Here is a 56,460-nt window from a genome sequence, read left to right as displayed (position 1 = left end):
GCTGAAAACAAAACCGTAGGGGCTGCGGCACTGACGCCTATACCTTCTACTGACAAGAACTTTGTACAAACAGAAAGGCCGGGAGCAAGCTCCCGGCCTTTCTGTTTGTACAGGTATAGGTATGGCTATCCTTAGCTTGCCTCACGCAAGGTATGCTGCGATGCCACATAGTCCACAAAATCACCCACTGTGTTGATAGGCACCTCATCCGGAATCACGATGTCGAAATTCTTTTCCAGCTCCAGGATGATGTCCACCAAATCCACAGTATCGAAGCCAAAATCCTGGAACAGGCGTGCTTTCGTTTGCAGGCGCGCAGGTCTTATCTCCTTGGTTTTGCTAATGATACGGATAACCTCACGCTCAATAGCTTTGTCAGTTGTTGTAAGCATATTTATACGGTGTATTCTCTAACTTTCCCATTTACAGGCGCTTCTACCTGCTGGCCGTCTGGAAGTTTCACGGCTCCGGCAGGCTTCTTGTCACCTTTTATCTTTCTCTTTAGGCGCTCGTTGAGCAGGTACATCACCGGCACGATCAGCAGCGTTACGACCGTAGCAAAGCCCAGGCCAAAAATAATCGTCCAGGCTAGCGGTCCCCAGAAAGCGGCACTGTCACCACCCATGAAGAAGTTCGGTTTGAACTCCGTGAACAAGGTATAGAAGTTCAGGTTTATACCTAACGCCAGCGGTATCAGGCCTAGTATAGTGGCCGTGGCTGTGAGCAGCACCGGGTTCAGGCGCGTCTTGCCCGCCTCCACAATGGCCTCCTTCAACTCCTTGCCCTCTTCCAGCAGCAGGTCCGTAAACTCCACAATCAGGATACCGTTCTTCACCACTATGCCGGCCAGCGCCACAATGCCCACCCCTGTCATCACAATGGAGGCATCCATCCCGAAGATAGAAAAGCCCAGCAGCACGCCGATGATGCTGAACAGTACCTCCGACAGGATGATGAACGGTTTTGACACCGAGTTGAACTGCGTCACCAGAATCAGGAAGATGATGCAGAAAGCCGCCACCAGGGCCACCATCAGGAAGTTGGCCGTTTCCTCCTGCTCCTCCTGCTGTCCGCCCATCTTCACCTCATAGCCTTCCGGCGTCTCAAAGTCGCGCAGCGCGCTCTCGATGTTCATCACCACCTCGTTGGCATTGTAACCGCCCAGCACGTTCGACTCCAGCGTCACCACGCGTTTCAGGTTCTTGCGTTTGATGCCGCCATAGGAGTTGCTGTACTCAATCGTGGCCAGCGATGAAAGCGGGATTTGGCGCACCAACCCGCTGTTCATGTCGCGGTAGGTGATGCGCATGTCCAGCAGCGCGTCTATGTTCTCTCGGTAAGGCTCAGCATAGCGCACTTGAATCGGGTACTCCTCCTCGTCCAGTTTGAATTTGGAGGCCTCCTCCCCGAAAATCGCCGTGCGCAACTCCATACCTACCTGCCCGGTGCTGATTCCCTCGCGGTTGGCACGCTCGCGGTCAATGTTGATGACGATTTCCGGCTTGCTGTCCTCCAAATCGCTGCGCAGCTCCTCTATACCTCCTATCTGCTGCTGGTCGATGTACTGCTCCACCTGCTTGGAAAGGGCAATCAGTCCTTCAAAGTCCTCTCCGGCGATTTCGATGCTGACAGGCTTGCCTACCGGCGGACCGTTCTGCTCCTGGTCCACGGTGATGTTGGCGCCCGGTATACCACGCACCGCATCTCGAATCTCATCCATATACTCGCGGCTGCTCCGCTCTCCGGTTCTGTATTGATACTCCACAAAGGCTACGGTAACCTTCCCTAAGTGAGATTGTGCCGTCGTGCTGCGGTCGTTTTGGTCGCCTGCCCCGATGGCCACATTGGAAATGACCGATTCCACATCAGGATTCTCGGCACCCACCACCTGGTTGATGCGCCGCTCCACCGCACGGGTAACTGAGTCAGTCACAGCCTGGTCCGTGCCTATCGGCATGCTGATATAGGTATAGACGAAGTTCGGGTCCGACTCCGGGAAAAACACAACTTTTGGCGGACGCACGGCTGTCAAAAATAAGGAGAAGAAAAGCAGTCCGATGACGCTCAGAAACATCCATACCGGGCGCATACCCACCAGCATCCAGCGCAGCAGACGCTCATACCCGCGCATGAAGCGGGGCAGCGTCTTATTCTGAAAGCCATGTATCATGCGCCGGAACAGGAAGCGGTTGAGCAGCACCAGCACCAGACCCAGCATCACCAGGTTGGCTGTGCCATACCAGCCAGCCAAGTAGGCCACAACGGCTACCAAGAAGGCCGCGCCCACCAACAGCCAGAAGGTTCTGCGGGCGCGTGGGGAAATGTCTTGGTCCAGTTCATGCTCCTTCTTCATGAATGAGACCGCGAAAACCGGGTTGATGATGAAGGCCACCAGCAGCGAGGACATTAGGGTCACTATCAGCGTTATGGGCAGGAAGAACATGAATTTACCCACTATACCTGGCCAGAAGGCTAGCGGCAGAAACGGCGCCACCGTGGTGAGCGTACCGGCCAAAACGGGCACGAACACCTCTCCTGCCGCCACCTTTGCCGACCTGACCACACTCAGGTTGGACTGGTGCAGGATGCGGTGCGTGTTCTCAATCACCACAATGGCATCGTCCACCACGATGCCCAAGGCTAGCAGGAACGAGAAGAGCACAATCATGTTGAGTGAGAAGCCCATCACCGGCATCAGGATGAAAGCGATGAACATGGACAACGGCACCGACAAACCCACAAAGACTGCATTGGTCACTCCCATGAAGAACATCAGGATAATCGTCACCAGCACAAAGCCGATGATGATGGTGTTAATCAGGTCATTCAGGGTATGGCGCGTCTGCGTGGACTGGTCGCCAGTGATGGTGATTTTCAGGTCGTCGGGCAGCACGCTGCCTTCCATGTCCTCCACCAGGGCGTGTATTTTGTCCGAGGCCTCTATAAGGTTCTCGCCACTGCGCTTGATGACATTGAGGGTGATGACGGGCGCGTTGTCGAGGCGGGCGAAGCTTTCCTGCTCCTCGAAGCCCTCTTTCACCTCGGCAATCTCCTTCAGCTGGATGTTGGCGCCCGACAAGGATTTCACCACGATGTCGCCAATCCGGTTTGGGTCAGTGTACTGCCCCACCACGCGCACCGAGCGCTTCATCTCGCCTACGGATATGTTGCCACCCGACACCGTCACGTTCTCAGAGGCGATGGCCCGGTTGATGTCAGCAAAGGTCACCTGCGCCACCTGCATCTTGTACAGGTCCACGTTCACCTGCACCTCCTTGTCCAGGGCGCCTACCATGTCCACGCGTGTGATTTCGGGCTGGGCCTCGATGCGGTCCTGTAGGTCTTCGGCGTACTTCTTCAGGCGGTCCAGGCTGTAGTTGCCTGACACGTTGAGGTACATGATGGGGAACTCGGAGAAGTTGACCTCCTGCACGTTCGGGTCCTGGTCTAGGTCGGTGGGCAAGTCTGTGCGGGCTTTGTCCACGGCATCTTTCACCAGCTGCTTGGCCTCTACCACATCCACATCGGTGTTGAACTCCACCGTAATCATGGAGAAGTCCTGAATGGAATTGGAAGTCACCTTTTTGACTCCTGAAATGGCTTTCAGCTGCTTTTCAATAGGGCGCGTCACCAGGTTCTCGATGTCGGCCGGAGATGTGCCCGGATAGATGGTGCCCACGAACACCGTCGGAATCACAATGTCAGGGAAGTTCTCTTTCTGGAGCTTAATGTACGAGTATATACCCGCCAGCGTGATGATGATGGTGATGATGTAGATACTCGTTCTATTGTCAATAGACCAACTGGTCGGCTTGAACTGTTTCATAGTTTTCGGCTTAAAGGTTTACTGCTGCAAGCTGCTCACCTGGTTGAAAACAACCGGCTGTCCCTCGTTCACACTCTGGTACCCTGCTGTGATGATTTGGTCATTGGCGGAAAGCCCTTTGAGCACTTCCACCTGCCCCTGGTAGTTCATACCTGTCTCCACTTCCTTGCGGGTAGCCACAAAGCGCTCGCCCTGCTTCTGGGCCACGTACACGTACTGCGACTTTTCATCGCGCTGCACCAGGTTCACCGGCACCGTGATTGCCCCTTCGTTCTTGTAATCCTGTATGCGCACCACGGCCACCAGGTTGGGCCGCAGCTCAAATTCTACGTTCTTCGGCCGCAGCTCGATGGTGAAGGTGCGACTGCTTGGGTCGATGAAGCGGCTCACCACATCCACGGTGGCTGTTATCTCCTGGTTCAGGTCTGGGAAGCGCACCAGCGCCTCATCGCCCTTGTTGATTTTGGTCAGGTATGCCTCCGACACCTCCGCCACAATCTTGGAGCCGCTGGTATTCACCACCCGGATGATGCCCACACCCGGTGCTACAGCCTCCCCTGCATTTGGGCGCACGTCGTCCACCACGCCGGACACTGGGGCTTTGATGTTGTACTGGTCGCGCTGCTGCTGCAACGTCGCCAGGCTGCGCTCCAAGGCCTCCTTGTTGTTCTTGGCCGTCAGGTACTGCATCTCGGTTCCTATCTTCTGATTCCAGAGGTTTTCCTGCTTTTCAAAAGCGATGCGGGCCAGGTCGAGGCGGGTGCGTACCTCTGCAAGGTTCTGCTCCAGCACCTGTGCGTCAATGGTGGCCATGGTCTGTCCTTTGGATACCTTGTCGCCGCGCTTCACGCGCACGCTCGTCAGCACGCCTGGCACCTTGGCGCTCACCAGCACGTTCTGGTCGAAATCCACGTTGCCCTGCACCTCCAGGTAGTGGCGGAATGTGTCGGGTTGTACCTGGGCCACCGTCACCGGCACGGTTTTCTTCTCTACTGGAGCGCCTTTGCCCTCGGCTTTCAGTTCGGCTTCGAGAGCGGCAATCTGCTCCTGGATTTCCGTCTGCTGCTGCTTCAGTTCAGCCAACTGCGCCTCTTTGTCGTTGCCGCCGCCGCAGGCTGCCATACCTAGCAGTAAGGCCAGTGTGGAAATTCCAAATATCTTTTTCATAAGGATAGGTCGGTTCATCTTCTTTTCGGTTAGTCTTATTTTGTGAGTAAGGTGCCGGTGGCTTTGTCGAGGTTCACTTTGGCGATGAGCGCGTCGTACATGGCGGCGTAGTAGTTTGTCTGTGCCTGGCGCAGGTCCGTCTCGGCAGTCACCACCTCCAGGTTAGAGCCTACGCCCTCCTGGAACTTGATTTTGGCCACATTGGCTATCTCCTCTGCCAGCTCCAGGTTCTCGCGCTGCGAGGCCAGCACATCCAGGGAGTTGGTCAGGTCGGCGGAGGCTTGGTTCAGCTCCAGGTCTATACCTTGCTTCAGACTCTCAAAGCCGAGCTTGGTGTTCTCCAGCGTCAGCTTAGATTGCTGTATCACATAGTGCTTGCGCAGGCCATCGAAAATAGGCACCTGCAGCCCCAAGCCCACGTAGGCAAAGTCTAGCCAGTTGCCGCTGCGGGTCATCTCACGGAACTCGTTGTTGGCGGCCACGTAGCCATAGCGGCCGTTCAGGTATAGCTTGGGCAGGTAGCCGGAGCGGTTGTTGCGCAGGTCCAGCGTGGCCAGGTCGCGCTGCGTTTCCAGCACGGAGTATTCAATCCGGTTGCCATAGTTGAAGCTCTCTCGGTTGGCTTTGGCCATGTCTACCTGCACCTCGCTCAGGCGGTCAGTCAGGATAAGTTGCTCTTTCTGGTCCATCCCCATCTGGAACTTGAGCAAGTCCTCGCTCAGGAGCAGCAGGCGCTCTGTCTTCTGTTTCTCCACGTTCAGGTTGTTGAACGACACCCGCAGGCGGTCCACGTCCAGCTTCTCGGCCACCCCGTTGTCAAACATCACCTGCGTCTGCTTCAGCAGGGTGTCGAGGCGAGCCAGGTTTTGGTTGAGCAGCTCCATGCGCTCGCGACTCACCAACACGCTGTAGTAGGCCTTGGTCACCTGCTCCACCACGTCAATCTCATTCTGCACAGTGGTTTTCTGCGAGAGTTCGGTATAGGTCTTGGCCGCCTTCAGACCAATCAGGTAGGACCCATCGAACAGCAGCTGGCTGCCTGTAAGCGCCACATTGCCGTTATACAGGGGTGTGAACACCACTGGTACGAAGGTGCCCGGCTCAGGTGAGTTGGGGTTGTCGGGGTCCTGGAAGAACTCAGCTGGCAGGAAGCTCTTCTGCTGGATGACGTTCTTGCCGAGGTCAGCGGCCGCGTTGATTTGGGGCAGCCCCATAGACCTGATTTCGCCCACCTTCGCTTTAGCGATTTCCTGTTCGTTGCGGGCCATCTTCAGGCTGTGGCGGTTCTGCAGGGCGTAGTCTATGCTCTGCTGCAGGCTGAAGGCCTGGGGAGAACCCTGCGCGCTGGCCTGCCGGTGCCCCAGCAGGGCCAACAGAATCAGAATCAGGCTAAACTGTTTTTTCATAATTTTAAGGTATAGGTAGTAGGTTATTCTTCTTCGGTGATGTGCTTGTACTCGTTTATCAGCTTGTGTCCTTTGAGGGTGGCAATACCTAGCATGTAGTGCTCCAGGCTGGCCAGCTGCACCCGCATCAGCTCAAACTGGTGCTTGGGGAAGATGCGCTCGTTAAAGGGCAACTCTATCAGCACGAGCCTGACGCGGGCAATCACCTCCACATCCAAGTCTTTCCGGTAAAGGCCCTCCGCTATGCCGCGCTCCAGGTTCTTCTTCACCTTGCTGAATATGTACTGGTTCTTGTAATCCTGCCACAGCTGCCAGGCGCTGGCGTGGTACTTCTGCAGGTCGTGGAAGATGGACGGGTGAATCCTGGAGAAAATCTCACGGGTGGTGCCCATGATGTTGAAGAGCTCATCAACGGCGTTGGCAGAGCCGCTCAGAATATCTTCGGAATCGCACTGTATGTTCTGCAGGTAATTGCTCACGCCCAGGTATACCACCTCGTCTTTGTTGCTGAACCACTTGTAGATGGTCTTCTTGGACATGGACAGGTGCTGGGCGATGTCGTCCATGGACACGCTCTTGATGCCGCTCTGGCAGAATAAGCTAAAGGCTTCTGCCACAATCTTTTCTTTTACCGCTGCTGTTTGCTCTGTAGTCTCCATATTCTGAAATCTGGAACAAAACTATGGAAACGTTTTCAATCACGAAAGTTTCCATAGTGGAATAACAAGAATCTTTAGCAATGGTTTAAGCAGGCTGGGTGAATGCCTAAAAACATCGTGCAACAGGACAAAGGTGGGGTTTTGGATTGATTGGGTAAAGCGGTTTTAGACCAACCGCCGGGTTTCTGATTCCAACTGTCGGATTGTATAGCCCAACAGCAGGAACACAAGGTATACCGGTTTCAGATTCCCAGCACAGTCCGCAGCCGGCCATACCCGCTCTTGCTCAAGGGGATGCGTTCGCCGCTTTTGAGCAGGGCGATGTGGCTGTCCTTCTCAAAGGGCTCGATGCGGGTGAGCTGCGACAAAGCGATGATGTAGGACCGGTGCACCCGCACGAACTGCCCCTGGTTGAGCGCCTTTTCGTAGTAGCCCATGGTCTTCTTCTTAAGGAACACGCCGTCGCGGGTATGGATTTTCACATAGTCATCGTATGCCTCCAGGTACAGCACATCGGCCACCGGAATGATGCGGATGTTGTTACCCGCCCGCACCACGATGCGCAGCTGCTCCTCAGGCTGTTTGCCCGCCACCTCGTCCAGGGGAGGCGCAGCAGGTATAGCCGATACCGCCTGGCTCTGCATCCATTTTCTGATGGCCGCATCGAAACGCTCCTTACTGAAGGGCTTGAGCAGGTAGTCCACGGCGTTGGCCTCGAAGGCTTTGATGGCGTACTCGTCGAAGGCGGTGGTGAAGATGACGCCAGGCGCCTGCTCCACCAGCTCCAGCATCTCGAACCCGTTTATCTTGGGCATCTGGATGTCGAGGAAAATCAGGTCGGGGTGGTGCTGCAGGATGGCCTTCAGGCCTTCGAAGCCATCGCCACACTCCTGCACCACTTCCAGTTCGGGGTGGCCCTGCAGGTACTCGGCTACAATGCTCCGGGCCAGGGGTTCGTCATCTATTATCAGGCATTTTCTCATAGTGTTGGGGTATCTGGATGGTGGTGGTGAAGGTATGGTCTTGCTGTGTGGTGTGGAGAAGGTCCTGCCGGGCGTAGAGCAGGTATAGCCGCCGGCGCACTGAGTCCAGCCCGAAGCCGGTGCCTTTGCGAGGCTGCTGCGTGGCGGGGTCGTACGGGTTTTGGGTGGTGATGACCAGTTGCCCGTCCGTAGCTGTTGCTTTCACTTTGATACATGTCTCGCCAATGGTGTCATATAGCCCGAACTTGATGGCGTTCTCTACCACGGGCTGCAGCAGCAGGGCGGGAAGTCTCATGTTTTGACTTTCCTCAGTCGCCTCCACCTCTACCTGCAGCCGGTGCCCGAAACGCACTTTCTCAATCTCCAGGTATAGCTGCAGTTGCCGCAGTTCCTCCTCCAGCGCCACCTGCTGGTTATTGCCCTGCCGCAGCGTGCCCCGCAGGAAATCCGAGAGCTGCTGCACCATGGTACGCGCCTGCTCCGGACGGCTCACCGCCAGCGCGCTGATGGAGTTGAGGCTGTTGAACAGGAAGTGGGGTTGCAGCTGCTGCCGCAGGTTGAAGAGCTCCGCCTCACGGGCCAGTTTCTCGGTGGCGGCTTTCCGGTGCTCGGCCTCCTGCAGCTCCCGGGTATAGAACCACAGCCAGCTCAGGAGCAGCATCAGGAGCAGCATCAGCCAGTTGAAGGCCACCCGCACCGCCAGGGTATCGTCTACAAAAGCCAGATAGGCAGCCTGGTCTGAGAACATGGTGTTGGTGCTCCAGTAGAAGACCGTGGTGCTGATAGCGGCCAGGCCCAGGCTCCAACCCAGCAGAAAAGTGCCCTGCCGGATGCTTGGCTGGTAGTAGCGCAACCCGGTTCCTACGGCATAGCCTCCCAGTGCCAGGAGCAGGTTGCTGAGCAGCGCGTCTGCGGCAATCAGCTTCGTGCCAAAGCCCGTGGGCCAGAGCACGAGCGCCTGCACCAGCGCCCACAGTCCGGCCCACACCAGGTATAGCACGATTAAGCGGACTTGCGATGCCATACCTGCGGGTTAGTAGCTCTTGATGTTGAGGCCTCCAAACAGCGTAGTACCTTTCAGGATGAGCACTTTGCTGGGGTCGTAGCCTTGCTGGTAGGCCGGGCGCTTGTCGTCTATACCGCCCATGATAGCCACCATCTCATCTGACTTTATCTGCCAGTGCGGCGGCACGATGAGAGTGGTCCCGCCAAAGATTTGGGTCGCCTCTAGCACGACCGGGTGCTGGATATCGGCCTGCATCAGGTTGAGCTCGGTGCCTCCGAACACACTCACCACTTCGCCTCCCTTGAAGTTCTTGGACACGATGTTCTTCTTGATGCCCCCAAACAGGGCAGTGCTATCGATGTGGTCTTCAGGCCCGTAAGCCATCTGGTCGGGTGCGGCGGTGTAGCCACCGGCTGTGTAGGCCTGCTCTCCGGTATAGTCGGTGTAGCCGCCGGCATAGGCGCCGGTTGTGGGGTCGGTGTAGTAGCCGGTTGTCTCGTCTACCGTTGGGGGGGTATGGCCGCTGTTCAGTTGCTGCTCCCAAGGGTTTCGTTTCTTAGGCTTCAGGATGAGCCACATACCCAGACCGATAATCAGGATGGGCCAGAAGTAGCGCTTCAGGTTGATATCGAACAGGAAGTGGTTGTCGAGCAGGAACACGCCGCCGATGACCACCAGCACCAGCCAGCCCGGTTTCTGGAAAGAGTGCTTGAAACCCAGGAAAAGGCCCAGCGCAATCAGGAACATGGGCCAGGAGAACACCCATCCCGGCAGGAAGAAAACACCCATTTTGGACGTGAGCAGCAGGACGCCCAGCAGCAACAGGAACAGGCCGGCCATTTTACCGGACTTGCCTCTCTTATTGTAGTCTTGATTTTTCATGGTTTTAGTTCGTTTAGTTTTAATCTCTGTACCAAAGGTATAGCTGGCACCTACCTGGCACAAGGACGATTAGGCTGATACAGGGAGCAAGTCGGTAAATGCCGGGTTGGCGTCGGTAAACCAACTATCGTTTTTATTCACCGAAGGGCAAGGTATAGCAAACGGCCTTATTTTGCCGCTAAGATTTCGCAAATTATTATCTTTGCATACTATGGTGGAGAAAATACAGAGAGTAGCACAAGAGATAGAGGCCGCGCAGCTGGGGAGCGCCGCCGAAGTGGAGCAGTTCCGCATCGCCTACATTGGCCGCAAAGGGGTAATTGCCTCGCTTTTCGATGACCTGAAGCAGGTGGCTCCGGAGCAGCGCCGGCAGGTGGGCCAAGAGCTGAACCAGCTCAAGAACCGCGCCCAGGCCCGCTTTGACGAGGCGCAGGAGCAGCTGACCAACGCCGCTGCCGGCTCCGAATCAGAGGCTGCCTTCGACTTCACGCTGCCTCCTATACCTAACACGCTCGGTACCCGCCACCCGCTCTCGCTGGTGCGCGCCGAGATTGTGCGCATTTTTGAGCGCATCGGCTTCAACGTGGCCGATGGCCCCGAGATTGAGGACGACTGGCACAACTTCACCGCCCTGAACTTCCCGGAGAACCACCCGGCCCGCGAGATGCAGGACACGTTCTTTCTGAGCGAAGACCGCGACAAACTGCTGCGCACCCATACCTCTAACGTGCAGGTGCGCCTGATGCAGCACCAGAAGCCGCCGCTCCGCAGCATCATGCCTGGCCGCGTGTACCGCAACGAGGCCATCTCGGCCCGCGCGCACATGGTGTTCCAGCAGGTGGAGGGCCTGTACGTGAACAAAGGCGTGAGCTTCAAAGACCTGAAGGAAACGGTCTATTACTTTGCCAAAGAGATGTTCGGCCAGGACACCAAAGTGCGTTTCCGTCCGTCGTTCTTCCCGTTCACGGAGCCGAGCGCCGAGATTGACATTTCCTGCCTCATCTGCAAAGGCGAAGGCTGCAACATCTGCAAGCAGTCGGGTTGGGTAGAGATTGGCGGCTCCGGCATGGTGGACCCCAACGTGCTCGAGAGCTGCGGCATTGACCCAACGATATATTCTGGTTTCGCCTTCGGTATGGGCATTGAGCGCATTACCATGCTCCGCTACCAGATTCGCGACCTGCGCCTGTTCACCGAGAACGACGTTCGCTTCCTGCGCCAGTTCAAGGGAGTGATTTAAATTATCAGTGAGTGCATGAGTGAACGTTCTGCCGTACAATTTTCGCAGAGCATTCACTCATCTTCTTTACAAGATATACATACGCTATGAAGTTCGAGGATATCAAGACGATAGGTATAGTGGGTGCCGGCACCATGGGGCAGGGCATGGCCCAGATTTGTGCGCAGGCGGGGTATAAGACCATCCTGTTCGATATCAATGCGCAGGTACTGCAAAAGGCGGAGGCCACCACGGTCAAGAACCTCTACAAAGGTATAGAGCGCGGCAAACTCACGGAGGCCGAGAAACAGGCAGCACTGGCAAACCTGACTTACACCGGGGATACGCTGCAGCTGAGTTGCGACGTTATTATTGAGGCTGTGGTCGAGCGGTTGGAGGTGAAGCAGAGCATCTTCAAGGATTTGGATGCCGTGAACACACCCGATACCATTTTTGCCTCCAACACATCGTCTATACCTATTACGCGCATCGCGGCAGGTATACCACACCCGGAGCGCGTAGTGGGTATGCACTTTTTCAACCCGGCGCACATTATGAAGCTGGTAGAGGTCATCTCGGGTGCCGCCACCTCTCCGGAAGTGGCCGACACTATCCGGCAGCTGGCCCTTAAGCTGGACAAGACGCCGGTAATGGCCCAAGACTCGCCGGGCTTCATAGTGAACAGGGTGGCTCGCCATTTCTATGTGGAGGGGCTCAAGCTGCTCGAAGAAGGCGTGGCCGATGCCAAAGGCATCGACCGGCTCATGCAGGCCAGCGGTTTCAAGATGGGACCCTTCGAACTGATGGACCTGATTGGCGTAGACACGAATTACTCTGTTACCTCCTCCATGTTTGAGGCTTTCCATTATGACCCGAAATTCAGACCGAGCCGCATACAGCAGCAGAAAGTGGACGCCGGCCACCACGGCCGCAAGTCTGGCAAAGGCTTTTATACCTACGAGTAGGCTCTTCTGCCTGCTGGCGCTCCTGTTGTTTGCCTCCTGCAAAGACAGCGACCAGAGCCCGGGTATACCCAATGTGCCGGTGAGTGAGCAGATAAACGTGAACAGTCTGCAGTACCCGAAGCTGCGCCAGGACGGCGGCTACGCCTATCTGCAGAGCGGCTACAAAGGCATCCTGGTGGTGCGCCAGAACGCCAACCTATACCTGGCCTTTGAGCAGGCCTGCACCTATGACCCAACTCATGAACTACCCTGTGGCCGCGTGGAGGTGGACCCGTCCAACCTGTTCCTCATCGACAGCTGCTGCGGCTCCCAGTTCAACTTTCAGGGCGGCGTGATGACCGGCCCGGCGGTTTATGGACTTAGGCAATACCGAACCGCGCTGGACGGCTCCCTGCTCTACATATCAAATTAATTTTTTTAGTTTGATTCCCAGAATTTTACGTTTCAGGTAAAGATTTTTTTGGAGCAGGGCTTGCATAATCTCAAAAAGAGGCGTAATATTGCATCATAATTCAACGGCACACTGCCCGCGAAATAACCGAAACACTCTTCCTTAGCTCAGTCGGTTAGAGCATCTGACTGTTAATCAGAGGGTCCCTGGTTCGAGCCCAGGAGGGAGAGCTGAAAAAGCCACTCAGACGAGTGGCTTTTTTGTTTTTATACCTTCCTGACCGCTACCCGTTTTAGCTCCGCATCCGCCCGGCTCAACCTTTTCAAGCTAAACCAAGTATCTCATATACATGGCAATATTATCATATTAGCGGATAGCCATACCTGTCTGACAGGGGCAAGTGACATTGCCTTTATCTGCTGCAACCTAAAAACCAAAACTATGAAGAATATAAGAGCCTATTTATCCGTGGTGTTCGTGCTGCTGGCGTTCACGCTGAGCAGTTGCGAAGTGATTGGAGACATCTTCGAGGCCGGCATGTGGACGGCCGTCATCATCATCGTGCTGATTGTGCTGATTGTCGGCTGGATATTCCGGAAACTGAGACGCTAGACCCTACTGAAAAGGAGCCTTCTACGGCTCCTTTTTTCTTAGACACCTGCAAAGGCGTACAAACAAAAAGGGAGCTTTGTGGCTCCCTTTGCTATTTCTGCTATTTGGCGTTGGTGCGCTTCGGCATGGTGCCCAATATGTAGTCCCAGAGCGGCGAGGACACGCCATAGGCCACGTTCGGGTCTTTGTAGTGGTGTATGCTGTGGTGAATCCAGAGCTGTTTCAGGAAGTTCTTGGGCGGCGCATAAGCGTGTACGGCATAGTGCACAAACAGGTACATGGCGTAACCAAAGAGCATACCGGCTACCACACCGAACACAAACTGCCCGAATATCAGCTTAAACACGAAGAAGAAGAAAGAGGCGATGAACAGGCTCACGATAGGCGGCATGGCCAGACGCTCCTTGTCCTTTGGGTATTCGTGGTGGTTGCCGTGGAAGGTATATTGGATGCGTGCCTTGGTGGGCGTGTCTGTCTCCATATGGAACACGAACCGGTGGGCACAGTACTCAATAAGCGAGAAGATGAGCCACCCCAGCAGGAAGAATCCAATGGCCTCGGCTACGTTGATGAAGCCATACGTGACACCGTAGAGAATGAGCCCGACGGCAATGACTAGGAAGATAGAGATGGGAAGGGCAATGTGTGTCCTTGTCAGCCTCTCCAAAACAGGGTTCTGGAAAATCTGAGCGCGTCCTTTGTGATTGGGTTTCATAGTTAGATTTTGCTATATACAGTTATCAGCTGCAAAACTAGTCAAAAATTCAAACGAGCGTATGCATTATACCCGATGCTGTGTATAGGGTAAACGATGTGTGTTAGATATGGTTTAGTAACGATACTAATTGCTCAATGTTATTGCTTTTTCCGGTCAGCGTGAAGTTCGCCTGTTGGTAGTAGCCTCTCCTTTCAGCTAATGTTTTGGCTATGAAATCCTTGAGTTCCTCCACCGATTTTCCGGCCAGGAGCGGGCGCTCCTGTAGGTTGGTGGCCATTAGCCTTTCGGCTATCTCCTCTGCCGGCACGTCCAGAAAGATGCTGATGCCATGCTGGTTGATGAAGGACATGTTGTCGAAGAAGCAAGGCGTGCCGCCTCCTGTGGCGATGACTGCCTGCGCGTGCTGCAGCACCACCGCCTCCAGGGCCTGCCGCTCCTTCTGCCGGAAACGCTCCTGCCCTTCCTGCTCAAACAGCTGCGCGATGCTGCGCCCCTCTCGCGCTTCCAGGTATGCGTCCAAATCCACGAAGGTATAGCCTAGCTGGGAAGCCAGTTGGCGGCCCAGTGTGGTCTTGCCGGCCCCCATCATACCTAGCAGAAAGATGCGTTCTTTATTCAAACCGAAATCAGGAAGACTGGATGGTGCTTGAAGGTATGGCTTTCTTCAAAACAGGTATAGGCAGTATCAGGGAACCGCTGTTACAGCAGCCCCTTCACCTCGTTTATCTCGGGCGTGTCGTTGTGGTGCCACATGCCCTTTACAGTACCGTCCTGCAGCAGCATGGTGCCCGGGTTGGACCGCATCATGGTCTTGAGCACGGTACCGTCCCCGAAGAAATAAGGCGCTGCCAGCCCCACCTCATGGCGGAAGGCCTCAAACTCACGGGCACCGGCCGACGTGATGACGACGGGTGCTATACCTTGTGCCTCCGCGTCCTGCACCAGCTTATTGATTCTGTCGAAGTTGTCGCGGTTGACCTTCTCGATGTTGTGCACCACCACCAGCAGCTTGGTGCCAGAGAGTATCTCCTGCGTGAAGTCGCCCTGGTCGTTCCACACATTGAAGTCGGTTATCTTAGGGCCGTCTTCCGGATTGACGGCCACCATCTCCTTGAACTTGTATTCGTCGCCCATCGGGTACTCCTCAAACTCCTGCTCCTCGCCGTTCTTCACCATGATGTACTTGTAGCGGAGCGGAGCCGAAGGCTTCATCAGCGTCGGGATGTTGTTGCCCACTTTGTAGGCGCGGAAGTCGATGTACGGCAGGTGCTCGTAGGCGTACCAGCCTATACCTACCGACAAGATAGCAGTGAGCGCTGTTACGGTGGCCCCTACAGTCGGCTTCACGAGCGGCTGCAGGTAGCGGCGCGTGAAGAGCAGCACCACAATCATCACCAGCAGCACGATGTCTTTGGTAAACGACTCCCACGGCGTAAGCTTGATGGCATCACCGAAGCAGCCGCAGTCCGTCACTTTGTTGAAGTAGGCCGAGTAGAACGTGAGGAAGGTGAAGAACACAATCATCACCAGCAGCGCCACCAGCACCTCTTTGAGCATCCAGCGGATGAGCAGCGCCACGCCCAGCACAATCTCGGCCGCACTCAGGAAGATGGACAGGAACAGAGCCGCCGGCTTGAGCGACAGGAACAGCGGCGAGATGTCCTCGGCAAACACCTCAAAGTACTCATCTAACTTGATGGCCGTGCCTACAGGATCGTTGATTTTGATAAGCCCCGAGAATATGAAGAGCACCCCCACGAAGAGCCAGAAAAACTTACTGATGTATCTCATTTGAGTTAGAGAGTTATCTTGAGTTAGAAAGTTAGAGAGTGAGAAGTTAGAATGTTGAAGAGTCAAACAGGTCAGTACTTTGGAGGAGCTACAGAAACGAAGCTTAGCGTATCATCTCCTCTAGCCTGTTGACATACAAACTCTCTAACTTCTAAACTTATACCTTATACCTTACTTCACCGTCTCGGAGAAGTCCAGCTTGATTAGGGCGAAGACGGCATAGTTAATCATGTCGCGGTAGTTGGCTTCCACGCCTTCTGAGATGAGCGTCTGCCCCTGGTTGTCCTCTATCTGCTTGGTACGGTATAGCTTCATCAGGATGATGTCAGTGATGGAGCTCACACGCATGTCGCGCCAGGCCTCACCGTAGTCGTGGTTCTTGGCGTTGAGCAGCTGCAGGTTCTCCTCTATCTGCTCGGAGTACATGCGCTCCACCTCCTCGGCCGACAGCGTCAGTTCGGTGCTGTCCTGCAAGCTGAGCTGCATCAGCGCAATCACGCAGTAGTTGATGATGCCCACGAACTCGTCCCGGATGTCGTCCTCCACCAGTTGCACGCCCTTTTCCTGGATGGAGCGGATGCGTTGGGCCTTGATGAAAATCTGGTCGGTGATGGACGGAAGCCGCAGGATTCGCCAGGCCGTTCCGTAATCCAGGGTCTTCTTGACGAAGGTGTCTTTGCAGCGGTTTACTACCTGATTATATTCCTGGTGTGTTTGACTAATCAACTTTTTAGCTTTAATTTTAAAACGATTGACAGATACGCCAACATTGGAATCGAAAGATAAGTTTTTTCAGAGGAAAAGCACACTTAACTGCCGCGGAAAAATCCTCTCGCTGGACACGCCCCTGGTCATGGGCATCCTCAACGTCACCCCCGATTCCTTTTACGCCAACAGCCGTTTGGCCTCAATTAACGAGGTGCTGCAACGGGCGGAAATCATGCTGCGCGAGGGCGCCGACATCCTGGACATAGGCGGCTATTCCTCCCGCCCCGGCGCTACTGACATATCGCCTGACGAGGAACTTGACCGGCTTATACCTGCCATCGAGGCCATTGTGCAGGCCTTCCCAGAAGCCATCCTATCCGTGGATACGTTCCGGGCCAAGGTGACCGAAGCGTCTATAGCGGCCGGTGCTCATATCATCAACGACATAGGGGGCGGTACCCTGGATGAAGCCATGTTCGAGACGGTGGCCCGCCTGCAAGTGCCCTACATCCTGATGCACATGCGCGGCACGCCGCAAACGATGAACTCGCTGACCGATTACGAGGACCTGGTGCTAGAGATTATAGATGAGTTGCAGGCCAAGGTGGCGGGGCTGAAAAAGCTGGGAGTGCACGACATCATCCTCGATCCTGGCTTCGGATTTGCTAAGACTGTGGAGCAGAACTTCGAATTGATGCGCCGGCTGGAGGAACTTCGTATATTGGAACTGCCGTTACTGGTAGGAGTGTCACGCAAATCCATGACCTACAAATTCCTGGGCATAGACCAATCAGAAGCACTGGCGGGTACAATAGCCCTCAACACGATTGCGTTGGGAAAGGGAGCCGACATTTTGCGGGTCCACGACGTAAAAGAAACTAAACAGACTATCCAACTATACACGAAAGCGACGCATTGATTCCTTTATTCACACTAGGTTTTCTGGAGATTGAGCTGCTCGACATCATCGACATTCTGCTCGTTACGGTGCTGCTGTACCAATTGTACAAGCTCCTGACCGGCAGTGTGGCGCTGAAGATTTTCCTGGGGCTGCTCTCGGTCTACCTGCTATACCTGGTGGTGCGCGCGGCGGGCATGGAATTGCTCAGCATCATCCTCGGCCAGTTCATGGGCGTGGGGGTGCTGGCGGCCATCATCGTGTTCCAACCCGAAATCAGGCGCTTCCTGCTGCTCATCGGCAAGACAACCGCCTTCAACAACGACCGCTTCTTCCGCGGTTTCCCCTGGCGCCGTGAGCAGGTGGACAAGCTGAGCCTGACGCCCTTCATTGAGGCCGCCAAATCTTTGGCCGCCAAGAACACGGGTGCGCTCATTGTGTTCGCCAAGAGTTCTGAACTGAAGTACTATGCCGAGTCTGGTGACCTGATTGACGCCGTGATATCCAAGCGCCTGCTCATGTCCATCTTCAACAAAACGAGTCCGCTGCACGATGGTGCCGTGATTATATCCGGCAACCGCATCAAAGCGGCCCGCTGCATCCTGCCCGTGACGGAGAACAACGAGATTCCGGCCTCCATGGGCCTGCGCCACCGCGCCGCCATTGGCCTCTCGGAGGTGACGGACAGCGTGGTGCTCGTGGTATCGGAGGAGACGGGCCAGATTGCGCTCGTGCGCAATGCCGAGGTATACCGCAACCTATCGTCGGCTGACCTGCGCGTGAAACTGAACCAGTTCCTGTTCGACACCGACCAACGCCCTACCACCGCGCCAGCGACATCGGAGAAATCGGTTACCGCCGCTTAATTACTGTCCCTAAACAAAAGCATTTGCCAGGAGCCAGCACAGCCGTGCCGGCTCCTGTGCTTTCCGGTGCTCCCATCCTCCCCGGCAAGGCATAGCCTTTCTGCCCACTGCTCCACAGCGGACGCCGCGACTAAAAAGTCAAGCTATTCGCTTCGCGTTGGGGCAATACACCCCAATGTGTGGAATAGCCTCCACACCCTTGCTTCGGATTCCCCAGTCAGGGAAAATCCGCTATATTCCACAACTTGCTGTCTATCAACAACCTGTAGCCTTCAATCTTTTCTGGCACGGTTCTGCCATACTGCCCTTTCGAAATCAATCTTTAATCAATTTAGATTCGAACATGAAAAAAGTAACGTTTATAGCAGCCGCCTTCGCACTTCTTGGATTCACAGCCAACGCCCAGACACAAAACACCCAAACGCAAACTGCCAAGCCAGCCACGGAGCAGGCGCAGACAGACAACAAAGAGAAAGTAACAAAGGACCAGCTCCCAGCACCTGTGAAGGCCGTACTGGACCACGAGTCTTACAAAGATTGGACAGTAGGTGACATCTACAAGGTGAAGCCAGCTGAAGGCGCTGCCGACAAAAAGGTGGTTTACGAAATCAGCCTGACAAACAAAGAAGGCCAAACCGGCACCATCACCCTTGACGAAACAGGAAAAGACGCCTCTAAAGAGGAGTAGAAAACAGAAAACTATACTTAGAATTACGAAAGAGCCCTCGTTATGCGAGGGCTTTTTGATTTTCGGCCCTTTGGGGGGCTATTTCAGGTATGGCTGCGGCGCTCAGGCTTGCCTTCTCTTCCAGAACACCCAGTAGGCAGGCAGCCCCAGCAGTGGCACCACCCACAGCAGCACCATCCAGAGCAGGCGCTCCGTCAGGTTATAATCCGTTTTGAAGATGAGATGAACGATAGAAAGCGCCACCCCAATGTAGTAGAGCGTGACCAGTATGAATATGGCTGAGTTTACTGCGGCTAAGTCCATAGGTGAGGTATAGAGTCAGGAAGTCAGGTTTACCACGCTGGCAGCATGCGGCTCAGGAACCAGGTCAGGTAGGCCAGCGCAGGCGCACAGAACAACAGCACCATGCCCAGGTTGATGCGAGTCCACTGTGGGTTGAGCAGCATGCTCAGGTATGCCTCCACCGATAGCAGCAGCGAGAAGTAAAAGGTTATCTGCAACAGCGTCTCCGCGATGTTGATTTCGCCCCGCACACCGGCCGTAGCATAGGCCAGAAACGAAATGACCAGCCACGAGAGCACCGTGCCGAGCAGCAACTGACCCGCCTTTATCTTGACGTTGTTCATAGGTATAGCTAAGACTATTCATAGCAAGATATGAAAAAAACAGCCGCTCCCATAACCGGAGCGGCTGTTTCATTACCTGGTGCTATACCTGGAATTACTTGATTACACCCAGCTCTTTGCCTACTTCCGTAAAGGCCGCAATACATTTATCGATGTGCACTCTGTCGTGCACGGCAGAGAGTTGCACCCGGATGCGGGCCTGGCCTTTCGGCACCACCGGGTAGTAGAAACCAATCACATAAATGCCTCTGTCGAGCATGCGGGCAGCGAACTCCTGGGCCAGCGGCGCATCGTAGAGCATCACCGGCACAATGGGGTGGTCGCCCAGCTTGATGTCGAAACCGGCGGCTGTGATTTGCTCCCGGAAATACTTGGTGTTCCACTCCAGCTTGTCGCGCAGTTCAGTAGTGGAGCTCAGCAAATCCAGCACCGCGATGGAGGCACCCACAATGGATGGCGCCAGGGAGTTGGAGAACAGGTAAGGGCGCGAACGCTGACGCAGCATGTCGATGATTTCTTTTTTGCCAGACGTGAAGCCACCCATGGCACCACCCAATGCTTTGCCCAGCGTGCCAGTGATGATGTCCACACGGCCCATCACGTTGTGATACTCGTGCGTGCCGCGGCCGGTCTTGCCCATGAAGCCAGTAGAGTGAGAGTCATCCACCAACAGTACGGCGTTATACTTATCGGCCAGGTCAGCAATCTTGTCCAGCTGCGCCACGGTACCATCCATGGAGAAAGCCCCATCCGTCACGATGACGCGGTGCTTGGTGCCGGCATTCACGGCCTCCTGCAGCTTGGCCTCCAGGTCCTCGAGGTTGTTGTGCTCGTAGCGGAAGCGCTGCGCCTTGCACAGGCGGATGCCATCGATGATGGACGCGTGGTTGAGCGCATCGGAGATGATAGCCGATTCGGCATCGAACAGCGGTTCAAACACGCCGCCATTGGCGTCAAAGGCTGCCGCATACAGAATAGTATCTTCTGTACCCAGGAACTCAGACAGCTTGCGCTCCAGCTCTTTGTGGATGTCCTGCGTGCCGCAGATGAAGCGCACCGAGCTCATGCCGTAGCCGTGCGAGTCGATGGCTTGCTTGGCCGCCTCAATCACCTTGGGGTGCGCCGACAAGCCCAGGTAGTTGTTGGCGCAGAAGTTGAGCACATGCTCCATCTGGGTGGTGTCGATATCAGCACCCTGCGGGGTGGTGATGATGCGCTCCTGCTTATACAATCCGGCTTCCTTTATCTCGGCAAGTTGCTGCTCTAGGTCTGGTTTTAATGTTTCGTACATGAGTTATTTACTTAATCGTTCTTCGGTTTATGGGTATACGTAGCGCTGTGGCAACTACTCATCTGCTTTGGGAGGCGGACGACGAATGATTGGCCGAGGTCGTGGCGGCTTGGGCTTTTCTTGCTGAGTTGGCTCATCGGGTATACTCGGTTGGGCCGCATCAGTTTCCGGCTCCTTCTGCTGCACAGCCTCCGGTGCAGCAGAAGGAGCCGTTGGGCGCCTGATGATAGGGCGCGGCCGGAGTGGCTTAGCGGGAGCTGGCTGCGCTGATTCTGCCTCGGGTACTTCAGGCGCTGGCGCTTCCGCTGCAGGCTTGGCTTCTGTCTCTTGGGCAGGCGCAGCAGGCTTGGCCAGAGCAGCAGGACGCTTAATGACGGGCTTAGGCCTCAGGGGTTTAGGCATGTCTTCCGCTGCCGGAGCCGCAGGTTGGCTCTCCGCTGACGGAGCCACCGGTTCCTCTTCCTGCGGCGGCTTCTGCAGCGCAGTTGGCCGCTTGATAACGGGGCGTGGGCGCGTGGGTTTAGGAGCCTCTGGTGCAGTGGCAGCAGCGGGAGCCTCTACAGCGGGAGCCTCTACAGCGGGCGCCTGTGCAGAAGGAACAGCATCTGCTGCCTCCTGTTCTGGCTTCTGAAGTGCAGCGGGCCGCTTAATGACTGGGCGTGGACGAGCTGGCTTGGCTGCTTCCGCTGGGGCTTCTGAACCTGGCTCCTGTGCGGCAGGCGCATCCTGGGCTTCGGAAGGAGCAGCAGGGGCAGCTTGAGGTATAATGGGCCGCTTGATGACAGGCCGGGCACGTGGTGCGGCTGGCGCTGCCTCTTCAGCGGGTTTTTCCTGCGTGCCTTCACTTGCTGCTGGGGGTGGCTGCAAGGCTGCGGGACGGCGCACAACTGGCCTTGGTTTAGGCGCAGCGGCAGGCGCAACCGGCTTTTCCTCAGATGTTTCCTGTGGAACACCAGGCGTCTCAGGTATGGCAACGGGGGCATCTGCCTGAGCTTGGATGGCAGGCGCTGCCGGGCGGCGGGCGGCTGGGCGTGGAGCGGCCGCAACAGCTGGCTTCGGCACGTCCTCCTCCCGCAGGTGGAAGCGCAGCCGCACGTTGTTGAGCACCATTTTCACGGCCACATAGAAGCTGTTGGGGTGCATCTGGGCATACATCTCCTCCCAGGCCTTGTAACGGGCCGGGTCCTCTGCCGCAAAGGCCGCCTTGTCGATTCGCTTCTTTACCAGGTACTCTTCAAACGTCATATCGCAAGTCCCACCGCTTTCCTATACCTGTGCAGGTATAGCGGGAGGCACAAATATCCTGTTTATATCCTTACAAGCCAGTCGGAGGTATACAAAACAGCCGCCGCTGGCTCTACAAATATAAGAAAATCGCACACCTGAAACAGGCAGGCATTATTTCTATTTTACCATTGCATTACATAATCGTTAAATCTGTCTGACACTGTTTCAGTGCTCGTCTTGCTGACATACCTTTGGGACGTGGTAAAGAAATAGGTTACGATTAGTTTTGCTGTAAGCGCCTGCCCTCTGGCAGGCGCTTTCTTTTTAGAGGTAGTTCAGGTGTGCGTTGGCTTATACTCCGAAGCGTTGGGATTCTTGGTCTTACGCTTTCACTATTGCACCGAAATCGGTTACTTTGTGCAAAAATTAATCTGACTATGGCAAACACAAGTGACACGGTATTGGTGATTGGCGCCTGCGGACAACTTGGCTCTGAACTCACCCTGGAGCTACGCAACCTGTATGGCGGGTCGAATGTGGTGGCAGCCGATATCTCGGCGCCCAAGCAGGCCGACCTGCGCGATTCGGGCCCGTTTGAGAAGGTGGATGTGCTGGACACGAAGGTACTGGCCGATTTAGCCGCTAAATATAAATTCAAGCAGATATACCACCTGGCGGCCGTGCTCTCGGCCACAGGCGAGAAGAACCCGAAGTTTGCCTGGAAGCTGAACATGGACGGCCTCTTTAACGTGCTGGACCTAGCCCTGGAGCAGAAGGTAGAGAAGGTATACTGGCCAAGCTCCATCGCCGTTTTCGGCCCAAGCACGCCGCGCCAGAACACGCCGCAGCACACCATCATGGACCCCAACACCGTGTACGGCATCAGCAAGCAGGCTGGTGAGCGCTGGTGCGAGTACTACTTCCAGAAGTACGGGCTGGATGTGCGCAGCCTCCGTTACCCTGGTTTGATTGGCTACAAGGCCCTGCCCGGTGGCGGTACGACCGACTACGCCGTGGACATCTACCACAAAGCCCTGGAGGGCGAGACTTTTGAGTGCTTCCTGAGCGGGAACACCTACCTGCCCATGATGTACATGCCAGACGCCATAAAGGCCACGCTGGATTTGATGCACGCCCCAGCCGAGCAGGTGAAGGTGCGTGACTCCTACAACCTGAGCGCCATGAGTTTCTCACCCGAGGAAATCACGGCTTCCATCCAAAAGCACCTTCCGGATTTCAAAATCACGTACAAGCCCGACTCCCGCCAGCAGATTGCCGACTCGTGGCCGCAGAGCATCGATGACAGCGCCGCCCAGCAAGACTGGGGCTGGAAGCCTGCCTACGACCTGGACGCCATGACCGCCGACATGCTCCTCAACCTGAAGAAGATGAAGGAAGAGCAGACGCTGGCCTAGATATAGCGTTGCTTGATGAATGCAAAAACGGGTGGTGCGGCAGCATCACCCGTTTTTTTATGCCCTTTGGCGGTGTTGTTGCTGAACCGGAATTCCTATGGCCTAGGTATGGGGGCAGGTATAGCAGGTTCTGCCTGCTAGTACGCGACCCTGTTACAAGCTACCCCACAGACCAGTTGTTGCCACTAGCCAGCGGCTGTTTCTGCTTTACAGCGGTTAACCTATATTTCCAGCGGCACGTCTATACCTTACCGAGCTATGACAAACCATCAGGTGGCTTGGCAAGGTATAAATAGACGAGACGACCCATGACCGTAGCAGACATAACAGACAACCAGCTCAGGCAGCTGATATTCGACAAAGAACGGGTGATTGTGAAGTTCACGGATGCAGGCTGCCCCGTCTGCAAAGAGCTCTCCCCCTCGTTTCGCAGGCTCTCTACGGAGCCACAGTACCAGGACGTCACGTTTGTGCGTATGAGCGCCGCTGAGAACCCGGTGTCGAGCCAGGAGGTGAAAATGACGGGCACCCCCTTCTTCGCCACCTACCGCAAAGGAACGATTCAGGAGTGCGGCGTTGTTGCCTCGGAGGAAGGCATCCGCGCCATGCTCCAGCAGCTCCTGCAGCCTGTCGCCCAGTAGGAACCGGCTCACGACTCGCGTGCTGAAAAGGTTCGGAAATGCTTACCTTGCTACAAAACTAAAGGCTATACTGCGTGTTCCGACTCACTCCCCTTCAGCTGGTTTTCATTTTCTTCGTCATTGGCAGCGTGCTCACGTTCCAGGCCTGCTCCAGCACCTCGCTGCTGGCACCACCCGCACCCGCAGCTATGGCCTCGACTGCTCCGGCTTACCAGCCTCGGCTCTCCTCCATCAGCATACCGGTGTCCATACCTTTGACTACCATTGAGGACAAACTGAACCAGGAGCTGCAGGGCACGCTCTACAAAGACGATAACCTGGAAGGCGACAACGTAGCGGTCACGGTCGTTAAGAAGGGGCGCATGACCATCCGGGCCGAGAAAGACAAAATCTACTTCAGTGTGCCGCTGCAGGTATACGCCAAAGGTCGCTGGCAATGGGAAGCCTGCAAGGTATGCCCCTCCATCAACAAAACGGAAGACACCTCCTTCGACATGGTCGTGAACACGGAAAGCCGCTTTGGCCTGTCCGAAGACTACAAAATCAACACCATCACAACGGGTGATTTTGAGTGGGGCAACACCAAGCCCTACATCCAGCTGGGCCCGCTCAAGATTGGCCTCGCCCGCTTCGTGGAGCCGGCCATGAAGCAGCAGATGAACCTGATAGCGCGCCAACTGGACAAGGAGATTCAGAACCGCCTCAACATCCGCCAATACGTAGCCGACACCTGGGCCCTGATGCAGCAGCCGGTGAAGCTAGACGAAAAACTCAATGCCTGGCTCAGCGTGGTGCCGCAGGAAGTGCGTATAGCGCCGCTATACGCCCACAACGGCAGCCTCCAGACGCGCTTGGGCATCACCTCCTACATACAGGTCACCACCGACGGCAAGCCCCAGACGCAGGTGAACCGGAACCTGCCTAAGCTCATCATCGATAACCGCATGAGCGACGACATCCAGATTGGCCTAACGGCTACTGTACCCTATAGCCACGCCAGCACCCTGATGCAGGCGCAAGTCGCTGACCAGACCTATACCTTTGACGACGGCAAGAGCCAGGTGACGGTGAAGGATGCGGCCATCACCCCACACGGAGAGCAGCTTGTACTGATGCTGGATGTGGACGGCAAGACCAAGGCGGGCCTGTTCACCAAAAAACTGGTGGGCAAGGTATACCTGCGCGGCACCCCCTACTACGATGCTGCCACTGCCTCCATTAAGCTGCGCGATGTGGATTATGACCTGGACACGCAGGACATGCTGCTGAACACGGCCAGTTGGCTTGCCAAAAATAAGTTCAAGGAGATGATTCAGGGAGCGGTGAACATACCTGTGCAGTCGCAACTGGCGGATATTCGGAACCTGCTGCAGCACACGCTGAACCAATCCGGCCGCGTGCATGAGGCGGTGCTGTTGCGTGGCGCGGTCAATGACCTGGTGCTGGACAACATCTACCTCACCCCTACTGGTATAAAAGCTGTTGTGAATGCCCGCGGCAACCTCACGGCCACGGTGCAGAAACTTTAGCCTTTACTTCAGGCTGGCCTTGTCAATAGCCGTTGGACTGCTGAAGGTCTTGTCGGGCACGGAAGCCGGCGCGGCCAGGTGCGTCAGCTTGAAGTCGCTCTGCGGGTTGCTGCGGTCGCTGGCCAGTTTTATCTTGCCGTAGGTTTGGTAGTCGGACCAGCGCCGGGTGAAGGTGGGCTTGGCGTCGGCGTAGTTGCGGAAGAACGCCCACTGCGTCACCAGTCCCTGCTCCTTATCCACCCACAGGTGGTATTTGTTCTGCGGCGTAAGGCCCACGTTCTCAAAGGTCATCTCCAGGATGTCAGCGGGTGCGCCTTCCTCTGTTTTGCCTTCGCCCACATACTTTAGCGTCACGCCGGGATCCTGCAGCTTGAAGGGCATCACCAGCCAGTACGAGTTGTTTATCCAGCGGGCATAGGTCTGCTCCCGCAGCTTCCGGGCCTGCTCCTGGTCCTGCAACTCGCGCCCGTCCACGTATACCTTGCCTTCCTTGGAGTCAGTGTCGATGATGACCACCAGGCTGTCCTGCTCCCACCGGAACCGGTTCTCGTGCTTGTCCCATACCTGGTACTGGTCGTTGAAGGTCCAGGCTAGGAAGCGGGTATCGTCCCAGCCTTTCTGCCCCCCCATGTTCTGCAGCACCTGCTGGGCCAGGGCTTTCGCCTTGTCGTCAGATTGCGGCAGGCTTGCGAGCGCAACGGTATGGCAAGTCACCAGTAGGGCTGCCAATAGCAGCATGGTTTGGAGGTATAGCTTCTGGCTCATAGGCGAGTTTGAATTAGGATAATCCCTATACGTAATCTTGCGTCGGCCGCCGTTCCTGCGCTTCGGTTTTCGGGCTGAAGCCTCCAAAATCTAACCAATGATTTGCGGCGGCCGTATCAAAAAGCTATTCAGACACAGAAAACAGACTTTATGGCTAGCTCTACTATAAGTAAAATTGGGCCTCTGCTCAAATCCACGTTTGCCGGCTTTACGGACAACGGCTCCTTGATGATGGCGGCCGCCCTGGCTTTCAACGCCATCTTCTCCATACCGCCGCTGCTGGTCATCATCATCCAGGCGGCCGGGTTCTTCTTCGGGGAAGAGGCGGTCTCGGGGGAGCTCTCCAAGCAGATTTCGGCCGCTATAGGGCCCAGCGCCGCCGATACGATAGAGACCATCATCCAGAACGCGGCCATGAGCGAAAGCGGCGGTTTGGCCTTCTGGATAGGCATCGGCACATTGATTTTCGCCTCCACCACTTTCTTTGCTACCCTGCAGGAGTCGCTGAACCGGGTATGGAACGTGAAGCCCAAGCCAACCAACGGCATCGTGAAGATGCTCAAGGTGCGTATGTTTTCCTTCGGCATCGTACTGAGCATCGCGCTGCTCATGCTGGTCTCACTGCTGCTCAGTGCGGTCATCTCCATCTTGAGCGGTTACCTGCGGGCGCTGTTTGACGAGTACCTGCAGTTCATCTCCCCGGATGTGCTCTATTTCCTCATCAAGGCAGTCGACTTCATCCTGTCCATCGGTATCATCACGGCGCTGTTCTCCCTCATTTTCAAGTACCTGCCCGATGCCTTCATCCGCTGGAAGGACGTTTGGATAGGGGCTTTCATCACCGCGGCGCTCTTCACCATCGGTAAGTTCCTCATCAGCTGGTACATCAGCACCAGCGACCCGGGCTCCGCCTATGGCGCGGCCGGCTCCATGATTGTGATACTCGTCTGGATATACTATTCCTCGCTGATTGTGCTGTTCGGGGCGGAGCTCACGCAGCAGTACGCTAGCGCGTTTGGGCAGGAGATTCGCCCGAAAGAGCACGCCGTGCTGTTCCGGGAGCAGGAGGTCACCAACTTCCCGCAGGACATCGCCAGCGGCAGGCCCAAACCGGAAGGACGGTTCAATAAGGCGAGCTGACAACGGACTTCTTGAAAAGTAAAATCGAGCGCCTCTGCTAAGGTATAGCAGAGGCGCTCGATTTTTATAGGTATAGCTGTTCGGCTTACGCCGGTTGCTTCTCTTTCACGGCCAGCTGTCCGCAGGCGGCGTCGATGTCCTTGCCACGGCTGCGGCGTACGTTCACCTGCACCCCACGGTCTGCCAGGTAATAGATGAACTTCTCCAGGCGGTCCTCGTTGGTGTTCACGAAGTTGGCGTTCTCAATCGGGTTGTATTCAATAAGGTTCACCTTGCAGGGGATGATTTTGGTGAAGCGCAGCAGCTCCTCCGCATCCTGCAGCGAGTCGTTGAAGTTATCGAACACGATGTACTCATAGGTTACCTTGCGTCCCGTCACCTCATGGAAATGCTTCAGCGCCTCCGTCAGGGCCTCCAGCGAGTTGGTCTCGTTGATGGGCATGATTTGATTGCGCTTCTCATCGTTGGCGGCGTGCAGCGACAAAGCCAGGTTGGCCTTCACGCCATCGTCGGCCATCTTCTTTATCATCTTGGCTATACCTGCCGTGCTCACTGTGATGCGGCGCGCGGCCATACCCAAACCATCATGCGCCGTGATGCGCTCAATGCTCTTCATCACGTTGGCGTAGTTGAGCATCGGCTCGCCCATGCCCATGTACACGATGTTGGTGAGCGGTTGGCCGTACTGCTGCATGCTCTGCTCGTTGATGCGCACCACCTGGTCGTATATCTCAGCAGCGTCGAGGTTGCGCACACGGTCCATGTAACCGGTGGCGCAGAACTTGCAGGTAAGCGAGCAACCCACCTGGCTGCTCACGCAGGCTGTCTTGCGCTCATCGTGCGGAATGAGCACGCCCTCTACAATGTTGTTGTCATAGAGCCGGAAAGCAGATTTGATGGTGCCGTCGTTGCTGAGCTGCTTGGTGGCCACCTGCACCGCGTTGATGGCGAAGTGCTGATCCAGCTTCTCGCGCAAGGCCAGGCTCACGTTGTTCATCTCGTCAAACGACTGCGCTGAGTGCTTCCAAATCCACTCGTAGACCTGCTTGGCACGGAACGCCTTCTCGCCCTGCTCCACGAGCCAGGCCTTCAGGTCGTCCAGCGTCAGCTTTCGGATGTCCTTTTTATTTAAAACGGGTATATCTGCAATCAAATTCATACCACAAAATTACAAAAATACTCAGGCTTTAGTTTCAATCCGGGACTTTACTTCGTTGGGGAGCGCCATTAATTTCCGCTCCTGATAATTGAAGCACAGCATGCCCGTCTTGGCGCGCGCCACTTCCTTGCCCTGCTGGTTCAGCACGTGGTAGGTGATGTCGAAGCCATACCGGTGCACATCATCAAAGGCCAGCTTCAGCGTCAGCACATCGCCGTAGAAGCCTTCGCCTTTGTACTCGATGGCGACATCGGCCATGATGAGGCTGGCGCCGCCCAGGTCCAGCTCGGTATAGCCGAAGTGGCGCAGCAGCTGCAGGCGCGCCTCGTGCAGGATAGAAAGCAGGGCATCGTTGCCGAGGTGGGCGCCGTAGTTCAAGTCGGTGATGCGGATGGGGATGGTCGCCACAAAGGCGACGTGCGCAGGTATAGCTACTTTTATTCGGGCCATGGAATGGAGCGTGAAGGTATAGCCGAAGCCACCCGTCGTTGAAAATCAGTCAAGAGAGCTTTGTTTTTTGCAAAATCCCTGCATTTTGTATTGCAGACAGCACAAAGCATTGCTTACATTTGTAAAGTAAACAATTTAAAATGCATCTCGAAATCAGGCAGACCAAAGACGGCTCCAATACCCTGTACGTGCCCGAACTAAATGAGCACTACCACTCGGTACACGGTGCTTTGCAGGAGTCGCAGCATGTCTTCATTAAGCACGGCCTGGAGCATGTGCTCAATCTCAAGCGGGACATCAAACTACTGGAAGTGGGCTTCGGAACCGGTCTCAACGCCATCCTTTCCTACCCCTTCGCGCTGGCCCAGAAAGCCTTCATCCAATACGACACGCTGGAGAAGTTCCCGCTGACGCAGGAGGTGGTGGAGCAGCTGCATTTCGACAAGGTCATCCTGAACCCGGAGCTGCACGATGTGTTCCAACGGATGCATGCCGCTCCCTGGAACGAGCCCGTGGACATCATTCCCTACTTCACGCTGCAGAAGATACACGAGACGCTGGAGGAGTTCGTGCCGCCTAAGGCTTACTACGACCTGATTTACTTTGACGCCTTCGCCCCGGAGAAGCAACCGGAGCTGTGGTCCGACGAGATGTTCGCCAAGCTCTACCGGGCTACCCGCCCAGGTGGCGTGCTGGTGACCTACTGCGCCAAGGGATCCTTCAAGCGCAGCCTCAAGGCGGCCGGATTTGAAGTGGAAGCCTTGCCAGGGCCTCCAGGCAAACGCGAGATGACGCGCGGCCTCAAGCCAGTTGCATAGATAATAAAACAATACCCCAGGCCTTGGCTTGGGGTATTGTTTTTCAAACCTATACCTTCTGGGCTTTCCCCTAGGAGCCACATGTCCTCCGCCCATCTGAACTTTTTCGCGCAGATGCGGTTCTTGTACAAACAAGCGTACGGCCTATGCCGTTACATCAATTTTAAGCAAAATAGCATGAGCACAACAGATAAAGACGCCCCCTTTTACAACCTCTCCGCCACCTCCCTGCAGGGCCAGGAAATACCGATGGAGCAGTTCAAGGACAAAGTGGTACTGGTGGTGAACACAGCCAGCCAATGCGGACTCACTCCGCAGTACGAGGGGCTGGAGGAGCTCTACCGACAATACAAAGACCAGGGCCTGGTGGTGCTTGGCTTCCCGTGCAACCAGTTTGGGAATCAAGAGCCGGGCGGCAAGAAAGAGATTGAGGAAGGTTGTCTCATCAACTATGGCGTGAGCTTCCCCATGTTCGATAAGGTGGAAGTCAACGGCAAAGATGCCCATCCTATCTTCCGCTACCTGAAGTCAGAACTTGGCGGTGTGCTGGGCAGCAGGGTCAAGTGGAATTTCACGAAATTCCTGGTGGGGCCGGACGGGAAGCCCTACAGGCGCTATGCCCCCATCACCAAACCCGAGAAGCTGGCACCGGACATTGAGCAGCTGCTGGCGAAAAAAGCTGAATAGCTAACATAGGCTGTCCTGGCGCCGATTCCTGCGGCAAATGCCAGGCAGCTTGGTTCTTCATTCACCTTGGATTGCACTAAAAGTACGGAAGTTTACCTGTACGCCTTTTGCCTTTGTAGCTGCGGCCGTCATACCCGTACCCTTCCAGATGCCTGTGAAGGGCTAAGCCTCTTCGAAAATTGCATTCTTTTTTCTTCTTCGGAACCAGTCCGTATATAAAACTTTTTATATATATTTATTGCTAAATATGTTCAAACATAGGTTATTTGTAGCCCCATCCAGCAATGAAAACGAAAGACTATACCATGAAGAAGTTACTCAAGAAAGCTATCAAGCCATTCCAGGCCAAGTATGAGGTGGTGTGCACTACGTACCAGGTAATCCCGGGCCTGCCCATCAACAGGAACCAGTCTAAGCATGCCTTCGGCCGAGGGGCTGCCCTGGAGGCAAAGGAGTTTTACACCAAAGTGGTCTCCTCCGACATCACCAAGACCATGGCGCCTGTGGAGGTGCAGTTGCGCAAGATATACCTGGGCGGCAGAACCATAGACCAGGCCGAGTTTGGCCCGGTGCAGCACCTGAAAAACCTGAACAAAGGCAAGAAAAAGAAATAGCAACACCCTGCCACCTAAACAAAAGCCACTCCGGATACCTCTGGAGTGGCTTTCTCATTCTGATTCTATAACACAGTAAAGTTTTACGATATTTATTGGGAATTATTGGGCCACACCCCCTGTGGCGTGATGGCATAGTCCAGTGGAATGTCAAAATCGTTGGGGTCGGCTATCTCTTCCACCGGAGGTTCCAGCGAAAGGCCTATTTTCACCACATCCGGGCGACAATCGGCCAGGAAGCGGTCGTAGAATCCCTTGCCATACCCTACCCGGTGCCCTGCCTTGTCGAAAGCCAGCAACGGAATCAGCACCAGGTCCACCTCGTTTGCATGCACGATTTGCGCCTCCTGCGGTTCCGGTATACCCCAGGCGTTCTCCACCAGCACCGACTCCTCGGTGAGGTGGTGGTGGGTGAGCACGTTCTGCGCGGCATCCGTCACAGGCACCACCACCCGCACCTGCGGCTGCTCCAGACGAAGCCGCTCGATGATGGGCCAGGTATTTACTTCGTTGTTCTTCACAATGGGCAGGAACACGTGCACCGTCTGCCCGGGCTTCAGCGGGAAATGCTTAAAGAACAGGTCTGCTATACCTTGGCTGCGCGCCGCCACCTCTTCGGCAGGCAGGGCCCGCCGGCGCTGTAGCATGGTTTTGCGCAGCTCGGCCTTCCGCATTATTCCTCCTCCAGTATCGTGAACTTGAACTCCAGTGGGTCAAAGGCCTCTACCAAGGCTGGTATAAACCCGGGGTGGTTGGTTTGGTAAGAGAGCAGGTTGTCCTGCCGCTCCTGCAGGCTCCCGTTCGGAAAGAGCTTGTCTTTAAGGTTTTCGAGTTGTTTGAACGTCTGCTCATGTTTGCCGTCACGGGCCTTGGAGAGCTTCTTCTCCAGCATGTGCAGCGAGTTGCTTGCCTTCTGGGCTTCGGCAGCCACGGCTTTCACCAAGGTCGGGTCAATACCTTCGGATAGCTGTTCCACCTGCTTATATACCTGAGCGATAGCCTCGCGCTGCGCCTCCAGACTGATTTCCTCTTCGTGCAGCTGCGATGCCAGTTGTTTCTTCAATTCTTGGTAATCGCGGAAGAGGTCGAGGGGCTGCAGGCCCAGCCTATGCATGCGGCTGGCATTGGGGCGGCTAATGTATAGCGCCGAATTGCGCAGCATGAGCACCGGGAAAGGCACCTCATAGGCCTCGAACACCTTACGAAGCTGGAACCAATAAGCCACCTCTGCCCCACCGCCAATGTAGGCCAGGTTCGGCAGGATGAGCTCCTCGTAAAGGGGGCGCAAAATGACGTTCGGGCTGAAGCGCTCCGGGTGCTCGCTTGCCTCCTGCAGAATTTCCTGCCGGCTGAAGCGAAGGTCCGTGTTCAGCACCTTGTAGCCCTCCCCTTCCTGCACAATGCGCTCGCGCAGGCCGTCCTGCAGGTAGAACAGGTTGATTTCGCGGGAGAACACCTGTGGCCTGTAACCCAGCTGCTCCAGTTGCGCGTTGGTCTCCTCCACCAGGCGGTGCGACAATTGCTCGGTCACTTCCTTCTCCACCACCGGCGTTAAGGCTTTCTTCAATTCACTGTGGTCTCCGTCGATGCTCACCAGGCCATACTCCCCAAACAAAGCATGCGTGATGGCGCGTGTCGCATCGGCCAGGGTTTTGCTGTTGCGGTAGGCCTCCTCAAAAACCAGGAAAGCCTCCGGCAGTTCCTCCAGCACCTTCTCCAGACCGGCAGTTGTGAAACGGCCTACAGCGCCTTTCTGCTCCGACTCCCAGGTATAGCGCTTGCCAAACAGGTTGAAGTGGTTGATTTCGGCGAAGTCGTGGTCCTCGGTGGCCATCCAGTACACCGGCACGAAGTTGTAATCCGGATACTTCTCCTGCAGCTGCCGGCAGGTGTTGATGGCGGTGATGATTTTGTACACGAAGTACAGCGGCCCCGTGAAGATGTTGAGCTGGTGGCCTGTGGTGATGGTATAGGTGTTGGGCTGCCGCAGCAGGTCCAGGTTACGCTGCACGTTCGGGTGAACGGTTTTGATGGAGGCATACTGCTCCTGCAGCGCCTGCTGCAAGGTATGGCGTTGCTGCTCCGTAAAGGTTTTCTCCTGCAGTTGCTCCCCAAAGGCCTCCAGCGTAGGAAAGCGGTGATAGAACGCCTGCAGCTTTTCGCTCTGGGACAGGTAATCGGCTATCGTTTGGGAGAAGGCGCCGGTAGCGGCATAGTCTACCTTGGTGATTTTCATATCGGTTACTTCCATCTGCTGTGGTTTTGTGGCTGCACAGGCGGCTGCCTGCACTATACCTGGGCAGGTATGGCGGCAGATTCCTGCGACTGTGTCGCACCACAAAGTACGCGTTTTATTTCTTGTTCTACAGCTGATACGATAGAAAACAGGTATAGGAGGACAAACAAGGCAACCATATTTCGGAATCGGCCTATACCTAGGTAGCGGTTATACCTTAAAACGAAATGACATGGGATTATTGAACGGACTGATGGGACACGCCTCGGCGGTGCCTGTCGAGAAACTCACCAAAGAGTTTCAGCCTATCCTGCTGGACGACGAGCGCATCGAGAGCGCCTTCCGGCTGATACGCGACATGCTGGTGTTCACGAGCAAACGCCTGATTGTGGTGAACAAGCAAGGCCTCACCGGCTCCAAAGTGGATTACCAGAGTGTGCCCTACAGCAGCATCAAGATGTTCTCCAAAGAGAGCTCCGGCATGCTGGATTTCGATGCGGAGCTGAAGATATGGCTGACGGGAGAGCCCAACCCCACCATCCGGCAGGAGTTCCGGAAAGGGGACAACGTGAACGAGGCGTATAAGGTGCTCAGCCGATATGTGCTCAAGTAGAGCTGGCTATAGCGAGTTGAGCCAGCCCTCGGCGTTCTCCACCGTCTCAAAGCCTTTTACCACGCCTTTCCTCACCATCCTGACCGCCTGGTCGGTGGAGAGCCGGCTGAAATGGTTCTGGGAGTACACGGCTGCATGGTACAGGAGCCCGTCGGCCTCTGCGCGCGGATGCCAGTCATAGGCGAGCCAGTCGGTGAGTTCCAGCCACAGCCCCTGCACTTCGTAGTGGTTGTCCAGCAATTTGTGGCAGCGCTCTTTCTTCAGGAAGAACAGGATTTGCTCATATCCTTGCTGAACGGTATCCTTGGTGAAGTCACCACGCCAGTTGGCATAGAGATAATCGTCAACGGCATTGTACTCTATCGTCAGTGAGTCAGTAGTCAGAAGTTTGATGTGCTTCATATGCATAATCGCTCTATTGCCTGGGCAGACAGAGCGGCAAGGAGTGGAAACGGCTTTCCATGCCATAATACGCAAAATACGGGTAAAACAAAAAAGGAAATCCCCTGCCAGACTGGTCTGGCAGGGGATTTCCTTTTCATAAAAGGTGGTGTTTATCTGCAGCCGTGCTAGCTGACTACCTCGCCATACAGGTCGAAGTCAGAGGAATCCGTGATTTTAACATTTGCGAAATCGCCCAGGCGTACGTACTGGTTGTCAGCGGGTACGAGCACTTCGTTGTCCACTTCAGGAGAGTCGTACTGGGTACGGCCCACGAAATAGCCGCTCTCCTTGCGGTCGAAGAGCACTTTGTAGGTTTTGCCTACCTTCTCCTCGTTCATCTCCACGGATATACCCTGCTGCAACTCCATGATAGCATCGGCACGCTCCTGCTTCACCTCATCCGGCACGTTGTCTTCCAAGGTATAGGCATGCGTGTTATCTTCGTGCGAGTAGGTGAATATGCCTAGTCGGTCAAAGCGCGTCTCCTCCACCCAGTCATACAGCTCCTGGAAATCCTGGTCTGTCTCACCGGGGTGGCCGGCGATAAGCGTGGTTCTCAAAGCGATGTCCGGCACGCGCTGCCGGATGGTGTCCACCAGCTCGATGGTGCGGCGCTTGCTGATGCCGCGGCGCATGGTCTTGAGCATGTTGTCTGACACGTGCTGCAACGGCATGTCGAGGTACTTACAGATGTTCTCGCGCTCGTTCATCACATCAAACACCTCCATCGGGAACTGCGACGGGTAGGCGTACTGCATGCGAATCCACTCAATGCCGTTGACATCGGACAGGTTGCGGAGCAGGTCAGCCAGCTTGCGCTCGCCGTAGTGCTGCAGCCCGTAGTAAGTCAGGTCTTGTGCAATCAGGATGAGTTCTTTGGTACCCATGCTAGCCAGGCGCGTAGCCTCCTTCACCAGGTCCTCAATGGGTCGGTCTACGTGCTTGCCGCGCATGAGCGGTATGGCACAGAAAGAACAAGGGCGGTTGCAGCCCTCGGCAATCTTGAAGTAAGCGAAGTGCGAAGGCGTGGTAATGAGGCGCTCGCCAATCAGCTCGTGCTTGTAATCCGCCTCCAGCTTTTTGAGGAGCTGCGGCATTTCCAGGGTTCCAAAGTAGGCATCTACTTGCGGAATCTCCTGCTCCAGCGAATCTTTGTAGCGCTGCGACAAACAGCCGGTTACGTACAGCTTATCAATCTGGCCGGCTTCCTTGGCCTCGGCATAGCGCAGAATGGTGTCGATGGACTCCTGCTTGGCATTGTCGATAAAGCCACAGGTGTTCACGATGATGATGTTCGAATCGTCCTTCTCAGACTCGTGCGCCACGTCAAACTCATTGGCACGGAGCTGGCCCATCAGCACCTCGGAATCTACCAGGTTCTTGGAGCAGCCCAATGTGATAACGTTGACCTTGTCCTTTTTTAAACTTCTTACTTTCACTTATCTATAGTATTAGCGCGATAATTCCCAATCACTCAAAACCATTGCGACTGCGCATTAGTTCGATTAGGCAAATGAACCGCAAAAGTACAACATGTTTGGGTAATAAAAGAACAGCCCGTTGGATAGTAAGCCGTTTTGTTACATGCAGAGGAGTAACGCCGCCTTTCGCGCCCACTCATCGGACCATCGGCCATAATCAGTTGGAGCAGGTATAGCTACCTAGCAGGCTTTCTTGCTGAGAGCTTGATACAGTAAGGTATGCATTAAGTGGAATAGAACGACAAGGAAATTTAACAGCGGGGCACGGCATACAGCTTATGTTCACTTCATCTTGATTGGTACAGGCTGAAGCTCTTCATTCAACCAATGGCGGCAGGAAACCAGCTTTTGGCGGCGGCTACGCTTTTCACCAATCTAATTCCTATAGGCAAGTCGTAGCTGTTGATGAGCAGCTTGATTACCTGATACAGGTTATTGTCCCAGAGGTAATCGGGCGACTCCAGGATGGCGATGTTTTTAAGAGTAGTGTGCGGAATGTGCTGGATAAAGTAATGGATGACCTCTTCGGTAAGCACGCCCCCTGCTGGAATACCTGAATCTATGATGAGGTTAGCGACTTTGTTCTCTTGGATGGTAGCGAATAAGGTAACAACCGTCTGGAAGAACTGGTCGGACTCTACACTCAACTCATCTGACCACTTAACGCTCAATACGTTCGGAATGGCCTCGTATGCTAATTCCATCCAGTCATCCTTCCTTTCACTCATAACAGGTATGCCTTTAAAGTAGCGCCTCCATGCACAAACGGTGGCCGAAATCACCACTGGCAACCTCTTTCCGTTCTACGCTTCTTTGCCTACCATACCCCAAACCAGGTATACCGCTGCTGTTGGACAAGGTAGATTTGCGTGTCTGAGAGAGAAGCATGAGTCACTGCGTCTGCGGAGAGAGAAAAGTAAACCCTGGCGTGGCAGCCGTTAGTAAAAGGCGTTGTAGTTGATGAGCAACTCTACTGCTGTCACCTCGCCCTCCTTCACCTCCACCGGGAAGATGTTCATCTCCCCGTCAAAGAGTTTGGCGTACAGGCCTTTTTCCTCTTTCGTGAAAAGGCTATACCTGCCAGGCTTAAGATTGACGGCAAAGTTGCCGTTAGAATCTGTGGCAATCTGGGTTACCAGTTTGGTTTGAATGGCGGTGTGGAAAACACCGTCTGTAGATGTGGTTTGCTGGCTGTTGGTCAGCTCATAGATGTACACGGTGCGCTCCACGCCACGCTTGCCGCTGGGCGGCGGTGCGTCCGGGGACGGCATTTGGTTGCCCGCTTCCCATAGGATTTGCCCCCGTATACCTTGCTTTATGTCCATCTGTTGGCCTGTTTGCGCTGGTTTATCTTGCTGCGTTTGCTGCGCCGCATCCTTTCGGGTGCTGTTACAAAACGTCAGCAGCAGCGACAGCCCTATCAGCAGAAACTTTCCCATACAGGCAACAGCCAAAAATCTATTTGCGGGAGAAGAACGAATCCACGAACTCGTGCTTATCGAACAGCTGCAGGTCCTCTATCTTCTCTCCTACCCCGATGTACTTCACCGGAATCTTGAATTCATCGGATATACCTATCACCACACCGCCCTTGGCCGTACCGTCCAGCTTCGTGATGGCCAGTGCGGTCACATCGGTGGCCTTGGTGAACTCGCGCGCCTGCAGCAGCGCGTTCTGGCCTGTGCTTCCGTCCAGCACCAGCAGCACCTCGTGCGGCGTGTCTGGTGTTATCTTCTGCATCACGCGCTTGATTTTCGCCAGCTCGTTCATCAGGCCCACCTTGTTGTGCAGTCGTCCGGCTGTGTCAATGATGACCACGTCGGCGTTCAGTTCCACGCCTCTCTTCACGGCGTCGTAGGCCACAGAGGCGGGGTCGGTGTTCATGCCATGCGATATCACCGGCACGCCCACGCGCTCGCCCCAGATGATGAGTTGGTCCACGGCGGCGGCACGGAACGTGTCAGCAGCACCCAGGACGACTTTCTTGCCTGCCTTGTGGAATTGAGAGGCCAGCTTGCCGATGGTAGTGGTTTTTCCCACGCCGTTCACGCCCACCACCATAATCACGTAAGGCTTGATGTCCTTTGGCAGCTCGAAGTTGGCGCCGTCTCCGGCACGGTTCTCCTCGAGCAGCGCGGCAATCTCCTCGCGCAGGATTTTGTCCAGTTCATCGGTGCCTACGTACTTGTCGCGGGCCACGCGCTTCTCGATGCGGTCAATGATTTTCACCGTCGTCTCTACCCCCACGTCTGCATGCACTAGGATTTCCTCCAGTTCGTCCAGCACCTCCACATCGACCGTAGACTTGCCTACAACGGCCTTGCTTAGCTGCCCGAAGAAGCTGGTTTTGGTTTTCTCAAGACCTTTATCGAGCGATTCTTTTTTCTTCTCTTTGCTGAAAAAGTCAAAAATTCCCATCTGCGTGTTTTGTAGGGTGACGACTATCTCGGTGTGATACGGTAATATACTAAAAAAGTCCCGGTAAAGGGACTTCTTCATGTATTCTATCTATGTGTAGTAGAGTAGGCTGTATTACTTGGCAAGGAAATCTTGCACTTTGTCAACAGGAACCATTTCTTCTTTGAAGCTGTAAGCACCAGTTTTTGGAGACTTAACGGCTTTTATCACTTTTGCCCAATCTTTACCTGTAGAGGTCTTAAGGGTCGCAACTACCTTCTTAGCCATGGTTATTTAATTTCTTTATGTACAGTTACTTTTTTTAACACAGGATTAAACTTCTTGAGTTCAAGACGCTCCGGAGTGTTCTTTCTGTTTTTGGTAGTGATGTACCTTGAAGTACCAGGCATGCCAGTAGACTTATGCTCTGTGCACTCCATAATTACCTGGATTCTATTACCTTTTGCTTTTTTAGCCATCTCAACAGTAAATTTTTATTTAGGACTGCAAATATACAAGCTTAAAACACTAATTACAAACAATGTATAATTTTTTATGCCGAAGCTTTTCTAAGCTTCGCGTGGGGCCGCTATACCTGGCCCGGCAAAGGCTAATCCAGTTTAGGCAGCACGAAGCCGTCTAGCGCACTAGGCTGGGCCATGGTTTTCTCTATTTCGGCCACGGTTCTGGGAGCCAGCTTCGATAGGTTTTCCCAGCCTTTCTCCGTAATCAGGATGTCGTCTTCGATGCGCACGCCAATGCCCCACCATTTCTTGTCGCAGGGGCTTCCCTCCGGTATGTAAATGCCCGGCTCTACCGTGATGACGGTGTTGCCCTTAAAGGGGCCATAGCTGCCGCGATCGTGCACATCCAGCCCCAAGTAGTGCGAGGTGCCATGCGGAAAATACGGCTGCGCCTCCGCCCTGTTTTTGATGATGCCCAGCTTCACCAGCCCATCGGCTATCACCTCCTGCGCTGCCTGGTGCGGCGCCTGGAAAGAATTGCCCACTTTGCACTCCTTGAAGCCAGCCTCCTGCGCCTTCAGCACCAGCTCGTAAATCGCTTTCTGCTCCGCCGTGAACTTGCCATTGGCAGGTATGGTGCGGGTCACGTCGGCGGTATAGCCCAGGTATTCGGCGCCTACATCCATCAGCACCAGCTCCTGGCCAGGTATAGCCGGCTTGGCACTGGAAATGTAGTGGAGCACGCAGCCATTGCTGCCGGCGCCCACTATGCTGGGATAGCCCACGTGCTGCGCGCCGTATTTCTTGAACACATACTCATGTATACCCTGCACCTCCATCTCGGACATACCCGGCTTCATGGCCTTCATCACCTCCACCTGCCCGATGGCCGACATGGAAATCGCCTTGCGCAGCAGCTTCAGCTCCGCCTCCGTCTTCACTTCCCGCATCTCGTCCAGCAGTTGGTCCAGCGAGAAGGCATCGAGCTTCATGGCAGGTATAGCGGCCACGGCCTTGGTGCGGGCACGCATGTCCTTGGCTTGCAGGTAGCCCTGCAGGTGCCGGTCCTCGCGCAGGTGGGGCTGCTGTTGCATGGCCTCCTGCACGTAGGCGGTCACGCCATCGGCCTGCGCCAACCCTTGCGCCCGCACAATGCCGTAAAGCATACCGCGGGTGGCGTCAAAGTCAGTTGGGTATTTCACCTTGGACTTGAACTGCTCAACCAGGCTGTAGAGGTCGGCTTGGTCACTTGCATCGTCGCGCACGTCGTGGGGCAGGGCCTTGATGAGGATGTGCTGCAGGCTGGCCGTGTCGAGTTTGAAACCGGCGAAGTCAGTGTTGGCCCGCGTGGCTATACCTAGCTCCTTTGCCGCTCCTTCCACGCCTAGTCGCTTGCCGTTCCAGAGCTCGTGCATCTCGTCATGGGGCTGCACGAAGAGCAGTTCCTGTACCTGTTTCCCGCCCACATTTTGTGGACTTTGGAATAACAGTAATACCGAATTCGGCTCGGTATACCCGGTCAGGTAGTAGAAGTCCGGGTCGGGATGGTAGTAATAGTCCACATCGTTGGCGCGGTTGCGCACCGGACTGGCAAAAAGAACGGCAACGGAGCGAGGGGGCAGCTGTTGCCGCAACACCTCTCTCCGTTGCCGGTGAAACTCTTTATCTAAAGTATCAGATGGCTTTCCCGAGCCTGCATGCGGTTGCGCTACTGCCGTAAGAGACAGCCAGCATAACAGTGCACACAGCCGGAAGGCTGCCATTAGTACATGATGTAGCCTTGCTCAACAGCCTTCTTCAGCACTGCTGAAATGCCGTTCTTGTTAATGGTTCTCAAAGCCGAAGTAGACACTTTCAGGGTTACCCAAGCATCTTCCTCAGGGATGTAGAAACGCTTCTTCTGAAGGTTTGGATAGAACTTACGCTTCGTCTTGTTGTTCGCGTGAGAAACGTTATTTCCTACTTGTACTCTCTTTCCGGTTAAATCGCAAACTCGTGCCATCTTGTATTTTCTTCTAAATTATTTCAATAGGGGTGCAAATATCTACAAAAAGATACAGAAAGTCAAAGGCATAGCGGATAAATTTCCCAAACCCTGCTCTGCCACAGCCCTAAGCGTGTTTTGCCGATGCCTCCTATACCTTGTTTTCCTGCTCTCCTTCCGCAGCCTTGCCCCGTTGTTTCCTGTTGAAGCCGTAGGGGCAGTGGCGGCAGCCGCTCTGGCAGCAGTAGCCTCGCTTGAGGTGGTATTGGGCCATGAACACCATCAGCCCCTGCTCGTTGAGGTAGTAATCCTCGCCCTCTTTCAATGCACCGCTCACGCTATATACTTCTTTCTGAATGCCAAATATCCGCAATTAAATGCTGTTCACCAAAAATCCCGCTTCCGGTCTTGACGTTCAGGCGCCCACACGTTATAAAGAATAGTGCTTCATTTGAGCTATACCTTTGGCCTTAAAGCAACAAGACATGTCACGTTTCAACACCTTAAGCGAAGCCGTGAACGCCCTGCGCGCGCGTGGCTATGTGAACACCTTCAGCATACAGCACCAGCGCGTGTACTGCTCCGAACTGAGCAAAGCCATCCCGCCCACCCAACTCACGCTGCTGGAAAGGCACATCGTGCCGTCGCCTGCCTCGCGCGGCGGCGAAGAGGAGGTATACGGCTTCCGCACCGAGGACAACACCTTGGGCATCATGACCAACATATACGCGGAGTATGACCCGGAGGGCTTCCTGTCAGTGTTCCGGCAGTGCCGCCAAGGCGGAGACAGAGGGGCGCAGGCCTAGGTCTTGCTGAAGGGGGTGTAGTTCAGGCTGTTTTCGCTATATTTACAACAATTAACCGGATTTTCTGTAAATACAAGTCCGGAGCCGCAGCCTGCTGCTGTGAGGCTCTGCCCCTTGTTTTCAGACAACAGCTATAACATAAAAACTATGAGCACGCTATCCATCACCTCCAGCCAGCAGGCAATCGAAACAGAAGAACAGTACGGCGCCCACAACTACCACCCGCTGCCGGTGGTGCTGAACCGGGGCGAAGGCGTATACCTCTGGGACGTGGAGGGCAAACGCTATTATGACTTCCTCTCGGCCTACAGCGCCGTGAACCAGGGCCACTGCCACCCGCGCATCATTAACGCCCTCATCGAGCAGGCGCAGCAGCTCACGCTCACCTCTCGCGCCTTCTACAACGACAAACTGGGTATAGCCGAGAAGTACATCTGCGAGTTGTTTGGCTACGACAAGTCCCTATACATGAACTCCGGTGCCGAGGCCGTGGAGACCGCCATCAAACTGGCCCGTAAGTGGGGTTACCTCAAGAAGGGAATCGCGCCGCACAACGCCGAGATTATCGTGGTGGAGCGCAACTTCCATGGCCGCACCACCGGCATCATCTCCTTCTCCACCGACCCGGATTCCACCAAGGGCTTCGGACCCTACATGCCCGGATACAAGGTTATACCTTATAACGATTTGGACGCGCTGGAAACGGCCTTGAAGGACAACCCGAATGTGTGTGGCTTCCTGGTAGAGCCGATACAAGGGGAGGCCGGCGTCGTGGTGCCGCAGGAAGGATACCTGGCGAAGGCGCACGCGCTTTGCAAGGAGTACAACGTGCTGCTGATGGCCGATGAGATACAGACAGGTATAGCCCGCACCGGCAAGTTGCTGGCCAGCTATTACGACGATGTGAAAGCCGACATCCTGATTCTGGGCAAGGCCCTTTCGGGCGGCGTGCTGCCGGTGTCCTGTGTGCTGGCAGACGACGACATCATGCTGTGCATACAGCCGGGCGAGCACGGTTCCACCTTCGGAGGCAACCCACTGGCCGCCGCTGTGGCCATTGCCGCGCTGGAGGTCATCAAAGAAGAGAACCTAATAGAGAATGCGTACAGATTAGGCGGGATTTTCCGCGACCGCATGAACCAGCTGAAGGCGAAGCGCCCGGAAGTGGTCACGCTGGTAAGAGGCCGTGGCCTGTTGAATGCTGTTGTGATTGAGCCGTCTGCCGATGGCCGCACCGCCTGGGACGTATGCGTGGAACTGAAAGAGCAGGGCCTGTTGGCTAAACCGACTCACGGCGACATCATCCGATTCGCGCCGCCACTTGTTATGACGGAAGAGCAGTTGCATGAGTGCTGCGATATCATCGAAAAGGTGATTATGAAATTCTAAGTCAGGTATACCTGAAACACATAAAAGGCGAGGCTATAGCGGCTTCGCCTTTATTGTTTTTTTACCTACTTCCTCTAAGAAAGTCTGCCTGAAATTCGCTAGCTTTAGAAAGCAATAACTATGAAAGCATGTCGCAACCAGAACAAACCAAACCGGTGCTGATTTTCTCCGGCGATTTTCACCGGGCCGCCGTCATTAAAAACATGCTCGAGAACCGGGGCATCTACGTGTTCATGCAGAACGAACACATGGGCAGTATCGCGCCTTGGCAGGTGGCATCAGGTGGCTTTAACCCGGTGAAGCTTATCATCTCTGGGCATGATGAAGAAGAGGCAAAAAAAGCATTAGAGGGCTTTGATGAACAGGGCTTTGACAATGAAGACTAGCATATCTGACTTATGAAAAAATCAGTTAGAATAGGCACTATCATAATAGCGCTTGTTGTAGTGTTCATAGCAGGAGAACAGGTAGGAAGCAGCATTGGCGAGCTTATTTTTAACTTAACACGCTAATCCGTGATGAAAAAAGGGAACCTATACCTGACACCAATAATCATCAAAGCAATCTTACTTGCCGCTTCGGCTTTTGCTATTTACAGTTTCGGCAAAAGCATGGGTGAGGCGATTTATTATATTACAACTTATTAATACGGCGCGACTTCTTTGAGCGATTCCCAGCGACAAATTCCCATCAATGAAATCCAACACCCACTCCCTCTCACTTCGCTTACGAAAGTGGATAATCGCTTTTGCTTTTGCCGGCTTTTTGGTAGGGCTTGGCATTGGCGCTTATGTGGCGCACAAGCAGCATACAACAGCCGACAATTCCACACCTGCTGTCGCCAGTGAAAAACGGTAAGCACACAGGTATAGCACACACCATTTTCTGAGGTATGCCTTCGCTTTCCCCCGCTTTCGCCGTACCTTTGCCGTAAACAGATTGGCAAGCATTTTAGAGCAACCGCTATATTATGATTACGAAAAGACCAAGACGAAACCGCTATAACGAAGTCATCCGCAGCATGGTGCAGGAAACAGCACTTGAACTGAACGACTTCATCTTCCCGCTCTTCATCATCGAAGGGCAGAACCAGAAAGTGGAGGTGGCCTCCATGCCGGGCATCAACCGCTACTCCGTGGATACCCTGCTGGATGAAGTAGCCTCCTGTACGGACCTAGGCATCAAAGCTTTCGCCCCTTTCCCGAGCATACCTGAGCACCTGAAAGACAAGTACGCCAAGGAAAGCCAAAATCCTGACGGGCTGTTCCCAAGAGCCATCCGCGAAATCAAGAGGAACTTCCCGGACGTGGTGCTGATGACCGACGTCGCCATGGACCCCTACAGCTCCGATGGGCACGACGGCATCGTGATAGACGGCGAGATTGTGAACGATGAGACGCTGGACGTGCTGGGCAAGATGGCCCTGACGCAGGCGCAGGCCGGTGCTGACATCGTGGGTCCTTCGGATATGATGGACGGCCGCGTAGGACACATCCGCCGCGTGCTCGACGAGAACGGTTTCCATAAGGTGGGCATCATGAGCTATACCGCCAAGTATGCCAGCGCCTTTTACGGTCCATTCCGCGACGCCCTGGACTCCGCCCCGAAAATGGGCGACAAGAAAACATACCAGATGAACCCGGCTAACAGCCGCGAAGCGTTGATTGAAGCTGCGCTGGACACTGAAGAAGGAGCCGATTACCTGATGGTGAAGCCCGCTTTGGCATACTTAGACATCATCAAGCTGCTGCGCGACAACTCTCATCTGCCGATAGCCGCCTACAACGTGAGTGGAGAGTACGCCATGGTGAAAGCCGCCGGCCTCAAAGGCTGGATTGACGGGGAGAAGGCAATGCTGGAGAGCCTGCTGAGCATCAAGCGCGCCGGCGCTGACATCATCCTGTCCTATTTCGCCAAAGACTTCGCCCATTTCCTCCGGAAGTAACACACTTACAATTTAATTTCAGAAGCGCATCAGGTTGGCCTGATGCGCTTTTTTGCTTCCACGCCTTCCTGCTTCAACAATCCTACAGCGTATAGTTCGGCCCTTAAAAATTAACTCCCTCTGTTTGAACAAGTTTGCCTTTCGGGCGCTTTTAGCTATATTGAGTGGCTAAAACTTCTACCTACTTGTACTTTATGAGATTTTTGAGCCTTTGGCTTGTTGGTGCAGCCATGGCTGCCGCTACTACCGGCATGGCGCAAGGGCGCAGCTCCCTGCCAGTCGAGGCGAACGTGCAGGAGTTGGGCCGCATAGCGGTGGCCGCCGAAAGGGACTACAAAGCCAACCGGGCTGCCGCCATGGCGCTTGCCCGGAAAAACGGCTGGGAAATAGAGAAAACCTACCGCGACGGCACGCACATCTCCCTGCAGGGGCTGGACGCCTTAGGTATGCCTATCTACTACATCACCTATAACAACAGCCGTGCGGCAGCCACCACAAAAACGAACCAGCTCTGGGCCGGGGGCTCTTTGGGGCTCAGCTTGAGCGGCGCGGGCAGCGCGGTCTCTGACAAAATGGGGATTTGGGATGGCGGACTCATACGCGAGTCGCATGTGGAGCTGCGGGGACGTATTGAACTCAAAGACAATGCCTCCAAACTCAACGAGCACGCCACCCACGTAGCCGGCACCTTGATGGCAAGCGGCCAGAACGCGCTCGCCAAAGGTATGGCTTTCGGGCTGCAGAAGCTCCAGGCCTACGATTTCAACAACAGTGTGGCGGAGATGGCGGAAGCCGCCAAGAACAACATGCTGGTCTCCAACCACTCCTACGGCTCCATTGCCGGCTGGCGCTACAACACCGAGCGCAAAGGCACCGACGAAGACCCTTACTGGGAATGGTGGGGCAACCCGGACATCAGCCAGACCGAGGACTACAAGTTTGGTTTTTATGATGAGACCACAGCCAGCTGGGACCGCATCGCCTACAACGCCCCGTACTTCCTGGTAGTAAAGTCGGGCGGCAACAACCGGGGCGAAACGGGACCTGAGGTGGGCAAGCCTTACTTCCAGCGCGGCAGCAACGGCAACTTCACGCTGGTGGCACAGCGTCCCGCGGGCCTGAGCAGCAACAACGGTTACGACGGCATCTCTACCTACGGCACCGCCAAGAACATCCTGACGGTGGGCGCGGTGAGGCCCATCCCCAACGGGTATAACCAGCCCTCCGAAGTAGCCATCTCCACGTTCAGCAGCTACGGCCCCACAGATGATGGCCGCATCAAGCCGGACATCGTGGGCAACGGCGTTTCGGTGCTCTCGACGACCGTTGAAAGCGACCACGCTTATAAGCAGTTGAGCGGTACATCCATGGCCTCGCCTAACGTGGCCGGCACCCTGCTCCTGCTACAGGAACATTACCTCAACATCCACAAGGACAAGTTGATGCGTGCCGCCACGCTCAAAGGCCTGGCCATACACACGGCAGACGAGTCAGGCACTGCGCCTGGTCCGGATTATGTGCACGGTTGGGGACTTTTAAATGCAGAGAAAGCGGCCAACGTGATTTCGAATACACAGCAGACGCACCTGGTGCAGGAGAACACGCTGGCGCAGGGGCAAGCCTATACCCTGGATGTGGTGGCATCCGGCACTGGTCCTTTGGTAGTTACCATCTCCTGGACCGACCCGGAAGGCACAGTGCTGCCTTCCAATGCCAGCTCAATGAACAGCCGCAGTCCGCGTCTGGTCAATGACCTGGATGTGCGTATCAGCCACAATGGCACCACCTTTCTGCCTTGGACGCTAGACCCCAACAAACCGGAACAGCCCGCCCAGCGCGGCGACAACATCCGCGACAACGTGGAGCAAATCACAATCCCCAATCCGGCTCCCGGCGAGAAGTATACTATCCGGATAGCCCATAAAGCTACGCTGCAGAAAGGCCCGCAGGCCTACTCCCTGCTCGTGAGCGGCGTGGGCGGCAAGGCCTACTGCACCAGCGCGCCCACCTCCGACCTCAACTCGAGAATCAACAAGCTGGTGTTCGATGGCAACACCCTCACCTTTGGGGGATGCTCCATGTACCGTAGCCAGATGCAGACAGTATTGAACTTTGAGCCGGGCCAGACGAAAACCCTTGCCCTTGAGCTGGGCACCTGCTGGGCTGACGCTGCGAAGGCAGCCAAGGTATACGTGGACTGGAACCAGGATGGAGACTTCACAGGTGCGGGCGAGGAAGTAGCCGTGTCAGGCATTGTCACAGGCACTGGCATCTTCAACGCATCCATTACAGCGCCAGCTACTGTACAGCCAGGCAACAGCACCCGGCTACGTATCGTGCTAGCCGAGACCTCCGATGCCAGCAGCATCACCCCTTGCGGCTCCTATACCCGCGGCGAGACGCAAGACTATACCGTGCGGTTCATGCAACCTGCGCGGGACATGGCGGTAGTGGACGTGGCTCCTGTCGGGGCTTCACTCTGTGCCGGGTCTACCCAGAGCTTCGTGGTACGGCTTCGCAACAGCGGCCTCGGCTCCCAGACCAACATTCCGGTCACGCTGAGTGTGCAGCGAAATGGCACGGAAGTGGCCCGGATGAATGGCTCCTATACCCGTTCGCTGCGCTCCTTTGCGGAGGATGAGTTGCTCCTGACAACCGACTTCGCAACGGAGGCAGGCGCCACCTATGAGCTTATCGCCACATCGGCCTTGCCGAACGATGCCGTAACAAGTAACAACCGCTCCACCCGCAGGTATGGCGTAGGCGGCAACACCGCCGCTCCGCAGGCAGTGGCCAACCGCTGCGGCGGTGACCCAAGCTATACCTTGACGGGCTCCGGCGAGGGCACTGTGTTCTGGTACACCTCGCCCACCGCCACCGTTCCTGTGGCCGCAGGCAATGTGGCACGAGTGGCTGCCGCCCAGGCCGGCGAGAAACTGTATGCCTCTTTGAATGATTTCGCTGCTACGGTGGGGCCAGCCACCAAGAACTTTGCCTCTGGCGGGTATAACCAGTTTACTCCAGACGTGACGGTCCAAACGGAGGCTCCTATGCTGCTGGAGAGCGCACGGCTGTACATCGGCCACTCGGGCAAAATCACGTTCACGGCCTTCAACTCAGATGGCGCGCCTGTGTCAAGCAAAACGCTGAACGTAAAGGCCACCCGCACCACGCCTGCCCCCGGTGTTCAACCTGACGACCCCAATGACAAGGGAGAGTTATACCACCTGGGTTTGGAACTGCCCGCTGCCGGAACGTATAACATTGCCATCGCTTACGAAGACAGCGCCACCATTTACCGGAACAATGCGGGCGTGACAGGTTATCCTTTCCAGGTACCGAACGTGTTCGCCATCACCGGCAACACGGCCAATCCTGGTCCATTGGACTACTACTACTATTTCTACGACCTCAAAATCAGAGCACTCGGCTGCAAGAGTCCACGTGTGGAGGTGCCGGTTGAAAATGGTACCCCGATTGCCCAGCCTGTGGTGCAACGCGAAGGACTCAGCCTGAAGTCAAGTATAGCGGAGGGCAATCAGTGGTACCTCAACAACCGGCTGATAGCAGGCGCGACCGGCCAAACCATCACTCCTTCCGAGAGCGGCAACTACAGCGTGCAGGCACAGTTGAAAGGCTGCGTATCGGATATGTCGCTCGCCTATACCTTTGCCTACCAGGCGGATGGGCGTGAGTTGAAACGGGAGTTAGTGGCCTCCCCGAACCCGAGCAGCGGCGTGTTCAAAATCCACTTCGAGACGAGCCAGCAGGAGAACCTGCACCTGGAGGTAATGGACATGCTGGGTCATGTTATCTATACCCGGCAGGTGGAGAACTTCAACGGCTTCTACGAGGCCTCCATTGACTTATCGGCGCGGGCATCCGGGGTATACCTGCTGCGGGTGCGCTTCGGGGAGCAGGCCTTCACGCAGAGGCTGCTGCTACAGCGGTAAAAACTCAGAAGCCCTGGCCGCAAGCCGGGGCTTTTTTACTCGTGTCCTGTTATTGTCATGTCACTCAGGCTCTTTTGCTATTCCCACCCGGACTGCCTATCTTCAGCAGCACAACCTAACCCGGTTCTATGAAAAACCTTCTACTCTCCCTGGGCTTTATGTTCCTTTTCGCGTCCTGTGCACAGCAGCCGCCACAGGCCAGCACCAGCACCGACTCAGGACCAAAGACCTCAGCGGATGTGGCCCAGGAGCAGCCTGCGCAGTTTCCGGTCACTGCCACGCAGCAGGCCTTCTTCACAAATTTAAGTAAGCTGTGCGGCAAGAGCTTCCGTGGCATTGCCGTGTTTCCGGCCGATGGCAAAGACCCTTTTGCGGGCAAGGAGCTGACGATGCATGTGCAAGCCTGCTCTGACACCACCATCCGCGTCCCGTTCCATGTGGGGGAGGATAAATCCAGAACCTGGGTAATCCGACAGATGGAGGAAGGTCTGCAGCTCAAACACGACCATCGCCACGAGGACGGCACCCCAGACGAGGTGACCATGTATGGCGGTATAGCTCTGGAGGCAGGCGATGCCAACGAAATGCGCTTTCCGGCTGACGCATATACTGCCCAGCTTATACCTGCCGCCGCCACCAATGAATGGACCCTCGCCCTCAGTCCAGACGGCAAAACCTTCAGCTACATTTTGAAGCGCGACAACCAACTCCGCTTCCGGGCCGACTTCGACCTGACCAAGCCACTTTAGCCACAGCGGCTATACCTGCATCTTCACCTAAACGAAAGGCCCGGCGCTACTGTAGTGCCGGGCCTTTCTGCTTGGGGGTTCCTTGCTTGTGCTAAGACTTGAACAGCTGCTTCTTCAACACCTGGTAGTCGATGAAGTAGAGCACCTTGATGGAGAGGCTGTTGGTCTGCGGCCCCGTAATGGTGCGGGTGAAGTTCTCGGGGTACCGGGGTATGATTTCCTGTTGGTCGTGGAGTATGGCGTTTTTCCAGACGATGCTGATTTCGCTGCCGGGTGCGAACCACCACGAGTACACCATGTCGATGTTGAAGGTGTTGAAGTTGATGTTGTGGTTCGGCTTCTCGTTGTCAGCATAGTACCCGGTGGGGTAGCCGTCTGGCAGCAGTTCCCCCTTGTCGCCCAGCAGGAAAAAGTGGCTATACTCCGCCTTGGACCAGTAGTGGCGCGCCCGCAGCGACAGCGACATCCGGTTGTTGAAAATGTAGGAGCCCGTCAGCGCATTGGTCACCGTGTTCACATCCCGCAGACCGAATAGCACGCGTTCCTCTTTCCCTGTTGTTCCGTAGTTTGTGAAGTGGTTGGCAAAGCCCATATCGTCTTGGCGTATGTTGCGGCTGAAGCTGTAGGTAAAGGAGAGCTTGTCGTTGACACGATAGCGAGGCGCCACCAGCACGTCTAGGTTTCGGCGCTCGTGCTCATTGAACGTGCGGTAGCTGAACTCCACGTCCAAGGCCAGCTTTTTACGGTAATCCGACGACACCCAGCCGCCTATGCTGGAGTTGGTCGGGAAGGTATAGTAGCGGCCTTCCACGCGCGGTTCAAAGAAGTCGTAGGTCAGGACAGGCTCCAGGTTGAAGAAGGTGCCCACGCTCAGGAAGTTCTTGAAAGTGCCGCTCACCCGCCCGTAGATGACGAAGTTCTGGAAGGCATCTGGCTTGTAGCGGCGGCTGTACACGGCTCCCAGCTCGGTGTTCATGTTCAGCAGCTTCCAGAAAGGCTGGTAGAAGTTGTAGCGCAGGTTCAGGTCCTCGTCCACGGTGTTGCGGATGAAGTTGATGCCCATGTCGTTGGGGTCGTAGGTGTCGGACTTCATGGAGTGGGTGAAGTTGTACTGGAAGTTGCCGCTCACCTTGCCCGCCCCTAGGCTATACATGTGCCCCAGACGCGTGTCGCCGGTATAGTATTTCTGGCTCAGCGCCGCCTTGCCGTCCACGGCGTACTTGTTGCTCTTGTTGGCTACCCGGAAGAGCAGGCCGGTCAGGTTGGCGTCGTAGGTGCTGCCCTGCCGCATCACGTTGGTGTTCACCAGCGTCACGTAGGAGTTGTTCTTGAGCGACTGGTCGAACACGGCGATGTTGTAGTTGGTGAGCGGCTGCGTCTCTTTGCGGAACTGGTTGCCTTCGCTATCCTCCAGCGTGGCGTACTGCCGCCCCACCACCGCGTTGAATACGCCTATACCCAGACCCGACTGCGTGCGGCCCGATATCTTGGTACCATTTATCATCTTCGTTTCGCGCGGATTTTCGATGATGGTATAGCCCAGTTCCTCCTGCTCGTCCGCATTCAGGTAATTCACAGGCCTGCCGCCGATGCGCCTCGAATAGAGAAAATCGCCTTTGTTGAAGAGCTCCGTGCCTTCCATGAAGAAAGGCCTGTTCTCGTTGAACTGCACCTCGAACGGCGACAGGTTGAGCACCTGGTTGTCGGACTGCACCTGGTTGAAGTCAGGTATGAGCGTCATGTCCAGCGTGAAGGCATCGTTGATGCCGTATTTCACGTCCATGCCGCCACTGAAGTTGAAGTTGTCTTTGTAGGAAGTGGTGCCGTCGCCGTTCTGCTGCGGGTACTTCTCGGCATAACCCGATACGTAAGGCGTCAGCGACAGGCGCAGCGGCGCCTCCACGTTCTTTATACCCGTCAGCTTGCCCCACTGGTTCACGAAGCCGTTGATGGCCGGGTCGACGTGGTTCCAGAAATAGCCCTTGCGCGTAGATTGCCGGTTGCGCATGAAATTGAGCCCCCACAGCTGCTCCGGTTTGTTGCTGAAGCGGAGCGCCGAGTAAGGTATGCGCATCTCAGCCACCCAGGTGTTGCCTTGCAGACTGGCATTGCTTTCCCATACGGCGTTCCAGCTGAAGTCCTCGCCGTTGGAGGAGTAGCGGGCATCGAGCTGCACGCCTGCCGGCGTCAGGAAAAAGCCAAACCCGTTAATCTGGTCGTTGTAGGTGTCGAAGAAAACCCCGAAAAAGTCGGTATTGCCTAGGTCGTCGCGCTTGCCCATCTGCTTGAAGATGCTGTCCTGGGACACGTCGTTCATGATGGCGCCCACATAGATGGCCACATCGTCGTAGAGGATGCGCACCTGCGTGGGGTGTGTCTCCATTGGCCCCGGGTTAGGCCTGTTTTGGATGAAGCCGGTGGCTATCTCAGCCTGCTGCCATACCTCCTCGTCCAGCACCCCATCAATTTTCAGCGGATTGGAGACACGCAAAGCCTGCAGCTGTTTGGCCGGTGCCACGCTTTTCTTCTCCTGCGCCCAGGCAGGGGAGCTCACCAGGAACCAGCAAACAACCAGCGCCGCCTTGCACAGCACTGGGAACTTCGGTAGAAATACATTCATAGAGGTAGACGGACACGGCTGAGACAAACCCAGAAAACCACAAAGGTATACAATAGATGAATTGTTTGGACTGCTGGTTGCTTCAGCACCAGAACATTCCGGCCAACGAGCGGCGCGGGAAGGTGAACAGGCAGATTTCATCTACGAAAGTAAGGGCACAAAAAAGCGCCATACCTGCTGGGCAGGTATGGCGCTCTCTGGAAACCGGCGGCTCTACAAGTCCTCTTCCCGCACCAGCATCAGCACCGCCGACTGCGGCACGATGAAATACTTCTCGCCGAGGTAGTTTATCTCGATGGCGTCGCGCTGCAGATAGATGGCCAGGTCGCCTTCTTTGGCCTGCAAGGGCAGGTAGCGCACCGCGTCCTGTTCATCCTGCTCCAACTCATCATCAAAGCCATAGTCCGCAGGCATGGGGTAGCCTGGGCCTACTTTCATCACGTAGCCTTCCTGTACCTTCTCCTTCTCCTGCACCCCGGGCGGCAGGTATAGCCCGCTCTGGGTCTGTTCCCGCGAGGTCTTGGGTTTTATGAGCACCCGGTCTCCTACAATGATGATTTTCTCCAGCTTGTTCTTCTCTGAAATTCTCATGGATAAGGTATGCATAATTAGATGGGGTCTGCGGTTACTTTGAAGCGCATGGCCGCCTGAATGGCTATGTCGCGGGTAATGGGTTTGCCAATGGCCGCCTTGGTGCGCACGGTATAGGTGTCTCCTTTGATGTATTTGTCGAGCTTGGCATTGGTGGACTTCAAGGTGATGGAGCTTACGCCCTTCGGCACCTCGTCCAGATAGGCAATCTTCGTTTCCTCCCCTTTCTCATTGCTCAGGTGGATTTCGATGCTCCGCAGGAAATCGAAGTTCTCGCCGGCCGGCTCCGCTATGGTGAGTTTCAGCTCGCTCAGGCTCACGTCCTTCACCAGCTCAGCGCGGGTCTTGTTGTTCTGGAAGGTCTCCCTGGAGTTGGTCGTGACAGGTATAGGCGACAAGGGCGTCACCACGCCTATCGGGAAGTTTGACTCGATGCGGATAGTCTCCTCCTCCTCTATGTAAAAGGTCAGGAGGTTGTCCACCTCTTCACAGGATGTTCCAATAAAAGTCAGCAGCACCAGCACCGCCAGCAGTAGTCTTGTCATAAAAAGGTGAAATGTAAAGCGCTATTCGTCATTTGTTTACTCGTGTGACGGGCCAAAACGAGTAGAGCAGCTCAGTGGGCTGCTCTACTCGTTCGCCTGCACAGGGTGCAAAACTACTAAAAAGGATTGAAAGTCGGATGCTTAGTCAGACAAGTCGGCAGCGCGTGAGCCACCGGGGCCATGCTCAAGCCAGCTCATGGGGTAGTTCCTGTCCATCAGGCCCACGGCCTCCTCGGTCAGGTATAGCGGCTTGAAGGTGTCAATCATCACAGCATACTCATGCGTCTCTTTCTTGCCGATGCTCGCCTCCACCGTGCCCGGGTGCGGACCGTGCGGTATACCGCCTGGGTGTACCGTGAACGATGCCCTGTCCACGCCCTTGCGTGACATGAAATCCCCGGCTACGTAGTACAGCACCTCATCCGAATCCACGTTGGAGTGGTTGTAAGGCGCAGGTATAGCCTCGGGGTGGTAGTCGAACAGGCGCGGCACGAAAGAACAGATGACGAAGTTGTGCGCCTCGAAGGTCTGGTGCACGGGAGGCGGCTGGTGAACGCGGCCGGTTATGGGCTCAAAGTCATAGATGGAGAAGGCGTACGGGTAGAAATAGCCATCCCAACCCACCACGTCAAACGGGCTGAAGTCGTAGTAATACTGGTGCAGCATACCGTCTTTCTTGATTTGGACGAGGTGCTCGCCTCCCTCCTGGTATTCAATCAGCTCATGCGGGGCCCGGATGTCGCGCTCGCAGAACGGCGCGTGCTCCAGCAGCTGCCCGAAGTGGTTGCGGTAGCGGCGCGGCGTCTCTATTGGGCTGAACGACTCTGTGATGAGCAAGCGTACCGGCCCCTCGTTGAAGTGGAACTGGTGGATGATGGTGCGCGGAATCACGATGTAGTCGCCTTCTTGGAACTCCAGCTTGCCCATCTGCGACAGCAGCACACCGCTGCCCTCGTGCACGAACACCACCTCATCGGCCTGGCCGTTCTTGTAGTAGTAGTTCATGTGGCGCTCCGACGGGTTACAGATGCTGATGGCCACATCGCTGTTGAGCAACATGGTCCTGCGGGCAGTTAAGTAATCGGTACCGGTTACGGTCTGGTCGAGTGTCTTCAGGTGGTGCGGGGCCAGCTTGATGCCCTCGGCCACCTTGGGCGCGTAAGGCACCGGTTCGCCGATGCGCGTGATGCGGGTAGGTGGGTGCACGTGGTACAGCAGCGACGACAGGCCGCTAAAGCCCAAGGTACCAACCAGTTGCTCCGCATACAGGCTGCCGTCCGGCTGCCTGAACTGGGTGTGCCTCTTCTGTGGGATGTTGCCTAGTTTGTGATAATAAGCCATTCCTTCTATAGGGTTATAGTTCTGACAGGCCGCCCTACCGGACGCCCGTCCTTATACTTTATACTGAGTGGATGGTTAAGCACCCCGAGCCAGGCGCTGCGCCTGCCCGAACTGCCGGAGCGCCTGCTGGAACTCCTCGTCCTTTTCGTGCAGCACCGGGAAGAACCCTTCGTTGCCATACACGCTGCGCCCGATAAAAGCCTTCAGGTTGTTGCGCAGCAGCTCCTTGGAGCGGTTGTACTGCGCCTCGTCATAGGCCACGTCCGACTGAGCGGCCACCCGGCGAAAATCCTGCAGCATCTTATCGGTCACGACAAAGGACTTGTTGAACTTATCGAACGACATTTTCTCCAGGGTTTTACGGTTGTCGTTGTAATATCCCAAGGCGTATTCCCGCAGCACGTTCTTGTTGTAAAGCTGGCTCAGGTACTCCGACAGCTCGGTGGTATCGCGTGGCACGAACACGTCCGGCATAATGCCACCGCCGCCATACACGACACGTCCCTTAGTGGTTTTGTACTTGAGCGAATCCACAAACAGGCTGCTGTCCGGGTGGAAGAACTCCCCGTTTTCGAGGCGGTGCAACAGGTCTTTCTGGTAGTCTTCGGCGCCGGCCACGTAGGGCTTCTGGATAGAACGGCCGCTTGGGGTGTAGTAGCGCGAGATGGTCAGGCGCAGCTCAGAGCCATCGTTGAGCGGAATGGGCATCTGCACCAACCCTTTGCCAAACGATCGACGGCCTACAATCAGGGCACGGTCGTTGTCCTGCAGCGCGCCGGCCACAATCTCGGAGGCGGAGGCGCTTCCCTCGTCCAGCAGAACAATGAGCGGACCGCTCTCAAAATCGCCGCGGGTGCGGGCAAAGGATTTGGAGTCGTAGCGGGTGCCTTTGCCGTCGGTATACACAATCATTTTGTCTCCGGCTATGAACTCATCGGCCATGCGGGTGGCGTGGTCCATGTAGCCGCCGGGGTTGCCGCGCAAATCCAGGATGAGCTGCTGCATGCCTTTCTTTCGGAGCGCCGTCAGGGACTGCTTGAACTCTTCAAAAGTGTTAGCCGAGAAGCGGCTCACTTTGATGTAACCGGTGTTGTTGTTCACCATGTAACTCACATCCACAGAAACAGTCGGGATTTTGTTGCGGCTGATACTGAAGGGGAGCAGCTTTGGGTTGGCTTTACGCTGGATTTCCAGGTTGACGGTGGTGCCTTTGGGGCCGCGCAGTCGCTTGAACACGCCCTCGTTGTTGATGCCTATACCTGCCACGTTCTCCCCGTCCACTTTGATGATTTTGTCACCTGACTGTATGCCGGCCGCCTCAGAGGGGCCTCCGCTCAGCGGGGTGATGACGTAGATGGTGTCCTTGAAGATGTTGAACTCAACGCCTATACCTTCAAAGTCGCCTTCGAGGTAGGAGCGCGCCATGGCCAGGTCAGCTGATGGGATATAGGAGGTATGTGGATCCAGCTTCTCGAGCATCTTGGTGATGGCGTGGTCGGTGAGGGCTTCGGTATCCACGGTGTCCACGTAGTCGCGGTCAATGTAGCTGAGCACGTCCCGGAATTTCAGGTATGCCTTGGCAGTGGCCTGCGGGTTGTTGTCGGAAGGGGAAAAGGTATTGGCACCCAGCAGTACGCCGGCCAGCAGCGCCCCGGCTATGTACAGGGGCAGCCGCACCTGGAACAGAGAGTTCCTGTGCCTGCCCTGTGCTGGCTGCTCCGGCTGCTCCTGGTGGTCATGTCTGGTTTCTTCGCT

General features: G+C 55.5%; 58 protein-coding genes and 1 tRNA gene (1 of these 59 running past the window's edge). 23 read left to right on the top strand and 36 right to left on the bottom strand.

Annotated features, from left to right (window positions below; genetic code table 11):
- Positions 1–131: 131 nt before the first annotated feature.
- From B051_RS0102620 to B051_RS20760, 8 genes are all read right to left on the bottom strand, one after another.
- Positions 132–392, bottom strand: a complete 261-nt coding sequence (locus B051_RS0102620; RefSeq protein ID WP_018476622.1) for an acyl carrier protein — start codon at positions 390–392, stop codon at positions 132–134.
- Positions 393–394: 2 nt separating this feature from the next.
- Positions 395–3,826, bottom strand: a complete 3,432-nt coding sequence (locus tag B051_RS20765; RefSeq protein WP_018476621.1) for an efflux RND transporter permease subunit — start codon at positions 3,824–3,826, stop codon at positions 395–397.
- A gap of 18 nt (positions 3,827–3,844) precedes the next feature.
- On the bottom strand, positions 3,845–4,993 hold the full coding sequence (locus tag B051_RS0102610) for an efflux RND transporter periplasmic adaptor subunit (protein ID WP_018476620.1): 1,149 nt from the start codon (positions 4,991–4,993) through the stop codon (positions 3,845–3,847).
- A gap of 35 nt (positions 4,994–5,028) precedes the next feature.
- Positions 5,029–6,399 carry a TolC family protein gene (locus B051_RS0102605; protein WP_018476619.1) on the bottom strand — a complete coding sequence of 457 codons (1,371 nt, stop codon included), beginning with the start codon at positions 6,397–6,399 and terminating at the stop codon, positions 5,029–5,031.
- A 23-nt stretch (positions 6,400–6,422) separates the two neighbouring features.
- Positions 6,423–7,058: a TetR/AcrR family transcriptional regulator gene (locus tag B051_RS0102600; RefSeq protein ID WP_018476618.1), complete on the bottom strand. Its 636-nt coding sequence runs from the start codon at positions 7,056–7,058 to the stop codon at positions 6,423–6,425.
- A gap of 242 nt (positions 7,059–7,300) precedes the next feature.
- Entirely contained in the window at positions 7,301–8,041 is a 741-nt protein-coding gene (locus B051_RS0102595) for a LytR/AlgR family response regulator transcription factor (RefSeq protein ID WP_018476617.1), read from the bottom strand.
- Positions 8,016–9,065, bottom strand: a complete 1,050-nt coding sequence (locus B051_RS0102590; protein ID WP_026236145.1) for a sensor histidine kinase — start codon at positions 9,063–9,065, stop codon at positions 8,016–8,018. Before B051_RS0102590 ends, B051_RS0102595 begins: the two co-directional genes overlap by 26 nt.
- A gap of 9 nt (positions 9,066–9,074) precedes the next feature.
- The gene (locus B051_RS20760) at positions 9,075–9,929 is read right to left on the bottom strand and encodes a LiaF transmembrane domain-containing protein (protein WP_018476615.1); all 855 of its coding nucleotides are present in this window, start codon (positions 9,927–9,929) and stop codon (positions 9,075–9,077) included.
- A 211-nt stretch (positions 9,930–10,140) separates the two neighbouring features.
- On the opposite strand from B051_RS20760, the gene pheS reads away from it, so the two are divergent.
- From pheS to B051_RS22355, 5 genes are all read left to right on the top strand, one after another.
- Entirely contained in the window at positions 10,141–11,169 is a 1,029-nt protein-coding gene (gene pheS, locus B051_RS0102580; protein ID WP_018476614.1) for a phenylalanine--tRNA ligase subunit alpha, read from the top strand.
- A gap of 86 nt (positions 11,170–11,255) precedes the next feature.
- On the top strand, positions 11,256–12,113 hold the full coding sequence (locus B051_RS0102575; protein WP_018476613.1) for a 3-hydroxyacyl-CoA dehydrogenase family protein: 858 nt from the start codon (positions 11,256–11,258) through the stop codon (positions 12,111–12,113).
- The gene (locus B051_RS0102570; RefSeq protein WP_245539561.1) at positions 12,016–12,525 is read left to right on the top strand and encodes a hypothetical protein; all 510 of its coding nucleotides are present in this window, start codon (positions 12,016–12,018) and stop codon (positions 12,523–12,525) included. The genes B051_RS0102575 and B051_RS0102570 overlap by 98 nt, the downstream gene beginning before the upstream one ends.
- A 135-nt stretch (positions 12,526–12,660) precedes the next feature.
- Positions 12,661–12,734, top strand: a tRNA-Asn gene (locus B051_RS0102565).
- 211 nt (positions 12,735–12,945) lie between these two features.
- A complete protein-coding gene (locus tag B051_RS22355; protein ID WP_018476611.1) occupies positions 12,946–13,116 on the top strand; it encodes a hypothetical protein in 171 nt (56 codons plus the stop codon).
- A gap of 100 nt (positions 13,117–13,216) precedes the next feature.
- Here the strand turns inward: B051_RS22355 and B051_RS0102555 are convergent, their stop codons facing one another.
- From B051_RS0102555 to B051_RS0102540, 4 genes are all read right to left on the bottom strand, one after another.
- Entirely contained in the window at positions 13,217–13,831 is a 615-nt protein-coding gene (locus tag B051_RS0102555; protein WP_018476610.1) for a sterol desaturase family protein, read from the bottom strand.
- A 103-nt stretch (positions 13,832–13,934) separates the two neighbouring features.
- Positions 13,935–14,453 carry a shikimate kinase gene (locus B051_RS0102550; protein WP_026236144.1) on the bottom strand — a complete coding sequence of 173 codons (519 nt, stop codon included), beginning with the start codon at positions 14,451–14,453 and terminating at the stop codon, positions 13,935–13,937.
- A gap of 80 nt (positions 14,454–14,533) precedes the next feature.
- Positions 14,534–15,625 (bottom strand): BT_3928 family protein, encoded by a 1,092-nt coding sequence (locus B051_RS0102545; RefSeq protein WP_018476608.1) that lies wholly within the window; start codon positions 15,623–15,625, stop codon positions 14,534–14,536.
- Between the two features lie 171 nt (positions 15,626–15,796).
- Positions 15,797–16,351: a DUF1599 domain-containing protein gene (locus B051_RS0102540; RefSeq protein ID WP_018476607.1), complete on the bottom strand. Its 555-nt coding sequence runs from the start codon at positions 16,349–16,351 to the stop codon at positions 15,797–15,799.
- Positions 16,352–16,394: 43 nt separating this feature from the next.
- Here B051_RS0102540 and folP point away from each other — a divergent pair, with 43 nt between their 5' ends.
- The 3 genes from folP to B051_RS0102525 all read left to right on the top strand — a co-directional run bounded on the left by folP (position 16,395) and on the right by B051_RS0102525 (position 18,785).
- On the top strand, positions 16,395–17,252 hold the full coding sequence (gene folP / locus B051_RS0102535) for a dihydropteroate synthase (RefSeq protein WP_018476606.1): 858 nt from the start codon (positions 16,395–16,397) through the stop codon (positions 17,250–17,252).
- Positions 17,249–18,097, top strand: coding sequence for a diadenylate cyclase CdaA (cdaA, locus tag B051_RS0102530; protein ID WP_018476605.1), 849 nt, complete (start codon positions 17,249–17,251; stop codon positions 18,095–18,097). The genes folP and cdaA overlap by 4 nt, the downstream gene beginning before the upstream one ends.
- 343 nt (positions 18,098–18,440) lie before the next feature.
- Positions 18,441–18,785: a hypothetical protein gene (locus tag B051_RS0102525; RefSeq protein ID WP_018476604.1), complete on the top strand. Its 345-nt coding sequence runs from the start codon at positions 18,441–18,443 to the stop codon at positions 18,783–18,785.
- A gap of 102 nt (positions 18,786–18,887) precedes the next feature.
- Here B051_RS0102525 and B051_RS0102520 read toward each other — a convergent pair whose 3' ends face one another.
- The 4 genes from B051_RS0102520 to B051_RS0102505 form a co-directional block, all read right to left on the bottom strand.
- A complete protein-coding gene (locus tag B051_RS0102520; RefSeq protein ID WP_018476603.1) occupies positions 18,888–19,088 on the bottom strand; it encodes a PLDc N-terminal domain-containing protein in 201 nt (66 codons plus the stop codon).
- A 29-nt stretch (positions 19,089–19,117) separates the two neighbouring features.
- Positions 19,118–19,411, bottom strand: a complete 294-nt coding sequence (locus B051_RS0102515; RefSeq protein ID WP_018476602.1) for a hypothetical protein — start codon at positions 19,409–19,411, stop codon at positions 19,118–19,120.
- 94 nt (positions 19,412–19,505) lie between these two features.
- Positions 19,506–20,702 carry a glycine C-acetyltransferase gene (gene kbl / locus B051_RS0102510; protein WP_018476601.1) on the bottom strand — a complete coding sequence of 399 codons (1,197 nt, stop codon included), beginning with the start codon at positions 20,700–20,702 and terminating at the stop codon, positions 19,506–19,508.
- Positions 20,703–20,756: 54 nt separating this feature from the next.
- Positions 20,757–21,947 carry a hypothetical protein gene (locus tag B051_RS0102505; protein WP_018476600.1) on the bottom strand — a complete coding sequence of 397 codons (1,191 nt, stop codon included), beginning with the start codon at positions 21,945–21,947 and terminating at the stop codon, positions 20,757–20,759.
- A 419-nt stretch (positions 21,948–22,366) separates the two neighbouring features.
- On the opposite strand from B051_RS0102505, the gene B051_RS0102500 reads away from it, so the two are divergent.
- The 3 genes from B051_RS0102500 (at position 22,367) to B051_RS0102490 (ending at position 25,514) form a co-directional block, all read left to right on the top strand.
- The gene (locus B051_RS0102500; RefSeq protein WP_018476599.1) at positions 22,367–23,344 is read left to right on the top strand and encodes an NAD-dependent epimerase/dehydratase family protein; all 978 of its coding nucleotides are present in this window, start codon (positions 22,367–22,369) and stop codon (positions 23,342–23,344) included.
- A gap of 308 nt (positions 23,345–23,652) precedes the next feature.
- Positions 23,653–23,985, top strand: coding sequence for a thioredoxin family protein (locus tag B051_RS0102495; protein ID WP_018476598.1), 333 nt, complete (start codon positions 23,653–23,655; stop codon positions 23,983–23,985).
- A gap of 74 nt (positions 23,986–24,059) precedes the next feature.
- Positions 24,060–25,514: a DUF4403 family protein gene (locus B051_RS0102490; RefSeq protein WP_018476597.1), complete on the top strand. Its 1,455-nt coding sequence runs from the start codon at positions 24,060–24,062 to the stop codon at positions 25,512–25,514.
- Between the two features lie 3 nt (positions 25,515–25,517).
- Here B051_RS0102490 and B051_RS20755 read toward each other — a convergent pair whose 3' ends face one another.
- Complete coding sequence (locus B051_RS20755; RefSeq protein WP_051080631.1) at positions 25,518–26,279, bottom strand: hypothetical protein; 762 nt, start codon at positions 26,277–26,279, stop codon at positions 25,518–25,520.
- 150 nt (positions 26,280–26,429) lie between these two features.
- On the opposite strand from B051_RS20755, the gene B051_RS0102480 reads away from it, so the two are divergent.
- Positions 26,430–27,419 (top strand): YihY/virulence factor BrkB family protein, encoded by a 990-nt coding sequence (locus tag B051_RS0102480; RefSeq protein WP_018476595.1) that lies wholly within the window; start codon positions 26,430–26,432, stop codon positions 27,417–27,419.
- 85 nt (positions 27,420–27,504) lie between these two features.
- Here B051_RS0102480 and rlmN read toward each other — a convergent pair whose 3' ends face one another.
- Positions 27,505–28,578 carry a 23S rRNA (adenine(2503)-C(2))-methyltransferase RlmN gene (gene rlmN / locus B051_RS0102475; protein WP_018476594.1) on the bottom strand — a complete coding sequence of 358 codons (1,074 nt, stop codon included), beginning with the start codon at positions 28,576–28,578 and terminating at the stop codon, positions 27,505–27,507.
- Between the two features lie 21 nt (positions 28,579–28,599).
- Entirely contained in the window at positions 28,600–29,028 is a 429-nt protein-coding gene (locus tag B051_RS0102470; RefSeq protein ID WP_018476593.1) for an acyl-CoA thioesterase, read from the bottom strand.
- 140 nt (positions 29,029–29,168) lie between these two features.
- On the opposite strand from B051_RS0102470, the gene mnmD reads away from it, so the two are divergent.
- From mnmD to B051_RS0102455, 3 genes are all read left to right on the top strand, one after another.
- Positions 29,169–29,846, top strand: a complete 678-nt coding sequence (gene mnmD / locus B051_RS0102465; protein WP_018476592.1) for a tRNA (5-methylaminomethyl-2-thiouridine)(34)-methyltransferase MnmD — start codon at positions 29,169–29,171, stop codon at positions 29,844–29,846.
- 177 nt (positions 29,847–30,023) lie between these two features.
- Positions 30,024–30,533, top strand: a complete 510-nt coding sequence (locus B051_RS0102460) for a glutathione peroxidase (protein ID WP_033316692.1) — start codon at positions 30,024–30,026, stop codon at positions 30,531–30,533.
- A gap of 305 nt (positions 30,534–30,838) precedes the next feature.
- Complete coding sequence (locus B051_RS0102455) at positions 30,839–31,147, top strand: hypothetical protein (protein WP_033316691.1); 309 nt, start codon at positions 30,839–30,841, stop codon at positions 31,145–31,147.
- Positions 31,148–31,239: 92 nt separating this feature from the next.
- Here the strand turns inward: B051_RS0102455 and B051_RS0102450 are convergent, their stop codons facing one another.
- The gene (locus B051_RS0102450; RefSeq protein ID WP_018476589.1) at positions 31,240–31,821 is read right to left on the bottom strand and encodes a 5-formyltetrahydrofolate cyclo-ligase; all 582 of its coding nucleotides are present in this window, start codon (positions 31,819–31,821) and stop codon (positions 31,240–31,242) included.
- Positions 31,821–33,398 (bottom strand): bacillithiol biosynthesis cysteine-adding enzyme BshC, encoded by a 1,578-nt coding sequence (bshC, locus tag B051_RS0102445; protein ID WP_018476588.1) that lies wholly within the window; start codon positions 33,396–33,398, stop codon positions 31,821–31,823. The genes B051_RS0102450 and bshC overlap by 1 nt, the downstream gene beginning before the upstream one ends.
- Before the next feature lie 217 nt (positions 33,399–33,615).
- On the opposite strand from bshC, the gene B051_RS0102435 reads away from it, so the two are divergent.
- A complete protein-coding gene (locus B051_RS0102435) occupies positions 33,616–33,996 on the top strand; it encodes a PH domain-containing protein (protein ID WP_026236141.1) in 381 nt (126 codons plus the stop codon).
- A 6-nt stretch (positions 33,997–34,002) separates the two neighbouring features.
- On the opposite strand, the gene B051_RS0102430 is transcribed toward B051_RS0102435, so the two are convergent.
- From B051_RS0102430 to B051_RS0102385, 10 genes are all read right to left on the bottom strand, one after another.
- Positions 34,003–34,398 carry a hypothetical protein gene (locus B051_RS0102430; RefSeq protein ID WP_018476586.1) on the bottom strand — a complete coding sequence of 132 codons (396 nt, stop codon included), beginning with the start codon at positions 34,396–34,398 and terminating at the stop codon, positions 34,003–34,005.
- A 167-nt stretch (positions 34,399–34,565) separates the two neighbouring features.
- On the bottom strand, positions 34,566–35,879 hold the full coding sequence (rimO, locus tag B051_RS0102425; RefSeq protein ID WP_026236140.1) for a 30S ribosomal protein S12 methylthiotransferase RimO: 1,314 nt from the start codon (positions 35,877–35,879) through the stop codon (positions 34,566–34,568).
- Positions 35,880–36,241: 362 nt separating this feature from the next.
- Entirely contained in the window at positions 36,242–36,649 is a 408-nt protein-coding gene (locus B051_RS0102420; RefSeq protein WP_018476584.1) for a hypothetical protein, read from the bottom strand.
- Positions 36,650–36,859: 210 nt separating this feature from the next.
- Positions 36,860–37,360: a hypothetical protein gene (locus B051_RS0102415; protein WP_018476583.1), complete on the bottom strand. Its 501-nt coding sequence runs from the start codon at positions 37,358–37,360 to the stop codon at positions 36,860–36,862.
- A 19-nt stretch (positions 37,361–37,379) separates the two neighbouring features.
- Complete coding sequence (ftsY, locus tag B051_RS0102410) at positions 37,380–38,339, bottom strand: signal recognition particle-docking protein FtsY (protein WP_018476582.1); 960 nt, start codon at positions 38,337–38,339, stop codon at positions 37,380–37,382.
- A gap of 114 nt (positions 38,340–38,453) precedes the next feature.
- A complete protein-coding gene (locus tag B051_RS22145; protein WP_018476581.1) occupies positions 38,454–38,606 on the bottom strand; it encodes a DUF4295 domain-containing protein in 153 nt (50 codons plus the stop codon).
- Between the two features lie 2 nt (positions 38,607–38,608).
- Positions 38,609–38,797, bottom strand: coding sequence for a 50S ribosomal protein L33 (gene rpmG, locus B051_RS0102400; protein WP_018476580.1), 189 nt, complete (start codon positions 38,795–38,797; stop codon positions 38,609–38,611).
- A gap of 131 nt (positions 38,798–38,928) precedes the next feature.
- Positions 38,929–40,545 (bottom strand): aminopeptidase P family protein, encoded by a 1,617-nt coding sequence (locus B051_RS0102395; RefSeq protein WP_026236139.1) that lies wholly within the window; start codon positions 40,543–40,545, stop codon positions 38,929–38,931.
- Entirely contained in the window at positions 40,545–40,784 is a 240-nt protein-coding gene (gene rpmB, locus B051_RS0102390; RefSeq protein ID WP_018476578.1) for a 50S ribosomal protein L28, read from the bottom strand. The genes B051_RS0102395 and rpmB overlap by 1 nt, the downstream gene beginning before the upstream one ends.
- A 133-nt stretch (positions 40,785–40,917) precedes the next feature.
- Positions 40,918–41,103: a DUF5522 domain-containing protein gene (locus tag B051_RS0102385; RefSeq protein ID WP_033316690.1), complete on the bottom strand. Its 186-nt coding sequence runs from the start codon at positions 41,101–41,103 to the stop codon at positions 40,918–40,920.
- A 148-nt stretch (positions 41,104–41,251) separates the two neighbouring features.
- On the opposite strand from B051_RS0102385, the gene B051_RS0102380 reads away from it, so the two are divergent.
- The 7 genes from B051_RS0102380 (at position 41,252) to B051_RS0102345 (ending at position 49,608) form a co-directional block, all read left to right on the top strand.
- Positions 41,252–41,572 carry a hypothetical protein gene (locus tag B051_RS0102380; RefSeq protein WP_018476576.1) on the top strand — a complete coding sequence of 107 codons (321 nt, stop codon included), beginning with the start codon at positions 41,252–41,254 and terminating at the stop codon, positions 41,570–41,572.
- Positions 41,573–41,719: 147 nt separating this feature from the next.
- Positions 41,720–42,961, top strand: coding sequence for an ornithine--oxo-acid transaminase (gene rocD, locus B051_RS0102375; protein ID WP_018476575.1), 1,242 nt, complete (start codon positions 41,720–41,722; stop codon positions 42,959–42,961).
- 128 nt (positions 42,962–43,089) lie between these two features.
- The gene (locus tag B051_RS0102370) at positions 43,090–43,347 is read left to right on the top strand and encodes a putative signal transducing protein (RefSeq protein ID WP_018476574.1); all 258 of its coding nucleotides are present in this window, start codon (positions 43,090–43,092) and stop codon (positions 43,345–43,347) included.
- A gap of 307 nt (positions 43,348–43,654) precedes the next feature.
- Positions 43,655–43,819, top strand: a complete 165-nt coding sequence (locus B051_RS22665) for a hypothetical protein (protein ID WP_211214311.1) — start codon at positions 43,655–43,657, stop codon at positions 43,817–43,819.
- A gap of 112 nt (positions 43,820–43,931) precedes the next feature.
- Positions 43,932–44,906, top strand: coding sequence for a porphobilinogen synthase (gene hemB / locus B051_RS0102355; protein ID WP_407636253.1), 975 nt, complete (start codon positions 43,932–43,934; stop codon positions 44,904–44,906).
- A 194-nt stretch (positions 44,907–45,100) separates the two neighbouring features.
- A complete protein-coding gene (locus tag B051_RS21890; RefSeq protein WP_083919411.1) occupies positions 45,101–48,859 on the top strand; it encodes a S8 family serine peptidase in 3,759 nt (1,252 codons plus the stop codon).
- A 128-nt stretch (positions 48,860–48,987) separates the two neighbouring features.
- Positions 48,988–49,608 (top strand): hypothetical protein, encoded by a 621-nt coding sequence (locus B051_RS0102345; protein ID WP_018476570.1) that lies wholly within the window; start codon positions 48,988–48,990, stop codon positions 49,606–49,608.
- 91 nt (positions 49,609–49,699) lie between these two features.
- Here the strand turns inward: B051_RS0102345 and B051_RS0102340 are convergent, their stop codons facing one another.
- From B051_RS0102340 to B051_RS0102320, 5 genes are all read right to left on the bottom strand, one after another.
- Entirely contained in the window at positions 49,700–52,228 is a 2,529-nt protein-coding gene (locus tag B051_RS0102340) for a DUF5916 domain-containing protein (RefSeq protein ID WP_018476569.1), read from the bottom strand.
- 213 nt (positions 52,229–52,441) lie between these two features.
- Positions 52,442–52,819, bottom strand: coding sequence for a co-chaperone GroES (locus B051_RS0102335; protein ID WP_018476568.1), 378 nt, complete (start codon positions 52,817–52,819; stop codon positions 52,442–52,444).
- Positions 52,820–52,836: 17 nt separating this feature from the next.
- Complete coding sequence (locus B051_RS0102330) at positions 52,837–53,364, bottom strand: hypothetical protein (protein WP_018476567.1); 528 nt, start codon at positions 53,362–53,364, stop codon at positions 52,837–52,839.
- A 141-nt stretch (positions 53,365–53,505) separates the two neighbouring features.
- A complete protein-coding gene (locus B051_RS0102325; protein ID WP_018476566.1) occupies positions 53,506–54,705 on the bottom strand; it encodes a homogentisate 1,2-dioxygenase in 1,200 nt (399 codons plus the stop codon).
- A gap of 75 nt (positions 54,706–54,780) precedes the next feature.
- Positions 54,781–56,460 carry the 3' portion of a S41 family peptidase gene (locus tag B051_RS0102320; RefSeq protein WP_018476565.1) on the bottom strand. The gene runs 3 nt beyond the window's last position, so 1,680 of the gene's 1,683 nt are visible here — the last part of the coding sequence; the start codon falls outside the window, past its right edge — the gene reads right to left on this strand; it ends in the stop codon at positions 54,781–54,783.

Origin of the sequence: Pontibacter roseus DSM 17521 (assembly GCF_000373265.1) — a bacterium.
GTDB classification, from domain to species: domain Bacteria; phylum Bacteroidota; class Bacteroidia; order Cytophagales; family Hymenobacteraceae; genus Pontibacter; species Pontibacter roseus.
The sequence above is the reverse complement of the archived record's forward strand: the minus strand, read 5'-3'. Positions and strand labels throughout refer to the sequence as shown.

Excerpts from the sequence above, each read along its gene's own strand:
- B051_RS0102620 (WP_018476622.1), bottom strand. The coding sequence starts at position 392 with ATGCTTACAACAACTGACAAAGCTATTGAGCGTGAGGTTATCCGTATC.
- B051_RS20765 (WP_018476621.1), bottom strand. The coding sequence starts at position 3,826 with ATGAAACAGTTCAAGCCGACCAGTTGGTCTATTGACAATAGAACGAGT.
- B051_RS0102610 (WP_018476620.1), bottom strand. The coding sequence starts at position 4,993 with ATGAAAAAGATATTTGGAATTTCCACACTGGCCTTACTGCTAGGTATG.
- B051_RS0102605 (WP_018476619.1), bottom strand. The coding sequence starts at position 6,399 with ATGAAAAAACAGTTTAGCCTGATTCTGATTCTGTTGGCCCTGCTGGGG.
- B051_RS0102600 (WP_018476618.1), bottom strand. The coding sequence starts at position 7,058 with ATGGAGACTACAGAGCAAACAGCAGCGGTAAAAGAAAAGATTGTGGCA.
- B051_RS0102595 (WP_018476617.1), bottom strand. The coding sequence starts at position 8,041 with ATGAGAAAATGCCTGATAATAGATGACGAACCCCTGGCCCGGAGCATT.
- B051_RS0102590 (WP_026236145.1), bottom strand. The coding sequence starts at position 9,065 with ATGGCATCGCAAGTCCGCTTAATCGTGCTATACCTGGTGTGGGCCGGA.
- B051_RS20760 (WP_018476615.1), bottom strand. The coding sequence starts at position 9,929 with ATGAAAAATCAAGACTACAATAAGAGAGGCAAGTCCGGTAAAATGGCC.
- pheS (WP_018476614.1), top strand. The coding sequence starts at position 10,141 with ATGGTGGAGAAAATACAGAGAGTAGCACAAGAGATAGAGGCCGCGCAG.
- B051_RS0102575 (WP_018476613.1), top strand. The coding sequence starts at position 11,256 with ATGAAGTTCGAGGATATCAAGACGATAGGTATAGTGGGTGCCGGCACC.
- B051_RS0102570 (WP_245539561.1), top strand. The coding sequence starts at position 12,016 with ATGACCCGAAATTCAGACCGAGCCGCATACAGCAGCAGAAAGTGGACG.
- B051_RS22355 (WP_018476611.1), top strand. The coding sequence starts at position 12,946 with ATGAAGAATATAAGAGCCTATTTATCCGTGGTGTTCGTGCTGCTGGCG.
- B051_RS0102555 (WP_018476610.1), bottom strand. The coding sequence starts at position 13,831 with ATGAAACCCAATCACAAAGGACGCGCTCAGATTTTCCAGAACCCTGTT.
- B051_RS0102545 (WP_018476608.1), bottom strand. The coding sequence starts at position 15,625 with ATGAGATACATCAGTAAGTTTTTCTGGCTCTTCGTGGGGGTGCTCTTC.
- B051_RS0102525 (WP_018476604.1), top strand. The coding sequence starts at position 18,441 with ATGAAAAAAGTAACGTTTATAGCAGCCGCCTTCGCACTTCTTGGATTC.
- B051_RS0102520 (WP_018476603.1), bottom strand. The coding sequence starts at position 19,088 with ATGGACTTAGCCGCAGTAAACTCAGCCATATTCATACTGGTCACGCTC.
- B051_RS0102515 (WP_018476602.1), bottom strand. The coding sequence starts at position 19,411 with ATGAACAACGTCAAGATAAAGGCGGGTCAGTTGCTGCTCGGCACGGTG.
- kbl (WP_018476601.1), bottom strand. The coding sequence starts at position 20,702 with ATGTACGAAACATTAAAACCAGACCTAGAGCAGCAACTTGCCGAGATA.
- B051_RS0102505 (WP_018476600.1), bottom strand. The coding sequence starts at position 21,947 with ATGACGTTTGAAGAGTACCTGGTAAAGAAGCGAATCGACAAGGCGGCC.
- B051_RS0102500 (WP_018476599.1), top strand. The coding sequence starts at position 22,367 with ATGGCAAACACAAGTGACACGGTATTGGTGATTGGCGCCTGCGGACAA.
- B051_RS0102495 (WP_018476598.1), top strand. The coding sequence starts at position 23,653 with ATGACCGTAGCAGACATAACAGACAACCAGCTCAGGCAGCTGATATTC.
- B051_RS20755 (WP_051080631.1), bottom strand. The coding sequence starts at position 26,279 with ATGAGCCAGAAGCTATACCTCCAAACCATGCTGCTATTGGCAGCCCTA.
- B051_RS0102480 (WP_018476595.1), top strand. The coding sequence starts at position 26,430 with ATGGCTAGCTCTACTATAAGTAAAATTGGGCCTCTGCTCAAATCCACG.
- rlmN (WP_018476594.1), bottom strand. The coding sequence starts at position 28,578 with ATGAATTTGATTGCAGATATACCCGTTTTAAATAAAAAGGACATCCGA.
- B051_RS0102470 (WP_018476593.1), bottom strand. The coding sequence starts at position 29,028 with ATGGCCCGAATAAAAGTAGCTATACCTGCGCACGTCGCCTTTGTGGCG.
- mnmD (WP_018476592.1), top strand. The coding sequence starts at position 29,169 with ATGCATCTCGAAATCAGGCAGACCAAAGACGGCTCCAATACCCTGTAC.
- B051_RS0102460 (WP_033316692.1), top strand. The coding sequence starts at position 30,024 with ATGAGCACAACAGATAAAGACGCCCCCTTTTACAACCTCTCCGCCACC.
- B051_RS0102455 (WP_033316691.1), top strand. The coding sequence starts at position 30,839 with ATGAAGAAGTTACTCAAGAAAGCTATCAAGCCATTCCAGGCCAAGTAT.
- B051_RS0102450 (WP_018476589.1), bottom strand. The coding sequence starts at position 31,821 with ATGCGGAAGGCCGAGCTGCGCAAAACCATGCTACAGCGCCGGCGGGCC.
- bshC (WP_018476588.1), bottom strand. The coding sequence starts at position 33,398 with ATGGAAGTAACCGATATGAAAATCACCAAGGTAGACTATGCCGCTACC.
- B051_RS0102435 (WP_026236141.1), top strand. The coding sequence starts at position 33,616 with ATGGGATTATTGAACGGACTGATGGGACACGCCTCGGCGGTGCCTGTC.
- B051_RS0102430 (WP_018476586.1), bottom strand. The coding sequence starts at position 34,398 with ATGAAGCACATCAAACTTCTGACTACTGACTCACTGACGATAGAGTAC.
- B051_RS0102420 (WP_018476584.1), bottom strand. The coding sequence starts at position 36,649 with ATGAGTGAAAGGAAGGATGACTGGATGGAATTAGCATACGAGGCCATT.
- B051_RS0102415 (WP_018476583.1), bottom strand. The coding sequence starts at position 37,360 with ATGGGAAAGTTTCTGCTGATAGGGCTGTCGCTGCTGCTGACGTTTTGT.
- ftsY (WP_018476582.1), bottom strand. The coding sequence starts at position 38,339 with ATGGGAATTTTTGACTTTTTCAGCAAAGAGAAGAAAAAAGAATCGCTC.
- B051_RS22145 (WP_018476581.1), bottom strand. The coding sequence starts at position 38,606 with ATGGCTAAGAAGGTAGTTGCGACCCTTAAGACCTCTACAGGTAAAGAT.
- rpmG (WP_018476580.1), bottom strand. The coding sequence starts at position 38,797 with ATGGCTAAAAAAGCAAAAGGTAATAGAATCCAGGTAATTATGGAGTGC.
- B051_RS0102395 (WP_026236139.1), bottom strand. The coding sequence starts at position 40,545 with ATGGCAGCCTTCCGGCTGTGTGCACTGTTATGCTGGCTGTCTCTTACG.
- rpmB (WP_018476578.1), bottom strand. The coding sequence starts at position 40,784 with ATGGCACGAGTTTGCGATTTAACCGGAAAGAGAGTACAAGTAGGAAAT.
- B051_RS0102380 (WP_018476576.1), top strand. The coding sequence starts at position 41,252 with ATGTCACGTTTCAACACCTTAAGCGAAGCCGTGAACGCCCTGCGCGCG.
- rocD (WP_018476575.1), top strand. The coding sequence starts at position 41,720 with ATGAGCACGCTATCCATCACCTCCAGCCAGCAGGCAATCGAAACAGAA.
- B051_RS0102370 (WP_018476574.1), top strand. The coding sequence starts at position 43,090 with ATGTCGCAACCAGAACAAACCAAACCGGTGCTGATTTTCTCCGGCGAT.
- B051_RS22665 (WP_211214311.1), top strand. The coding sequence starts at position 43,655 with ATGAAATCCAACACCCACTCCCTCTCACTTCGCTTACGAAAGTGGATA.
- hemB (WP_407636253.1), top strand. The coding sequence starts at position 43,932 with ATGATTACGAAAAGACCAAGACGAAACCGCTATAACGAAGTCATCCGC.
- B051_RS21890 (WP_083919411.1), top strand. The coding sequence starts at position 45,101 with ATGAGATTTTTGAGCCTTTGGCTTGTTGGTGCAGCCATGGCTGCCGCT.
- B051_RS0102345 (WP_018476570.1), top strand. The coding sequence starts at position 48,988 with ATGAAAAACCTTCTACTCTCCCTGGGCTTTATGTTCCTTTTCGCGTCC.
- B051_RS0102340 (WP_018476569.1), bottom strand. The coding sequence starts at position 52,228 with ATGAATGTATTTCTACCGAAGTTCCCAGTGCTGTGCAAGGCGGCGCTG.
- B051_RS0102335 (WP_018476568.1), bottom strand. The coding sequence starts at position 52,819 with ATGAGAATTTCAGAGAAGAACAAGCTGGAGAAAATCATCATTGTAGGA.
- B051_RS0102330 (WP_018476567.1), bottom strand. The coding sequence starts at position 53,364 with ATGACAAGACTACTGCTGGCGGTGCTGGTGCTGCTGACTTTTATTGGA.
- B051_RS0102325 (WP_018476566.1), bottom strand. The coding sequence starts at position 54,705 with ATGGCTTATTATCACAAACTAGGCAACATCCCACAGAAGAGGCACACC.